Origin of the sequence: Anabaena sp. WA102 (genome assembly GCF_001277295.1) — a bacterium.
Lineage (GTDB): Bacteria > Cyanobacteriota > Cyanobacteriia > Cyanobacteriales > Nostocaceae > Dolichospermum > Dolichospermum heterosporum.
This window is the reverse complement of record NZ_CP011456.1, coordinates 115,344-173,014: the sequence shown is the minus strand read 5'-3', so window position 1 is coordinate 173,014 and position 57,671 is coordinate 115,344. Positions and strand designations below refer to the sequence as shown.

Below are 57,671 nucleotides of genomic sequence, written 5' to 3'. Positions count from 1 at the left end.
CTGTGGAGTTCTAGCTGTTGGATAAGATTAGTTTCACCAAAGATAATGCGACTACAGTGATTAGTGTCTAAAAGATACATCAGAATTCGGCTTCAGATCGGGTATCGTAAACAAGCTGGAGACATTTCTCAAAGTCATCACCTTGCCAAGTTCCAGCAAATTGTAGCAAATCTTTGGCTTTAGATGCCCGTAATATCGGTTCTCCATCTTTTACAGGAATACTGCTTGATTTAATAGTAGAGGCAGTTATTTTAGTTTTGAGATATTCGAGATAGTCAAGGGTTTGTTCCAGAATAGGTTCTGGTGCGTTTTCAATTGACGCAATGAGTTTTTCTTTAATGGTGGTCATGGGGGGTACTAGAGGCAATCGCACGTTATCTGATTATTTATTTTATCAATTTGTCAGAATCAGGATGTCCAGGATTTAAGGATTTACAGGATTTAGAAAAGTTGTGATTTGATCAGGTATGAAAAGTATGTTATTCAAATCATCCTGCTTGATGTAAATATACTTAACAAATACTGGTTGAGATGGGTTAGGTTTGGTATAATGTCTACTCAGGTTATTTATGATGATGCTGAGTAAAGAAGATGCTGGTTTATGAATATTGATCTAGATGCGATCGCTCATTGTCTTAACCAATCCTTAACCTTTGACGGCATTATTGCCAAAGTCTCTGTTAAAAATGATTGTCTCAAAATAGTGCTGGAGTCAGTAGCAGTTACAAAAAAAGATCAACTGTTACCAATTATTATGAGAGAAATAGCCTATTTTAAATTAACATCTATTAAAATTGTAAAAATTTACGGAAAACAAATCAAAAATTTTGATCCAATTTGGTATCATAATTTTGATTTACAACCAGAAAATAACTATAATTATTCTCAATCAAACAAATCTCAAAATCACAGAAATACATCTAATTATGAGGTAAAAATTCCCAAAAGGAAAGTATCTCAATCTGAATTTGAAGAGGCATTAAAAAACTGTTCAAAAACAGCTAATGCTGCTTATAATCTTAGTATTAAATATGCAAAGAAAATAGAAATAGCAATTAAAAGAATTAATAGCAATGTTGAAGCTGTTAGCCATAAAATTTTGAAATTTAAGGGTTCTGAACAATTCCAATTTGCAGAGACACTCAAACAAATTCAATCAGATATTCAAAAATTATCCGAAGCTAGTTTAGAGGATTTAGTTATTTCTTTAGATCAGAAAAGAAAACATCTCAAAAATTTTACCGTTGCATTATTTGGGAGAACTAAAGCTGGTAAAAGTACCTTACGAGAAACACTGACTCGCGGTAATGGTAGTACAATTGGCAAAGGTTCACAACGCACAACCAGAGATGTAAAAGAATATTCTTGGCAAGGTTTACGGTTACTAGATACACCTGGAATTGAGGCTTATCAAGGTGATGATGATACACAAAAAGCTAATGAAATCATTGATCAATCTGATATCATTTTGTTTTTAACCAGTGATGATTCTGTGCAACCTGGTGAATTTAAAGCAATGGCAGAATTACAACTTAAAAATAAATACTTTGCTGTAATTCTCAATGTTAAACATGATATTTCTAATAACTTAGAAGATTTACAGATGTTCATTGATATTCCAGAAATGGTATTTGATGAAGATAGGTTATCACAACATAAAAATCATATTCAAAGTCACATTAAGGAATATTTGAATTTAGATAATGTAGATATAGTTACTATTCATGCTCAATCTGGTTTTTTAAGTACGCAAGCAGAATATCAAGAGTATAGCAGTCAACTTTGGGAGTTGAGTAAAATAGAGGAATTATATTCTTTAATTGCCTATCAAATTTATACTCATGGTAAGAATTTACGCTTATCAACTTTCGCTGATAGCTTGAAAAATTTTATAAATTCAATTAATCAAAAATTAGCTGTTGCAAAATCTCAGTTATCTGTTCAGTTAGATTTTATGGAAAAGAAACAAAAAGAAATCGAAGAGATATTTGCAGAAGTCAAAAAAGACGGTAATAAAAAAATTAAAGATAAATGTGACTCTTTATATGATCTGATAGAAAATCAAATAGGTAATTTTGTTGATAATTATTCAGATATGGATATCAATAGAAGACAGAGAGAATGGAAGAGAATAGTTAATGAAAAAAATATTGAGGAAACAATGAAATCTTGCAAAGAGGCAATATTTTCTGATTTAAGAGAAAAACTCCAGGAATTTGAACAGGAATATGAATATGATCTGAAAAATATTCAAATTGATATGGCAATGAATTTTCAGAACATTAACAAAGATGATACAGGAAAGTGGATAAAATGGGGTGGTGTAGCTGTTGGTGCTATTGGTGCTGTATGTGCTGTAGCTACAAATTGGTGGAATCCAATAGGTTGGACTGTTGCGACAACATTGAGTGCTGCTGCTGTAAATACTGCTGGTGATTGGAAAAAAGCAGATGAGGATAAAAATTATAAAAAGGATATTGAGAAAGAAAAACATTCACTGAAAGAACAGGTAAAACAAAAAAGAGAGATCACACTAAAAGCCTATCAAGATTCATTTTTTAAGAATATAATTGAATATGATAATACAGTGGTTTCTCAAATGAAAATATATATTCAAGGATTATCGGAAATCATTCAAAAATTAGATGATAGTTGCCATGAAATTGCAAAAATAAACAAACAAATGCAAGAAGATTTTGAAAAATTAAAATAATTACATCAGGAGAATAAAACAATGTCAAATTTTCAATTTAATGCTAAATCCCAGAAAGTTAACCAACTTTGCCAAGAAACAATAGATATTTTAGAAAATCGGACAGAAGAAGAAATTAAAAAATTAGTTGATGATTTTCAAGACTTCTGGGAAGAATATCAACAACAGAAAAAACTATCTATTGCTTTTATTGGACAGTACAACGCTGGTAAATCTACTTTAATTAAAGCCTTAACTAGAGATGAAAGCGTGAGAATTAGTGCAGAAATATGTACTGATAAAGTTACAGAATATGCTTGGCAAGATGTATTACTATTAGATACACCGGGAATTTATGCAGGTAATGAACAACATGATGGTATTACCTTAGAAAGAATTTCTAAATGTGATTTACTGGTGTTTGTCGTTCCCAATGAACTATTTAACCCCCAAGGTGCAGAATTTTTCCAAAAAGTAGCTAACCAAATGCAAAGAGTTGGCCAAATGGTGCTAGTAGTTAATAAAATGAGTCGTGAATCAGGAAGTCCCCAAGATTTATTATCAACAATTACACAAGTTATAGAACCCTTTGATCCTCAACAATTCTATACCTGTTTTATTGATGCTGATTCCTACCTCAAATCTCAAGATCCTAAATATATAAAATATCAGCAATCTTTACAAACTAAATCTAATTTTAATGATTTTCTTGATTCTCTGCAAAAGCTAATTCAAAAAAATGAACTTTCCGCTAAATTAGTTACTCCTTTGCATCGTGCTGTTGATACTCTGGAGAAATCACTAAATTGTTTAAGTACAAATGATGAAAAAACCCGTAATTTATTAGAGATATTACGACGCGCAAAAATCATCATACAAGCATCTCAAACGAGAGCGAGAAACGCTTATCGTTCTGAATTAGCTAAACTTAAACATGAAGTGATCATGCTAGGTGAAAAAATAGCTAGTATGATTGATGGACACCATACGAAGGAAGAAATTGAAGTAGAAATAGAAAAAGTCACACAAGAAATTACCACTTTGTCAGAGAAGATTATAGGAAAAATTCAAGCTGCTTTAGAAGAAGAATTAAAAACTCTTGAAGAGAAATTAAAAGACTTACAAAACTCTCAATTAGGTAAAACTATTGATAGGGAAATAGTTATTGATTTAGTAGATGGTAAGAGGATTAACGATCCTAATATTCCTGATGAATTTGGACAATCAATCTTAGAAAAAAAAGGTGGTGAAATCCTGGAAGAACTTGGAAAATTATCATCCAAAGTATCCAGAAAATTAGTTTATAAGACAGGAAAATTTCTGGGGTTTAAATTTAAACCATTTGGTGCTATAAAGGCAGCTAAATTTATCCGTAACTTGGGTTCAATTTTTACTATTGGTGGTGTAGTATTGGATGCAGCTATGACAGTTAAAGCAGAAAAAGATGAGGAAAAAAATCAGCAAACCCTACGTAATGCTAGAAACCAGAAGCGAGAAGAGTTTAGAAAGTTAGCCGAAGAAATGGTAAAAGACTATGAATTAAACATTGAAGAAGCTATAAGTTTCTATGATGAGGAATTAAATGATATTGAAAATAATCAGCAAGAATTGAGGAATTTTGACGAGTCTAAACAGGAGATATTAACTCAAATTGAAAATAAACGTCAGGGGATAAAGCAGGAGATTAAACAATTAGTCAAGTAGTATATCCCCGACTTCTCAAATAATTCATCTATAATAGGATTAATCAAAGAAGTTGGGTATCTTTAAACATCCTGTAAATCCTTAAATCTTGGATATCCTGATTCAGACAATTGTTTTTTGGAATATAGTTTTCAGTAACCCGAATTTATGCTATAATTCTATCATTATCAAAAATTATTAAAGTAAAAAATATTAATTGCAATTAGGATGTCAAAATTATGAACTCTCTTGAATTAAGACAAAAAATCGAACAGAATCTATTAACTATTTCACCAGAAAATTTGAAATTTATTGATGAATTTGTGGAATTTATTAAATATAAACAAGAAACAAGTTTATCAGAAAAAACTAACTATAAGCCAGCTTCAGGACGTTCAATTTTACGTCATGCTGGTACATGGGTAGGGGATGACTTGGAAGAATGTCTGAAGTTAGTCTCTGAAACTAGAGGTAAAGTGAAAATTAATAATCGTATTAATCCTTTTGAATGATGTATCTTTTAGACACTAATCATTGTAGTTTAATTTTTCTGAAAAATCAGCCGGTTCTGGATTATATACAGGAAGTTGGAGAAACGAATATAGCTACTACTATTATTACAGTAGGTGAGCTAACTTATATGGCAGAAAATTCTAGTTATAAGGAAGAAAATTTAACTCGTATTGAGAAATTTCTCGCAGATATTCGAGTTTATTATGTAGATGATGTAACTGCTAAAATTTATGGACAAATAAAAGCAGGATTAATTAACAAATTTGGACCAAAGCAAAAAACTAAACGGCAAACGACTAAAATCACTCAATTAGGTTTTGATGAAAATGATCTTTGGATAGCAGCAATAGCAATTCGTAATCAATTAACATTAGTTTCTGCTGATACTGATTTTATCAGAATCCAAACTGTAATTGGTTTTTCTTTAGAAAATTGGAGAGATAATCAATAATTGATTGTCTGATAGCGTGGCGTAGCCATATCAGGATTTTTTGATTTGATTTATCTTAGTCATTGATAATTTTGGTAGAATGTGAGGACTGATAGACGGTAGGTAAATTTGAGGGTTTATTGGTTGAATAATCGGACAAAATGATTTGGATTATAATCTATCATATTAATCTTATCATCATCCTGTAAATCCTTAAATCCTGGATATCCTGATTCAGACAATGATTATGTTGTACAGAAATAGCATAAAATATAAACGGGGAGTGTGGTAATGAGAAATGCCGAAGAAAATAAGAGAACTGAAGGCAATAGTAGCAAAAGTTGGGTATCTCCTTCAAGCAGGTAGAGGTAAAGGAAGTCATACTTATTGGAAACATCCTTTATTACCAGAAGAACCCTTAACCATACCGGGAAAAGATGGAGATGATGCTCCGCTATATTTAGACAAAAACATTCAACGGGTGCTGAAAAAACTTGAAGAACTAGAAAAACCAGAAAATAAGGAAGGTGAAGAATGATTTATCACTACAGCATGGTAATTCAATGGTCTCAAGAGGATCAACTTTTTTTAGTTCACTTACCTGAATTTCCCTGGCAACAGTTTCATACACATGGTAAAACTTACGAAGAAGCTGCTAGAAATGGTCAGGAAGTAATTGAGGCTTTTGTTGAGATGCTTACTCAAGAAAATCAAGTATTACCAGAACCCCGAATGCTTCCTACAAAACCGTTGCAAGTTGCCTAGTTCAGTGTAAAAAGTATATTTGCATTTTGACATTATAACCGTTAAAATGCCTGTAAATAATTGTAATTCAGTGTTATTCCCCATAATAACAAATTATGAAAACATTCACTATTGGTCATTCCAATCATACAATTGAAACATTTATCGAACTGTTACACCAACATCAAGTAACAGCCTTAGCTGACGTGCGTTCTAGTCCCTATAGTCGCCGATTTCCTCAGTTTAAGTTGGTATTGCAGTAACAATTTCTGTAGCGCGTTCCCAAAGTGAAACGGGTTAACCTTCTAATAAGCGGTTAGCCCGCTTTTTTTTCTGGGTAAATTTTCCATCAATGCCTAAAACTGGGATAACTGAGGGATATAAACTGAAACTCTCTATAGAATCTCCGCGTCTTTAGACCGGAGACTGTTAATAGGAATCAAAATCCCATGTCGAGGACTAAACAACAAAGCCAACGTAAATAAACCCGAAACCACTAACACAATCGCCGGACCAGAGGGTAAATTATAAAAGTAGCTGAGATACATTCCACTAATACTAGAAATTACCCCAATTACCGCCCCCAAAATCATTACCTCATGTAAACGGTTCACCAATAAATAAGCAGTTGCCCCTGGAGTAATTAAAAGTGATAATACTAAAATTACTCCCACAGCTTTCATACTGGCAACAATTGTTAAAGCAATTAACAACATTAAACCAAAATTTAAGCGATTAACTGGTAAACCCGCAGCTTGTGCGCCTAAAGGATCAAAAGTGTAAAATAACAGTTCTTTGTATAATAAGAAAACTACTATTAAAACAATAGCTGCAATAATAGCAGTGTCTCGGACTTCGTCTCTAGTTACGCCCAAAATATTACCAAAAAGAAAGTGATTCAAATCAATTTTATTATCCTTTTGAATGACTGTAATTAAAGTAACTCCAAGGGCAAAAAAGGCAGAAAAAACTATGCCCATAGCGGCATCTTCTTTAATGGGAGATCGGGTTTTAATTACGGCTATAGCCATTGTACTCAAAACACCGGCAATAAACGCCCCGACAAAGATATTAGCACCAATCATGAAGGCGATCGCTAGTCCTGGTAATACTGAATGACTAATAGCATCACCCAGCAATGCAAGGCGTTGTACCATTAAATAACTACCAACAATGGCACACAATAAGCCTACTAATATGGCGATGATTAAGGAACGCTGCATGAAGCCATATTGCAACGGTTCTATTAGTGCTTGAAACATATTGCTGATTGGGAAACAAATTAATTATCCTAAAATAGTCGGTTTTAACCGACTTTAGCTATAAGACAGGGAATTTATTCCCTGGCTGATTCTGGCTGATTCAAACACATAATAAATTAAGCCGCAAAGTACATAACTTTACCACTATAAGCACGATATAAGTTTTCTTCTGTCAAGACTTGTTGGCGTGAACCTGTGGCAATTACTTCGCAGTTTAGTAAGATTAAATCATCAAAATGGGTGATTGATTCGCCTAAATCATGATTAACTACTAAGACAATTTTATTGTTTTTTGCTAATTCTTCAAAGACTTCAAAAATGATAGCTTGGGTTTTTTGATCTATCCCGACAAAGGGTTCATCAAAACAGAAAATTTCCGCTTCTTGAGTTAACGCCCTGGCTAGAAATACCCGTTGTTGTTGTCCTCCAGAAAGTTCACCAATGGGACGATTTTTTAATTCTTCTATTCCCACTCGTTCTAATGCTTGTTTAGCGATTTGACGGCTAACTGTGGAGAAGCTCCGTAACCATCCTGTTTTTTTGACACGCCCCATCATCACTACATCCCACACAGTAGCGGGGTAATTCCAGTCAATTTGGCTACGTTGTGGTACATAAGCAACTTTTTCTAGTTGCTGCATTAAAGGCTTGCTCTTATATAAAACTTGACCACTACTCATGGGAACTAATCCCAAAATAGCTTTCATTAATGTACTTTTACCCGCGCCATTGGGTCCAAAAATTCCCGTTAGCTTTCCTGGTTTAATTATGCAGTTAACATCCCGAAGTGCTTCTTGTGCGCGGTAATGTACACCTACATGAGTGATGTTAATTGCTGTTGATGAATTCATGTCAATAGATTTGATAATTTGTGCAGGTATATCTACTTGATTTACAGGAGATAGGCTAAATTTTTGGTAAAAAGAGAAGTTTTGCATAACCCTATTTAAAATACTTATTTTTTGAGCTTACCATAAAAATGAGAGAAATATGAGAATATCTATAACTAGAAGTAATCAGTGAGATAAATGAAACTAATACTTAATCCAATGTATGACTTATTACTGAAACCTCTCTCCAAACCTCTACCCTGTGAGGAGAGAGGCTTTTATTCTTACTCCCCTTCCCTGCTAGGGAAGGGGTTGGGGGTTAGGTTCTCTTTACTTAATCCCCTTTGGCTAGGAATGTTCTTATCTTTGGCTTTAATGGGTTGTACTCCCAACTCCCAACCCCAGGGAAATACTAAGCCGCAGGTTGTAGCAACAAGTACCATTATTGCTGACTTGGCTGAAGAAATTGGTGGAGAAGAAGTACAGATTACGGGTATTCTTAAACCAGGTGCAGACCCTCACGTTTACGAACCTGTACCCGCAGATAGTCGGGTTTTGGAGAAAGCTAACTTGATTTTGTATAACGGTTACAATTTAGAACCGGGACTGATTAAGTTAATGAATGCAACTGGAGGGAAAGTAAAAAAAATCCCTGTGGGGGAAGTTGTTATATCTTTAAAGTTAGATAAAGGTAAAGGACAAATTGTTCCAGATCCTCACGTTTGGGGCAGTGCAGAAAATGTTATATCTATGGTGAAAGCCATTCGAGATAGTTTAATTGAATTGTCACCGGAGGACAAAGAAAAATTTACTCAAAATGCCCAAAAGCTAACTGATGAATTACAGCAATTACATATTTGGATTCTTCAAGAAATTCAAACAATTCCCGCAGATAAAAGGAAACTCATCACTACCCATGATGCTTTTCAATATTATGGAAGTGCTTATAAAATAGCGATCGCTGGAACTTTAATTGGCATTAGTACGGAAGAACAACCCAGCGCCCAAACCGTGAAAAAGTTAGTAGAGTCAATTAAAAAAATCGGTGTTCCTGCCATATTTGCTGAAACAACAATTAATCCAGCTTTAATTAAAACAGTAGCCGAAGAAGCCGGAGTAAAATTAGCACCAACTTCACTTTATTCTGATTCTATTGGGGCAAAAGGTAGTAATGGCGATACTTATATAAAGATGATGGCAGCAAATACCCGCGCTATTGTTGAAGCATTAGGGGGAAAATATACGCCATTGCAATTAAAAAGTGAAAAATAAGGATTAGATCCCCGACTTCTCGAAGAAGTCGGGGATCTGATTGATTGATTAATTAACAAACTTGTTCACGAGTTGCTTCTGTGTTGATGGGTTTAATCAGAAAAATCTTGAACATATACCAAAAAATCATTAAAGTTAAGGGAATTTTTTGGATAAATTTCACAATTCCCCAATCATTAATTTGATTGAGATCAATTATTTTCTGATTATACAATGCACATTGTTCCAAATACCAGAAAAAGTATGGGTGATTGGTATTTAAAATAATTGGAAATGCCTTAGCTGCGGTTTTGTTGGTTTCCTCAATTACTTGAGTATTATATTTACGAGGGTGCATACCTAAGATTTCATAGAAATTCCCTCTTTCAAATACTGTCATGGTGTGGGTAGCGAATACAGTTAATAGGAAGAATCGCACCCATAGCCGAGATTTCCAATTATTCCATAACTGGGGTTGAGAACGTAACAAAGCCTTGAAAAAATCACCGTGTCTATTCTCATCTTGACACCAACTTTCAAACTTTCTAAATAGAGGATAAAACTGGTACTCTGGATTTTTTTCCATATGGCGAAATACTAAAATGTAACGCCAATAACCGATTTTTTCCGATAGGTAAACTGTGTAAATAACCCACTCGATTGGGAAAAATGTATAGGTACGATTTTTAGTGAGATAACTCAAGTCAAGGGAAAGGTTAAAATCTGCCATTGACTTATTCAAAAAGCCAGCATGACGGGCTTCATCTCGCGCTAAATAAGCAAATGCTTCTGATAGTAAAGGGTTACTATCCTTGAGACGACGAGATAATTCTTTAAATAGTAAAAACCCAGAGAATTCCGAAGTACAAGAACGTTCTAAAAAGTCAATAAAAGCAAGTCGTTTTTCACCAACAATGTGATCCCAACCTTGCTTAAATTCATCATCTCGCACAAAGTGATGACGGTTATAATCAGCCTTGAGTTCGTCAATTACAGCCCTTAATTCTGTTTCATACCCAGAAATATCCATTTTTGCCACTGTATCAAAGTCAGTGGTATAAAATCTGGGTGTTAATAATGTTTCTTGAACTGGTGTTTTTACACCCGATTTCGATAAATCAAGTGGCGGTTTATCCAACGATTTAACCATAAGTAGTCCCTTTACCATTATCTGCCTTAAAATTATATAAGCATAAATATTTGTTATTAGTCATCAGTTAAACTATTGAAACTAATTCTTACAAAAATACTGAATTATTCTTAACTTTCGTATAGTTTAAATACCTATTTACGGGACAAATGTATTTATGAAACCATAAATAAATATGAATACTCTTATAGTTATACAAAGAATAATAGTTAAATAATTTCAGGAGCAGTAAAAATAGCCGAAATCCACATCGGTAGTAATTTGTGCTAGAGAAATTATTCTCAAAACCCTATTCCCACAGAATAGCAATTTTCCTGTGATGATAACGACGGTGAACTGATAAACAAGTCGTTGAAATTTGCAAACCCTGACAAGTAAACAAGAAGGAACTAAGAATGAGTAATGATTTGGCAATGAAACTGCGTATAGGAACTCAACAAGCGCATACAGATTCAGAAAATCTCGGCTTCATGAAATGTTTTGTGCAAGGAGTTGTAGATAGAGATTGTTTCATTCAATTGTTGAGAAATTTCTATTTTGTTTATAGTGAACTAGAAGCAGCAATTGAGAAACATAAACAGCATCCTGTGATTAGTTTGATTTATTTTCCCGAACTAAATCGCCAATCTTGCCTAGAGCAAGATATGTTATTTTATTATGGGAGTCAATGGCACAAACGCATCACCCCTTCACCTGCCGCCCAAGCTTATACTGCGCGTATCCAACAAATTTCCACTCATGAACCCGCACTATTGTTAGCTCATTCCTATACTCGTTATTTGGGTGATCTTTCTGGTGGGCAAATGCTCCAAAAAATTGCTCAGTCAGCCTTAAAACTTTCTGGACATGAAGGAACTTCCTTTTACAATTTTCAGCAAATTCCAGACAAGCAGACTTTCAAAGGAAAGTATCGTCAAGCATTAGATAAAGTTAATATTGATGATACAACCGCTGACAAAATTGTAGCAGAAGCTAACCATGCTTTTAAGTTAAATATGCAGATACTTCAAGAATTGGAAAGTATCTTAATCGAAGCTCTTGGTAGAGCCACTTACAATGATTTAGTTTAAGTCCCTGCATAATTTACAAAAATATAATTCATCACCCAATTAACTTTAGCAACGATGAATTATATAAAAATCCATCCTCTTCCTCTGTGTTCTCTGTGCCTCTGTGGTTCGTCAAAAAATAATGCTAACTACAAACAAATAGAATAAATATATTCTATTTGCTAAATCCTAAATTACAACATTAAATTGGGAAAATTGATTACTTCCCAACTACACAGAAATATACTCACATTTATTGGAGACTGTAATGGTTTTTCTATTACCTGGCGTTAAGTTTGATTTTGATCTAATTCAAAAGTATGATACTCGCGCTCCTAGATACACGAGTTATCCCCCAGCAACAGAATTAAGTGAAAATTTCACCGCAAGAGAGTTTCAATCTGCAATTACCGCTTCCAATCAACGAAAAACGCCCCTATCTTTGTATTTCCATATTCCTTTTTGCCAAAGTGCTTGCTATTTCTGTGGTTGCAATACGGTAATTACCAATAACAAGAATATGGCTATTCCATATCTAGAACATTTGGAACAGGAAATCAAAAATACTTCAGCTTTAATTGATAAAGATAGAAAGGTACTTCAGATTCATTGGGGTGGAGGTACACCAAATTATTTAGAACTTAATCAAGTAGAATTCCTGTGGAAAAGTATTACCCATAATTTTCAAATTGCTTCAGATGCAGAAGTATCTATTGAAATTAACCCCCGCTATGTGACTAGAGATTACATCTTGTTTCTGAGGGATATTGGCTTTAATCGCATTAGTTTTGGTATTCAAGATTTTAACCCGGAAGTACAAAAAGCAGTGAATCGCATTCAACCAGAATCATTGCTGTTTGATGTAATGAGTTGGATTAAGGAGGCTAAATTTGATAGTGTGAATGTAGACTTAATTTATGGTTTACCCTATCAAACTCTTGATACTTTTCGGGAAACATTACACAAAACAATGAATTTAGATGCTGATAGAATTGTCGTGTTTAATTTTGCTTATGTGCCTTGGATTAAACCTGTGCAAAAAATGATTCCTCAAGACGCATTACCGGGAGCAGAAGAAAAGTTAGATATTCTCAAAATGACAATTGAGGAATTAACTAATAACGAGTACCTGTTTATTGGCATGGATCATTTTGCTAAAAATAATAACGAATTAGCGATCGCTCAACGTCATGGTACACTAAAACGTAATTTCCAAGGTTATACTACCCATGCAGAAACCGAATTATTTGGGTTTGGGGCTACATCTATTAGTATGTTAGAAGATGCCTATGCTCAAAACCACAAGGAATTAAAGGATTATTACAAAGCAGTTGCGAGTGGTGTAATTCCTACTAGTAAAGGTATTAAACTCACTCAAGATGACATTATTAGACGGGATGTAATTATGTCCATAATGTCTCACTTTCAACTAAATAAGTTAGAAATTGAACAGAAGTATCATATCAATTTTGATAGATATTTCTCCTATGAACTCAAAGAATTAGCACCTCTACAAGCTGATGGATTAGTAAATGTCTTAGCTGATGAAATCCATATTACTGATATTGGCAGATTGCTAGTTAGAAATATTGCGGTTGTTTTCGATACTCATACAAGAACTAGAGAGACAAAATTCTCTCGTTCTATTTAATTAGAATTGCTATGCAATACTACTCGGTTAAGACTAAAAAACGTTATATGGTAGGTTGGGTTAACGCAAAGAAACTCAACATTATTAAGGATTTTGTTGGGTCTTGCTGTGGCTGAAACCAACCTACATTTTATTAACCGAGCAGTATTGAATTGGTATGTAGTGATAATTTATGAAGAGAACAAAACTACATACCTTTTGATTTATATAGTTTATGTCATTAGATAGAAATAAATAATATGAAGCCTTGATAAATTTGACATAACTTGAGTCAAATTTTTGAGGACATCCATGAATATTATTACTTGGATAATTTTAGGACTATTAGCTGGTGTAATTGCCAAATCAGTCTATCCTGGTTATCAAGGTGGGGGGATGATATCCACCATGATATTAGGTATTGTTGGTGCTTTTATCGGTGGAACTTTATTTACTCTCATTCGTACAGGGACCTTACAACTTACATCCGCATCTTTAAGTATTCCTGGAGTAGTAGTGGCAGTTATAGGGGCAATTATTGCGATTTATTTATGGGGGTTATGGCAAAGAAGCAGCAGAGTATAACTTAAGTAGTCGGACAAAATTAAATTCACTCGTTGAGAGAGGGAACAGGGAACAGGGAACAGAAAAATCAATTGTGTAATTAATTCTGTCCCATTACTTAACAATAGTTAGGATGATAAATTTTGTTTTTTTAGGTGAAAGTTTGCAGGAGCTAAAATTATGTTTTTTCACAAAAAAGAATCAATTCACCCTGTCAAAGTTGAGTGAACGTCTTTTTGGTAATATCCAACCAGATGAAACTGTCTGCTAAGGGACTTCCAAATAAAAAAATACTCAACCACCTAACGCAAAAATCTCTCAAACCCTTATTCCTCTGTGTCCTCTGCGCCTCTGTGGTTCGTTAATCAGGATAATTTATTTCTTGGAAGTCCCTAAATAAAAATTTTATTGTCAGAATCAGGATTTAAGGATTTACAGGATTTATTAATCATCAAGCATCCTTAATCCTGATTATCCTGATATGGCTACGGTATCAGACATTTTTATGGTTCTACAGACTTTGCTATTACCCCTAATTGTAAACCTGGGGGAAAGCTCCCTTCTTCCTTAATTCGTTTAATTTCCGCAGCAGTAATTGGCAAATTTAACTTTTGTGCTAATGCTTGGACAATATCCCCTCTATCAATGACACCAGCAACAGCATCCGCAGGAGAAAGAACAGTAATTTGAGATAGTTGTTCGGTTTCTAATTTCCTAATTACCTCAGCCAAAGAAGTGGATTCAATCACAGTGGGAATTGTCGTCAAAGGATGAACAATAGTTTGTAAAGTTTGAGTTTCCCATTCACTTCTTTGCGTTGTCCGCAAATCATTAATATTAACTAAACCCCGATAACGACCATCATCAGCCGCAAAATAAACTTGCGGTGCAGTAGTTTCTAAAAGATATAAATCAGCAAATTCTCGCAATGTTTGATTGGCATCAACTACCCGAAAATTACGAGTCATGCCATCGGCTGCTACTAACTTGAGTAAGGTTTCTTGTAATGTGGTGACACGGTCATAACTGTTAGCATTACGCACTGCAAACCAGCCGATCAAAACCATCCATAAACCCGTGATAAATTCTCTGGTAAAGAAGTCAATAGCAAAACCCAAAGCGATCGCACCATAACCTAAAATTTGTCCAGCTTTTGCTGCCCAGTGTACCGCTTGAAAGCGATCGCCTGTAACTTTCCACAAAGCCGCTTTTAATACCTGTCCCCCATCCAAAGGCAAACCAGGAATTAAATTAAATAAAGCCACCACCAAGTTAATCCTCGATAAATCTCCCGTCATTTCATTTAAGGGGTTACTATCAGGAATCAAACTTGAACCTAGACGCAGTAAGAAAAATAGAATCACACTTACCGCAGGACCAGCGATCGCCACCTGAAAAGCCTGACCAGGAGTTTTTGACTCCTCCTCAATTGCCGCCACCCCCCCAAACAAAAACAAAGTAATTGAATTCACCTTAATACCTTGGGATTGTGCCACCAAGCTATGTCCCAACTCATGTAGCAGCACCGAAGCAAATAACAGCAGTGCCATCATCAAACCAGCACTCCAACCCGCAATAGCCCCCCATTGCTGATAAGCTAACCCAAAATTCAGAGTTGTTAGCCCCAAAATCACAAACCATAAGGGGTCTAAAAATAAAGGAATGCCAAATAAAGAACCTATTTGCCAATTTGTTTGCATTATTAGATATTTCCAGAAATTCTTTTATAGAGAGAAATGTATGTATAACTCTAGGATAGACAATTTTAAATAGCATAGATCCCCGACTTCTCCAAGAAGTCGGGGATCTGGAATTTGTTAATCCAACTTACAAACGACCAATATTAGTCAGTCCTAACACAATACCAATACCAATTACATGACCAAAAGCCATTGCTCCAATGAATCCTGGTACACTTACAGGCAATACAGGCATCGCAGGTCCAACTTTAGCAGATTTCAGTGCAAAAGTAAATAATAATACAACTGCGCTGCTGGCACTGATAATGATACCGACTGTAGGACTCCACACTGGTGTAACAGGAACGGATGCTGCGGCTAATAAAATTGATGACATGAAATTGTTTTCTCCTAAATGAAAAAATGAATATAGTCCTACAGAATTATAAAATTACCCAGGACAAAGCAAAAGTTTTTAACTTGAATTAAGATACTTTTGTGATTATTTGTAACTTTTCTGATAGAAATGCGGGTTAAAATTTGCGGTATTACTCAACCAGAGCAGTCTCTAGCTATAGCTGCCTTGGGTGCAACAGCACTAGGATTTATCTGTGTTCCCACTTCTCCTCGTTACGTTACCATAGCCCAAATTCAGGCAGCCATAGCTGCACTGGCTGAAGGCAACGCCCCGATTTCCAAAAATATTGATAAAATCGGCGTTTTTGCTAACACTACTATTTCTGAAATTAGTCAAATAGTTAAAAAGTCTGGTTTAACCGGTGTCCAGCTACATGGAGACGAAACACCAGAATTTTGCCAGCAATTACGTCAATCCCTACCCCAAGTGGAAATTATCAAAGCCTTGCGAGTCCGCAGTTTAGAGCATCTACAAACCACCATACATTACACCGATTATGTAGATACTCTACTACTTGATGCTTACCATCCCCAACAGCTAGGAGGAACAGGACAAACCTTAGATTGGCATCAACTAAATCAGCAATTTAGCCCTGGTCTTCCTTGGTTCTTAGCCGGAGGACTCACACCAGATAATATTTTGACTGCTTTAAGTCAAATTAAACCCAATGGTATTGATCTATCTAGTGGTGTCGAACACTCACCAGGTAACAAAGATTTAGATAAAGTAGCCCTATTGTTTCAAAAGTTAGAGAATTGGTAATTGGTAATTGGTAATTGGCAATAGGCAATAGGCAATAGGCAATAGGCAATAGGTAATAGGTAATTGGTAATAGGTAATAGGTAATAGGCAATAGGCAATAGGCAATAGGCAATAGGCAATAGAAAGATAAATAATCTCCCTGCCCCCTACTCCCCCTACTCCCCCTACTCCCCCTACTCCCCCTACTCCCCTACTCCCCTACTCCCCTACTCCCCCTACTCCCCCTACTCCCCTACTCCCCCTACTCCCCCTACTCCCTACCCCCTACCCCTACCCCGCATTAAAACAATGACGCTTGATGACGAATCAAGTTGAAAAATTCTTCACGGGTTTTGTGTTGTTCTTGGAAAATACCTACCATCGAACTGGTAACTGTCCAAGAACCAGGTTTTTGAACCCCCCGCATCACCATACACATATGAGTAGCTTCCATGACTACAGCCACACCTTTGGGTTCGAGGACTGCTTGTAGTGCCTCAGCAATTTGTCGAGTTAGTCTTTCTTGAACTTGCAATCGGCGAGAATACATTTCCACAATTCTTGCCAGTTTGCTTAATCCTACAACTTTTTGATTGGGAATATAAGCAACGTGCGCTCTACCCATGAATGGCAGCATATGATGTTCACACAGGCTAAAGAAGTTAATGTCTCTTACCAAAACCATTTCATCATGTCCTTCATCAAATATCGCACCATTGATGAGGTCTTCTAGAGATTGATTGTAGCCGCTGGTGAGAAATTTCATCGCCTTAGCTACGCGCTTAGGTGTTTTTAGCAGCCCTTCCCGTTCAGGGTCTTCTCCTAATCCCACTAACATTGTCCGCACAGCTTGCATCATCTCATCCATTGTTTCTTCCGAGGGTGGATGTATTTCTGGTTCTTTGCCATTATGGGTATTGCGGTCTGGTCGGACATTGATAGCTTCTGCTAAATCAGGAATCAGAGGCGATTGCGAGGTATTAGAACCGTTTGAACCAGCGATAGTCATGATTAAATTTTAGTAATTTTTCAGTTGTCAGTTGTCAGTCGTCAGTGGTAATTAATCATTTAAAGAGATAAATGAGGAAATTACCAATTAGAGAACACCAGCATTGGACATAATCGTCAATTCTTCAATTACTGCTTCTTGTGGTAATAAGACAGTGTGTAAAATTGTTGTTGCCACAATTTCTGGAGTTAACATTTGGGAACGGTCAAAGCTAGCCTGGACGGTTGGAGTATCCCAAATTGCCGTATTGACAGAACCAGGACAAATGGCAATGACGCGAATACCATTAGCCCGTTCTTCTTGTGCGAGGGTTTGGGAGAGGAAAAGAAGTCCTGCTTTGCTGACGCAGTAAGCACCCCAACCTGGAAAGGTTTGTTTGGCTGCTATAGAAGCAATGTTAATAATTGTGCCTTGCCCTTGTTGGCGCATTCCTGGCAAAATTCCCATCATGCACTGAAAGACACTGGTGAGGTTCAAGTCAATGACTTGTTGCCAGTCTTCCAAGGGTGTTTCACTCAGGTTGCCTGTATATCCAATTCCAGCGTTATTAATGAGAATATTTATGTTGCCAAATTTGTCAGCTATTCCTTGAATTTTGGATTTAACTTGGGTAACTTCAGCTAAGTCTAGACAAAAGGCTTGGGCTTCTACTCCTAACTCCTGTGCGGCTCTAGCTACAGACTCTAGTTTATCCTGAGAACGGCTGACTAATGCTACATCTATTCCAGCCTTTGCAAATGCTAAAGCTGTTGCTCTGCCAATTCCGCTACTAGCACCAGTAATTAAGGCGCGTCTTTTTTGCTCAGAATTCATAAAATCAAGTAAATACAAATGCCTATGGCTCTTGAAGATTGTTAAAAATCTTTAAGCAGCCATAGGCAATTATAGCATTGCTATTATTCTATACCATTTTCTTGAGTATTTTTAGTGGGCAAGTTCTGTGAAAACGCCGATATTACGGAATTTATCATAACGGAGTTGGCGGCGCTCGGCTGGGGTGAGACGGTTGAGTTCGTCTAAGTTTTCCACTAAGGCTTGTTTTAAGTTGGTAGCCGCTGTTAAGGGGTCTGAGTGTGCGCCACCCAAGGGTTCAGGGAGGATTTGGTCAATAATACCCAAGTTTTTGAGGTCGTGGGAGATGATTTTCAGGGCTACGGCCGCTAGGTGAGATTTACTGGCATCTTTCCACAAAATTGCGGCACAGGCTTCGGGGGTAGCTACGGTGTAAACTGAGTGTTCAAACATCAGTAGACGATCGCCTACACCAATACCCAAAGCCCCACCAGATCCACCTTCACCGATAACTGTACAAATGATGGGTACGTCAAAACTGAACATTTCTCGCAGGTTATAGGCGATCGCCTCTCCTTGTCCTTGATGTTCGGCTTCGATGCCCGCCCAAGCCCCAGGAGTATCAATAAAGGTCAAAATTGGCATACTAAATTTATTGGCGTGTTCCATGAGGCGCAGAGCCTTACGGTAGCCACCAGGAGCAGCCATACCAAAGTTGCGGGCAACGTTGTCTTTAGTATCTCGACCTTTTTGATGTCCTAACATCATCACTGGTTGTCCAGCTATACGACCAACGCCACCAACTAAAGCTGGATCATCGCCGCCACAGCGATCGCCATGTAACTCCATCCATTCATCGCTGATAGACTGGATATAATCTAAAGTGCTAGGGCGGCGGGGATGACGAGCTACCTGTAATCGTTGAGATGGTGTCAGACTGCTAAAAATCTCCTCCCGCAATTGCGTCGCCCGCGTTTCTAGTTGGCGAATTTGTCCAGAAACATCAACACCATTTTCTTCAGCCAATTGGCGAATTTGGTCAATCCGAGTAGCCAGTTCTGCTAAAGGCTTTTCAAAATCTAACAGTAGCGGTTTGCGCTCAGTGGTTGCCATAATTATGTTCGTTGTCAGTTGTCAGTTGTCAGTTGTTAGTTGTCAGTTGTCAGTTGTCAGTTGTCTTTTCTTTGCCACTGACCACTGACCAATGACCAATGACTAAACTAGTAATGGTCTAAAACCGTGTTTAATGGACACACGACCAATTTGCTCCATTTTGTCTACGGTAATCTGATTACGCCCCCAAGAAAAGTTTGTATATAACTTCTCAAATTCCAGCAGCATTGATTCGGCAAAACAAGCAAATAATTGCCGCCCTGGCACATCCATATTGACAATTTTCATGATTTTCCAGTCAATATCTAGAGAATGCTCCACAATGCCACCATTTAATACATATACCCCCGGATGCTGAACTTTTGTGCCTAAGTTTTTAGGATAGCCCCCATCAATCAATAGACAGGGTTGTTTTAATGTTGTTGGGTCAATTTCTACGCCTTTGGGCATACTCGCCACCCAGACGACAATATCCGCTTGGGGTAATGCTTCCTGTAATCCCATAATTTTACCCCGTCCTAGTTCTGCTTGCAGTTCTTGGAGACGTTCTTGATTTCTCGCAATTAATAATAATTCTTGAACATCTGTTTTTTTATCTAGCCAGCGGGTGACTGCGCTGCCAATATCCCCCGTTGCACCGCACACAGCTACAGTTGCTTTGGACAATTCAATCCCTAGTTGTTTGGAAGCTTCTTCTACTTGCCGACAAATAATGTAAGCTGTATGAGTGTTGCCTGTGGTGAAGCGTTCAAAATCTAGGTTAATATTGCGGACTTGTTTGAACTGCTCTAAATTAAAGTTCTCAAAAATAATTGAGGAAAATCCACCCAAGGCTGTAATATCAATGCCATGCTTTTGAGCATGAGCCATAGCATTAAGAATTTTGCGTGTTGCGGCTTTAATGCGGCGATTAGCCAGCATTTCCGGTAAAAAGCATGATTCTACATACTTTCCTTCTATTTTCTGCCCGGTGATACTGGTGACAGTGATATGATCAACTATTTGCGGCGGGGCGCTACACCAAAAGTCTAGCCCTTGATCGGCATATTCTGGATATCCCAATTCTTGAGCTACTGATTGAGCGTGTTCTAAACTAGTCAGATGTCCAATTAAACCAAACATGGAGTGATATATTAGGCGTGTGCTGTCGTGCAAAACTGTGGAATTAGTGAGCAATACCAACTTTGGATTTGAGTCTTGAATTTGAGAGAAATCGCAAACTATAGTATCTAACTATTAAAAATACTACATAAGGGGTCAATGTTCACAGTTGACGGTTGACTACTTCCCCTACCTCCCCTACTTCCCCTACCTCCCCTACTTCCCTTGGGGTAACATAGTTGTCACCCCAAGGGCATTCTTAAGCGGCTACAAGTCCGTAGGCAGAAAGACGCATGATATCACGGGTAGTGAAGCCAATGTTACTTAGGGCATCACCATATTGAATCATAAAATCTTCTACTAAAGCGTCTTTTTCCATAGCTAAAACTTTGGCATCATCTGCTACTTGATTGAGCATTCTCCATACTAGAGGCAGGTTTTGGCGGTTAGCTTGCTCTAATTCGGCTTTGGATTCTGTAAAGTTTTTTTGCAACCACACTTCACCAAAGTTGAGATGGCTGTATTCTTCTTTTACTACCCCTTCTGTGATTTTACGAGCAAAATCATCAGCCACGGGAATATAGATATTGTAGGCAGCGATCGCAAAACATTCGATAATTAATGATTGAATCAAAAGACAAGTCACGACTTTACCTTCTTTGGCTGCGGTTTGGAAATTTTCATGTAGTCCCAAGAAAAACTTTTTCGCAAATTCTAAATCTGGAGTCACTTTTAAGTTCCGTCCACAGGCTTCAAACCCTTTTTTGTGGCGACTTTCCATTTTCGAGAGGGCAATTAGTTCCTTTTCCTGTGCCGGCAGTAGTTGAGCTAATGTAATGTAATTTTCGTGGGCTTCTTGTTCCCCTTCAATTACAATGGCATTGATGCGGCTATAAGCATCTTTATATATTTCACTTTGAAAATCAATTGTTTTAATTTGGTCTACAAGTTGCTGCATTGTCTGTATTACTCCGTTAACCCTGCTCATTTGATACAAAAACTCAACTTACCCGATAAATTTGGGGTAATTATCACTGTGATTTAATTTAACTTAACAAGAAACTATAGTTATTAGATTAATTTTTACTGATAATTGTACTACCAGAAAAACAAATGTATGAAGTCATAGCCAATGTCCAAGCTAAACTGGAATCTCAAAAATGCCAATTTTGGAACCTGTTAGCCGTAGGAACAGGTACATTTAGAGTTTTGCTGCCGCTAATTGTGGTTTTCCTGACTTCCTTTGGGTTTGAAGCTACCACAAACAACAAAGACTTCCCAGCATAATGGGACTTTAGCCAATTACCACTGGGGGTGGTAGGGAAGTTTTTACTGGACTTTGAATATTCTACCTTAGTAGCGATCGCACTTAGAGACTTCCAAGAAATAAATTATCCTAAGAAACGAACCACAGAGGCACAGAGTACACAGAGAGAGAATTTCTGCATCAGTTTTGGGACATTTTTTTATTTGGAAGTCTCTTACAGCTTTTCCAATTTTCACTTCAGCTTTAGCTTGATCTTGATTGACGAGTAACATGATTTGTTTAAGCTTTTTCTATTTACAGCTTAATCGTAATTATAAGCGTTCTATAATTAGCTTTGTCGTGACCAAAAGAGACATTTGCTAATAGTTTTTCGTTAATGATAGCAGCAGCGACAATTGCTACGATAGCCGTGATAGTGTTATTTTTAATTGAAACAATAAAATATCTATGTCAGCAAGAGATTTATTTCATCAAGCAGTTAGAACCGCATTAGAAAAAGAAGGATGGATAATTACAGATGATCCCTTAGAGGTAGAATTAGAGGAGATAACCTTTAGAATTGATTTGGGTGCAGAAAGATTAATAGCCGCAGAAAAAGGAGAACAAAAAATTGCTGTAGAAATCAAAAGTTTTGCTAGTAACTCAGCAGTAAGTGAATTTCATACAGCATTAGGACAATTTCTTAATTATCAAACTATGTTAGAAGAAATTGAGTCAGAAAGAGAATTATATTTAGCTGTTCCCAAAGATGCTTATATTTCTTTTTTTCAAACTCGATTTGCTAAAATTACTGTAAAAAAATATCAAGTTAGAATCATAGTATATAATCCAGATCAGGAGGTAATAATACAATGGCCAACATAGAACATTATCGTCAGTGTATTCAAACCATCCTCAAAGAACATGGTAAATTTAAGCCCAAATATGACGAAATAGATAATGAACTGATTTTTGATACTACTCATGATCATTATCAACTTATGCGTGTTGGTTGGGATGATTTAAGAAGAGTTTATCATAGCGTCATTCATTTCGATATTAAAGATAACAAAATCTGGATTCAACAAAACATGACAGAATCAGATTTAGCTCAAGAACTTGTAAATATGGGAATACAAAAAGAAGATATAGTTTTTGGTTTACAACCACCTTACAAACGTCCTTATACTGGTTATGGTGTAGCTTGATTTTTGAATGTTTCAGTTGTCAGAATCAGAATTTTGATCACGTATTTGACTATTTATTTTGGTTCTATCTTTAAGGATGAATTGTGCCATCAGGCATCATTGCTGCGGTAAGGTCTGCACCTGACAAATTGGCTTCTGACAGATTAGCTCCTGATAGGTTTGCTTGTAACAGGAAAGCTCCTGACAAATTTGCTTTTAGAGACTTCCAAATAAAAAAATGTCCCAAAACTGATGCAGAAATTCTCTCTCTGTGTACTCTGTGCCTCTGTGGTTCGTTTCTTAGGATAATTTATTTCTTGGAAGTCTCTTAACAAGTTTGCTCTAAACAAGCTTGCTTGTTGCAGGGTTGCTTTTGATTGTAATCATAGCCAAATAAATCTTGTACATTCACCGATTCCCCTTCTCTAAGTTTTCTGAAATTACAGGTAAATACTATATTCAGTATTACTACTCAATTATAACTCTATCATTTCATTACTCAGAGATTTTATGCAAATGAAATACGTTAAACGGGCGGTTAGAAACCGCGTCTACACAGGTAAAACCCACCTGCGTGGGTTTCAAATCCTTGATTTTTCCTTAGTCCGCGCAGGCGGACTTTGTTTGTGTAGCAGCGAATTCCATTCGCCAGGTCTTAAGTTAACACCATTTGACCTACGGATTTAACTTTTAAGCGCAAAGAGCTAAAATCTGTTCCACAACTTGGGGGTTAACGTCTTTATTTTCCCCCAAAGCGGTCATCCCATGTTTTTCTAAATTTTTGATAACTGCGGGAATAGTTTCTACTCCCACACCATAATCAGATAAATGAGTGCGAACACCAACTGATTCAAAGAAATCACGAGTTTTAGTAATTGCGGCATTTACCCGTTCTTCTTCCGAACCACCGACAACTTGCCAAACTCTATCTGCATATTGTAGAAGTTTTTGCCACTTGCGATCGCGTCTAATCGTCAAAGTTCCAGGTAACACAACCGCCAAAGTTTGAGCATGATCCATACCATGCAACGCTGTCAACTCATGGCCTATCATGTGAGTCGTCCAATCTTGAGGCACACCAGCCGCAATTAACCCATTTAATGCCATTGTCGCCGACCAAACCAAATTTGCTCGCGCATCATAATCTGTAGGATTAGCTAAAGTTTTTGGTCCTTCTGAAATCAAAGTTTGTAAAATTGATTCAGCCATGCGGTCTTGTAATGGTGCATTCACCGGATAGGTCAAATACTGCTCCATCACATGAGTAAAAGCATCAACAATACCATTGCTAATTTGCCGAGGAGGCAGGGAGAAAGTTGTTTCTGGGTCAAGAACGGAAAATTTCGGAAACACCAAGGGACTAGCGAAAAATAACTTTTCTTTAGTTTCCCACTTAGTCACAACTGAATTTGTATTCATTTCTGAACCAGTTGCAGGTAAAGTCAAAACCACCCCCATTGGTAAAGCCGTCGTTACCGGTGCGCCATGAGCTAAAATATCCCAAGGGTCGCCCACAAAAGGAACAGCAGCCGCTATAAACTTAGTCCCGTCTGCAACAGAACCACCACCCACAGCCAACAGAAAATCAATACCTTCTTTGCGGATTAACTCAACCGCCTGCATCAAAGTTTCAAAATGAGGATTGGGTTCAATACCGCCGAACTCAAATACATTTCTACCAGCCAATGCCGATTTTACTTGATCATAAACCCCATTAGCTTTAATACTACCACCACCGTAAGTAATCAGAATTTTCGCGTTCGCCGGGATTTCTGAACCAATATTAGCGATTTGACCCCTACCAAACAGGATTTTAACTGGGTTGTAAAAAACAAAATTTTCCATAACTTTAGTCACTCAAGAGAATTAGATTTCACCTTGAGTATTGTAATCACTTTCTTGATTTTTGTGCCTGTACCTACAGAATACTATTTTCCCCCAATCTAATTAAAAGTTGGGGAATTGTGTCCCAGACATTTTTATCAATTTAAACAAATAAACTGCCAACAAGACAAACAAAATCAGGAAATAAAGGTGTTGTCATTTACTCACTATCAACAGCAGTTTTATTAAATTTACCATTACGCCAAGTATCAGCGATATCTTTAATAAAACTAGCAAGAGGAATAGCAACCAATAACCCCAATACACCGCCTAACTTTGCGCCTATTAATAAAGAAATTACCACCCATACAGGATTTAAACCAGTTAAATTTCCTAAAATACGTGGGGCAATAATATTAGAATTAATTTGATCAATAGCCACACCTATAGCCGCAACCTCTAACCCTAAACCAAAGTCTTTTAAAGTTATTAATAAACTAACAATACCAATACCAATACCAGTACCAAAAGGAAATAGGGAAAACAAACCAATTCCTATGCCAAAAAGTAGTGATAAAGGCACTCGTAAAACGACAAAAGCCAATGTTATGGATACGGCTAAAATAGCCCCTAAAGTAGCTTGACCAATGAAATAATTATTAAAATCTTCTCGCAGTAATTCTCGCACCTTTTTCGCTGTTTCTGGGGGAAACCAAAGATAAATGCCATTCCATAAACTTTCCCCATTCAATACTAAATAAATAGTCAAAACTATGGTGATTAATAAATTCAATAAATTGCCAATAGTATCGAAAGCAAAACCTAAAATTTTCCCAGTAAAAGATTGCAATTGACTTGATATTTTTCCTAAAATTTCACCTGCTAATCCACTTAAATTTACTGGTAGTTGCTGAGTAGCTGCCCAATTTTGCAAAGCTTCTATTTGTTGAGTTGCCGATTCTATCCAATAGGGAAGAAGATTAGCTAACTCATTCAATTGTTCCAGAATAAGTGGTAGGAGAATTACACCTACAGCACCCAAAATAATAATAGATAACAGCAATACCACTACAACTGCTAAAATTCGAGGTACTCCCCGTTTTTGGAGAAGTTGAATGGGGTAATCTAGTACAAAAGCCAGAAGAATAGCAACGGAAATAACGCTAACCAAAGGCTGAAAATAGTTAATGAATTGAATTAATAACCATCCATTTAAAAGAATCACAGGAAAGGCTAATCCTATGTTTAACCATTTGGGTAAATTTGGTAGACTTTTTACTGGCTGCATGGCATTTATTAATAAGTAGGTTAGCATTGAAAATCGTCGTTATGGCAAGGCAAAAGGCAAAAGGCAAGAGTGAAGAGGGTTTGGGGGATTTTACTTTTCTTTACATAGATTGGTTTTATTGTGTTCACCTACTTAATATAATTTTGGCAAAATGTCTGGAAAACTCAAAAAGTTTGTGAATCGGATTATCAGACTATAGAGTTTTGATAAAATCCAGCATAATTTTCTGAGGTAAAGTTGCTAAAGGTCTAATATCTCCGGCTTTTTGAGAATAATATTCACCCTTGTCAATATCTGCTGCTGTTAATAAATCTAAATCCCACCCTTCAGAAAGTACAAGTTGACTCACTGGGACTAACAATGGTGCTTGAAATACATAACGCACAGCTTTTTCATCGCTATAAATTCCAAATTTTGTAAAATCAGTCAACTCATAACCAATTTCTTCGACAACCTCGCGCTGAACAGCTATTTCTGGAGTTTCTCCTGGTTCTATATGTCCACCGAATAAAGCCCAACAACCAGGAGCTATAATATTAGGAATATTATCCCGTAATTGCATTAAAAACTTATTCTCTCGATAGAGAATGGCAACGGCTACATAAGCTAGTTGACTGTTCATAAATTACTTTTCCTCTAAATAAACTTCACCGTATTCTCTACCAGCCAAAGGGACACTTTGATACTGAACATTACCCTTCAATACTACCTGTTCTCCGACTTGGAAATTGCCCTGATTAGTGATTACCCAAATTTTCCCAGTTGAGTCGTTAATTTGATATGATTTTTTCTTGATTAATGGAGCATACTTTTCTACTTTACCTTGAATGTAAACTGTCGTGTCCTGATTTTTTTTGGTAATTTCTTGAATCTGTGTTACATTAGCACCAATATTGAAATTTTTAAGATTGATACCAGAATTTTCTCCCTTACCACAAGCATAAAGTCCCGTTACCAGAGAGAAAGATAGTCCCACAGTAAAAATTTTTGCTGGTGGCATCAAAGCTACAGATTGAGCGAATTTTTGCATTACCGCCAATTTTATCTCCAGGTTACACAAATTAATCGCTATTGATCATAATGCTATTTGGTCGCAAAAAGATAAGTAGGTGAATACAATAAAACTAAACTGTGTAAAGAAACGTAAAATCGCTGAAAACTTCTTTACTCTTGCCTCTTGCCTTGCTATGACGACAATTTTCAACGCCAACCTACTTAAGTAGGTGAACAGAAAAATTTAAAGGTATGTGAAGAAAAGTAAAATCACTCAAAACTCTCTTCCTGTTCCCTGTTCCCTGTTCCCTTGCCCCAACGACAATTTTCAACACCAACCTACTTAGTGATTCTGTCAAAATCATGAAGAGATGAATAAATTCTCAGCGATACCTTCAGTTAGTAACATTCTTATCTTTCTTGTTTGAGAACGAGTCAATATTGCAAATAATGGCTTTTTTATGTTATTAATTAATTTATACCAAATTAAGATGAATCTGCATAGAATCAGAGATCAGAAATAATTGACCGCAGATAAACGCAGATGAATTAACAGATTTGATGATTTTGTGCGGACTCATATAAAATTGGTATTAGCAATTTAGTACAATTTATCCTAAATTTATGTCTAACTTTAACCAACCTCTGACCTATCCTACTGTTAGCAAAAGTGAGCAGGTGGATAATTATCACGGAATGGCGATCGCCGACCCTTACAGAGCCTTAGAAGACCCGGATACAGAAGCAACAAAAGCTTGGGTAGAAGCCCAAAATCAAGTTACCTTTAGCTATTTAAACGAAATTCCTGCCAGAGAAAAAATCAAACAGCGGCTAACAAAACTTTGGGATTATGAAAAATATGGAACTCCCTTTAAAGAAGGTGAAAGTTACTTTTATTTCAAAAATGATGGACTGCAAAATCAAAGTGTCCTCTATACTCTGCCAACTTTAGATGCAGAACCAAGAATTGTACTTGATCCTAATCAACTTTCAGAAGATGGTACAATTGCCCTTTCAGGAATTTCCATCAGTGAAAATGGTCAACTTTTAGCCTATGGTTTATCTAGTTCTGGTTCAGATTGGCAAGAATGGAAAGTTAGAAATATTGCCACAGGTGAAGATTTACAAGATCATCTCCAATGGATTAAATTTTCCGGTGCTTCTTGGACTCATGATCATCAAGGGTTTTTCTACAGTCGTTATGATGAACCAAATGAAAAAACCAAATTAGAAGATGTTAATTATTACCAAAAACTTTATTATCATCAACTTGGTACACCCCAATCAACAGACATCTTAATTTACCATCGTCCTGATGAAAAAGAATGGGGTTTTACTGGGAATGTCACGGAAGACGGCAAATATTTGATAATTTCAATCTGGCTAGGAACTGACTCCAAAAACTTAGTTTTTTACAAGGATCTAACAAATCAAAATTCTGAAGTCATCGAACTAATTAACCAATTTTTAGCAAATTATAGCTTCATTGATAATGACGATTATGTTTTCTACTTTCGCACAGATTTCAATTCTCCAAAAGGTAGAGTTATTGCCATTGACACGAGAAAACCAACTCCCGAAAATTGGCAAGAAATTATTCCTCAAGCAGTAGAAACATTAGAAAGTGTCAGTGTCTTAAATAATCAATTTGTGGCTGATTATTTACAAGATGCCCATAGCCAAATTAAGATATTTGATCTCAAAGGTAATTTTATTCGAGAAGTAGAATTACCCGGAATTGGTGCAGCCAGCGGATTTAGTGGTAAACGGTATGATACAGAAACATTTTATAGTTTTACCAGCTTTACTACCCCTGGAACTATTTATCGTTATGACATGAAAACAGGTAAGAGTGAACTTTTCCGTCAGCCAGAAGTAGATTTCAATGCTGATGAATACGAGACAAAACAGGTTTTCTATGCAAGTAAAGATGGTACAAAAGTGCCAATGTTTATTACTCACAAAAAAGGAATTAAATTAGATGGTAACAATCCTACTTACCTCTATGGATATGGTGGGTTTAATATCTCCTTAACACCAAGTTTTTCTGTTAGCCTTTTAATATGGCTAGAAATGGGAGGAGTCTATGCTGTTCCTAATTTACGTGGTGGTGGTGAATATGGAGAAGAATGGCATCAAGCAGGAATGAAATTGCAAAAGCAAAACGTTTTTGATGATTTCATTGCTGCGGCTGAATGGTTAATTGCCCATAATTACACCCAACCTGGAAAATTAGCTATTGGTGGAGGTAGTAATGGTGGTTTATTGGTGGGTACTTGCATGACACAACGCCCTAATTTGTTTGGTGCAGCCCTACCCGCAGTAGGCGTTATGGATATGTTGCGCTTCCATAAATTTACCATTGGCTGGGCTTGGGTGGCTGAATATGGTTCTTCAGAAAACGCAGAAGAATTCGCAACTTTATATGCTTATTCACCTTTGCATAATCTGAAGCCGGGAACAGCTTATCCAGCTACGTTAATTACTACAGCAGATCATGATGATCGTGTAGTACCTGCTCACAGTTTTAAATTTGCTGCGGCTTTACAAGCAGCGCATGGTGGTGATGCACCTGTATTAATTAGAATTGACATGAAGGCAGGACATGGTGCTGGTAAACCAACAGCAAAAATTATTGAGGAAGCAGCAGATAAATGGGGTTTCTTAGTCAAAGTTTTGAAAGTTGAAATTTAATTTCCCCTACCCATGTACCAGCATGACGTAAAATCGAGCGTCCTGAAACTAACCTTTGCTAAAGAATCATCAATATTGACAAAAACGCCAAAGGGTGTATGAAATTCTACTTTTCCCAGAACAAACTGACCTAGCTTATATTTAGATTTAATATTTTCCGAACTTGTACTATCCATAAAAAATTATCTTCACCCAAGTTGCTAGTTACTCTTATCCTACTATTAAATTACCTAAATTTTTAATAACGAACCACAGAGGCACAGAGAACACAGAGAAAAAACATGAGTAATTTTGGAATGGGAAGGAAGTATCAAGTCGAGGTTTACACAAGTGATGATACGTAATTAGTGAGAAAATTACTGTCTTCATCCTGTAAATCCTTAAATCCTGGACATCTTGATTCTGACATTCTCACATACAACAGGCTTGAGAAAAAAGTCAATTAGTCTGAATTTTAGTTACAGTTAGATCACAAATAAATCGTGAGGGGTGATACTATGCGTGTTTTGCTAGTTTATCCAATATTTCCAAGTACATTTTGGTCTTATGAGAAAATTCTGGCGCTAGTTGACAGAAAGGTTTTGTTGCCACCATTGGGTTTGGTGACGGTAGCGGCAATTTTGCCCCAAGAGTGGGAGTTTAAGCTTGTAGATCGTAACATCCGCGCTGCTACTGAGGAAGAATGGGCATGGGCAGATATGGTGATTTTCTCCGCCATGATTGTCCAAAAACAAGACTTACTTGAGCAAATTCGGGAAGCGAAAAGACGCGGTAAGCTGGTGGCTTTGGGTGGTCCTTATCCTACCTCTACACCCCATGAAGTCGAAGCAGCAGGGGCAGATTACCTGATTCTTGATGAAGGGGAACTGACTTTACCCATGTTTGTGGAAGCTGTGCAACGGGGAGAAAAATCGGGAGTTTTCCGGGCTGCTGAAAAACCTGATGTTACCAGTACACCTATTCCCCGCTTTGATTTATTAGAGTTTAATGCCTATGATATGATGTCGGTGCAGTTTTCCCGGGGTTGTCCCTTCCAGTGCGAATTTTGCGACATCATTGTTTTATATGGACGCAAACCCCGAACTAAAACACCTGCACAACTGTTAGCCGAATTAGATTATCTCTATGATTTGGGTTGGCGGCGGGGTGTGTTTATGGTGGATGATAACTTTATTGGCAACAAGCGAAATGTGAAGTTGTTGCTGAAAGAGTTAAAAGTTTGGATGGAAGATCATCAATATCCGTTCAATTTTGACACCGAAGCTTCCATTGATTTGGCGCAAGACCAAGAAATGATGGAGTTGATGGTTGATTGTGGCTTTAAAGCGGTATTTTTGGGGATTGAAACCCCAGATGAAGATAGTTTACAACTAACTAAGAAGTTTCAAAATACTCGCAGTTCCTTAACTGAGTCGGTGGAAACCATTATTAAGGCTGGACTGCGGCCAATGGCTGGGTTTATTATTGGTTTTGATGGTGAAAAAGCGGGTGCAGGCGATCGCATTGTCCGTTTTGCCGAACTCGCAGCTATTCCTTCTACTACCTTTGCAATGTTACAGGCGTTACCCAATACTGCGCTGTGGCATCGTTTAACCAAAGAAGGCAGATTGCGAGAAAACCAAGACGGGAACATCAATCAAACCACATTGATGAATTTTATTCCTACCCGTCCCCTAGAAGAATTGGCTAGGGAATATGTGGAAGCCTTCTGTGCTTTATATGACCCGGCTGCTTACTTGGATCGCACCTATCGCTGTTTTATGATGTTGGGTTCTCCCAAGTGGACAGCACCGGCAAAAACACCAGAATGGGTAGTTGTCAGAGCCTTACTAATTGTAATTTGGCGACAAGGATTTAAACGACAAACTCGCTGGAAATTCTGGCATCATTTGTTTAGCATTCTCAAGCATAATCCCAAGGTAATCGAACAATACGTTTCTACCTGCGCCCACATTGAGCATTTTATGGAATATCGGCAAATTGTCCGCGATGAAATCGAAAGTCAATTAGCTGCGTATTTAGCCCAAGGTGCGGAAAAACCTTATGTACCTGTGAAGGAAAAAGTCGAAGCTGTAGTTTAATAATAACCAGATCCCCTAGATCCCCGACTTCTCTAAGAAGTCGGGGATCTATTTTGTTATCGGCAAAGTCACTGTAAAAACTGAGGGATGGAAGATAATCCTTGATTGTCAGGAAGGGTCAAATCTAATAAAATTACGTCGTATTTTTGGCTATTTAATTGTTTGATTCCGTCTTGAAGTCTTTGGACGTGAACTAAACCAAAATTTTGAGATTTTGTGAGTTTAATAAACTCTTGCAATAACCTGGCTTCTGCTAAGTTATCTTCAATTAAGAGGATTTTTAGTGTGGAAGTTGCGGTAATCATTTCCTGGTTTTACCTTTTGCGAGTTCTTGGTTAAATAGACTTTGATTAGATTAGTTTTCAAGGATATATTGAATGTAGTAGTATCCACTTGTAGGAGATATAAAATTTACAGTAAGAGCCAGAAAGTAAAAAACTATTATTCCTGATTCTTTCTTCTTCCTGACTCCTGAGTGGGTGCAAGCCCTGCGCCCCTACCTCCTGATTCGGTAGTTTTATTCTAATGGTAAGGTAACGGTAGAAAACCAAAATTTCTCAATACTCTGGATGATTTGGAATAATTGACTCAGGTTACGAGATTTGGTAATATAACAATTAGCGTGTAAGTCGTAACTATGGAAAATGTCATCTTGATTTTTTGAGGTTGTTAAAATGACGACGGGAATGCGTTTGAGTTGAGGATCGGATTTAATTTCTGCTAATACCTCTCTACCATCTTTTCTGGGTAAATTTAAGTCTAATAAAATCAAGTCAGGACGTGGTGCGTTAGCATATTCTCCTTCTTGATGGAGGTAATTCATAGCTTCTACACCGTCCCTAACTGTGATTACTTGATGAGGTAATAAACTGGTTTTTAATGCTTCTTGAATGAGACGAATATCAGCCTTATTGTCCTCCACTAAAAAGATAATTTTGTGTGTTTCTGCCATTTTGACGCTCATGATCACAACCTCTGACGGGAATTGTAAAGTAAAAGGTCGCACCCCGACCGAGTTGTGACTCTACCCAGATTCGTCCACGATGACATTCAATTATTTTCTTACAAATAGCCAAACCTATTCCTGTACCCGGATATTTATCTCTGGTGTGTAGACGTTGAAAGATAGTAAAAATGCGATCGCTAAATTGCGGATCTAAGCCAATCCCGTTATCTTGAACTGAAAATAACCATTCATCTTCCAATCTTTTCGCACTAATATGAATCCTTGGTGATTGACTACCGTGGAATTTGATCGCGTTACCAATGAGGTTCAAAAATAGCTGGATTAACTGTGTTTCATCAGCCATAACTGCGGGTAAGGGATCATGGGTAATAATTGCGCCGGTTTCCACAATGCGTTGACGTAAATTCTTCAAGGTTCGATTTAAAGCTGTTTCGACTGCCGTAACTTGAAAAGTAATTCCTAATGTATCTACGTTGGAGTATACGAGTACGTCATCAATTAACGTCTGCATTAAAATTACACCTTCGACAACATAACCAATAAATTCTTTTGCATCTGCGTCTAGTTCTGCTTCATAGCGCATTTCCAAAAGTTGCACATAATTGGCTACTTGATTTAATGGTTCTTGCAAATCATGGGAAGCGACATAGGCAAATTTTCTCAATTCTGCATTAGAACGTTTTAAATCTTCAGTTAATTGAGCTAATTCTTCAGCTTGACGGAGGACAATATTAATGATTGATTTTCGCAATTCTAATGCAGTTTGAATTTCTACATTTTGCCAGGGTAAGGATGTTAATTGAACTATTTCTTTCCATAAATCAAATGATTTGCGGGGAGACAAATGGACATTTCCTGCGGATTCATCAACTGAAAAAGCCTGATGGGGATTTCCACCCCAATTCACAGTTTGAATCATTTCTGGTCGAAACCATAATACATAATTTTTCCCAGAAATGGGGATAGCTAATAAACCACTCGCAACATTTTTAAAGCTAATCGCGTCTGGATAGATTTGCGGTAAAGAATCAGTGAAAAATACCTCGTCTTCTCCATTGTTTCTCAGCCATTCTCCTAAAAAATTCAATTCTTCTTCTTGAGGAGTATTACCAATCAGAGTATATTTTCCACCAAAATAGATGGCTGCACCTTCAGCATTAGTTAAATTGAGCAGATTTATTTGATTTTTGACTAAACCATCAATAAAGTTCGGTTCTTGAGACATATATTCAACCAATAGTGATTGAATATGGCTTAAATTTAGCTGATAGTCGTAATCTTCAGTTTCTTCTTTGCCAGAAATTTCTGAAAATATGATTCTTCCTAAAAATTCACAAGCTTTTCGTAATTCATAGGAAACATATTTGGGTGATTGATGATGACAAGCAATTAAACCCCAAAGTTTGTGATCCTTAATTAAGGAAATTGTCAAAGATGCAGCCACGCCCATATTATGTAAATATTCTAGATGACATGGTGCAGCACTTCTGAGAATTGAATTAGTTAAATCAATGGGTTGTCCGCTAACTGGGTTAATTCTAGGGAAAAGTTCGGCTGATGATTGAATATTTGTATCGGGAATAACTCTAATAGAATTTTCTAGAAATAATTGTCGTGCTGGCTGAGGAATATCTGATTCTGGATAATGTAATCCTAAATAAGACTCTAAAGTAGCTATTTTTTCTTCAGCAATCACAGAACCATGTCCATCATCACAGAATTTATATAACATCACTCTGTCAAATCCGGTTATTTTGCGGATTTCTTGCACAATTATTTGACTGAAATCACGGAGACTTTTACTTTTTTCTAAGCGATTAATTGAGGATTTAGCTAAATGATAAAAACTCAAGAAAGGAATATTTTCTTGAGATGCTGTAGGTTCTAATTCTAAGATTAAAAATCCTTCAGAGTTACGATAGAAAGTGGCATCAAATATTGTATATTCATCCCCCTGTTTCCTAATCCAAATTTTTGTAGGATTAATAAAATCCAGATTTTCTTCTGACAACCAAAATTTAATTTTCTGGATTTGGTAAGGATCTAGTAAATCTTCTAATTCCTGTTGCAGCATATCTTCTGGCGATATGCCAAAAGTGCTGAAAGTATTTTGACTAACTTGTAATATTTGTAAATCTGGCTCTTGTAAGACTAACAAAACCCCATGAGGCTGAATTTCACTAACCAAATGTATTGGTGCTTCTTTTAAGCTGGTGATATTAATATGCTGCTGCTTGACATTGATATCCATAAAACCCTTTCCCTATAATTTTGGAGCATAAAACCTGTAGGTTTAATCTAAACTCCTCACACCTATAAAAATTCTTTTCGATTCAGTACCTCTGATAGTGGCAAAGCCCACAGTTATAGTTGCCCTTACCTAATATTCTTACACAGAAGAACTAGCTGTCACCAAATATATAGATAAGAAATGTAAAAATTTACATGATTGAAGCTACAGGATTTGTGTATATATATTAAGAAATTTCTATCAAATCCAAGAACTAAACCACATCCGCATTCTATAACCATCAGGAGAGATAGGTAAACCTAGATAAATAGGCATCCAAAAAATGAAAGCAGCGACAATGATAAAAGTTATAGTCACACCTACTGCCCGAATTTGCCGATAATAACTCAGCAGACATTGATCAACAACCCAAGCGATCGCTATAAATGTAAATACAACCGCAGACATATAATGATAGATAAAAACACACCTTGTTACCTCCACCCAAGGGAGGAGATTAGCCCCATAATTTATGACTAAAAATAAGCCAATCCAAGTATCAACGCCGAGATTTTTCGGGATAAATAACCGCTTTTTTTCAATTATCGGCATCGTAATTGTGATGATTACCATACCAATTAGAAAGATCATTGCAGCTAAACCAAACCACCATAGAAAAGGATTCCCCATAGCATGAACATCATAAATTACTTTACCAGCACCATCAGGTAAGGGCGGTCCAAATACAGGTAAGGAATCCTTGGTACTTTGAGCAGTTTGATAATAATAAGCCATTGGTCGAGTTAACAATGGCCATTTATACCATGCAGCACAATAAGGATGAACGCTAGGACTATTACCACCTAATTGCAGATGAAAGTGTAAAATTTGTTTATGAACTTCAATAAATCCATATCTTTTATCTAGTTGGAGGTGAGGAATCCAAATCAGACTATAAATAACTGCGGGAATAATTCCTAAATAAGAACCCATTTGCCAAATATTTATTTTTGTCAGATTTTGCAAGGGTGATTTTATAGTATCCGTTGGGGAATCATTGGCAGAATTAAAAAACCGTAAACAAGAAAATAATGGACTACGAGATGGATGATCTTCATATTGCAACCAGCGAATTATCCAGGCTGCTATCCATACACCATAAGCACCCGCTAAAAACCATAAACCATTCCATTTTGTACCAATAGAAGCACCAAAACTAATACCAGAGAGAATTAACCACAACCAACGGTTTTGTTTTTGCTGATCTAATGCCAACAATAATAACCATTGTCCGAGTAAACCAAAGATAACTATATAAACATTACTTAAAGCATAACGAGATTCTACTAAAAATAATCCATCACAGGCTGTAAAAAATCCTGCTAACAAAGCAAACCGATGACGATAACTAAATTGATAAGTTAATAAAGTCACGATTACGGGAATTAATGAACCAGTGAGCGCATTTACCCACCGATAATTCCAAGGAGATAATAAAGAATCTGTGAGACTATTGACAGTATCTCGACCAATAGGAATGTATTGACTCATCCAAATCCCTAACCCAATCAGATATTGACTTAATGGTGGATGAGCATTAAAAAATGGTGTATGGGTCAGATAGTTGTTACCAAATTTAGCAAAATAAACTTCATCAAATACTAAAGTATTAAATCGGCTTAGTCCCCAAAAACGTAAGCTCAAGGAAAGTAGAAATATGCTTATTATGCCTAATCGAAACCAAGTTTTTTTCATGATGTTCTTCAGGGGTTTTTCGAGTTAGATCCCCGACTTCTCTAAGAAGTCGGGGATCTTGTTGTCCACAAATATAGAATAATAGCTCTAATACAGTCAAAAAACTTAATCTACTATGTCACAATTAGAACGACTGCTAAAAATGGCAGAAGATGAACTTACGGAGTATAGCACTGATGCCCGCAAAATGGAAAAACTCCGCCGCAAGATTAGTCTATCAGTACCATTAGCAGAACAGAGGCAACTAAAAGCGACATTATTAGCTACAATACCATCTGGTAAAATTGCAGAAATTGTGGAAGAGCAAAGACAAACCGTAGCTTTGCCATTTTGGGGAATTGCTGGTTTGGGTTTGTTATTGGGTATTTCCCTGAATCAACCCATTGGCTTATTAGCAGCTATTGGGGGGACTGTAGCAGCCTTTAGGATTCAGAAATGGGGTTGGCAATTACAGGCAAATCGCCTATTATTGCGGACATTGGAAGATATTGAAACCCGGATTTCTCAACCTAGTAATTGAGTACAAACAACAAATTAATTGAGGAGATAGAAGTTATGACAAAGTATGATTATATTTTCAAATCGAAAGAGACGATCAAAGAATCATTAAATGCACAAGAAGCGGTAGCGGCAATCGCTGTAATTACAACAATAGTTGATTCTGGCAGTGAAGACATAGATGCCGAAAGTTTAGCTGATATTCTTTGGGAGTTTGAGATATTTGATGAATACTCAGAAGAAGAAATGCTAGAAACGGTGGATAGACTCATAGAAATTGCCGGAGAGGTGGGATTAGGTTCTTTGTTTAATGCTGCTAATGCGGCGATTTCTGGTGAGGCAGTTTTAGATGGTTTTGCGGCTGGAGTGATTATGCTTTTAGATGCGGAAAATTTAATTATCCCGGCAAATAAAAAGGTTTTTCTGAAACAACTACAAATAGCTTTAGAACTGGATGATGAAGAAGCAGAAGAAATTATCAAAGAGATAATTGCCTCAATAGAAGCTGGGGATGAGGAGGAATATGTCGAGGAAGAATATGAAGCAGTTATTTTCAATGAAGCTGGTGAACAATTTTATCAATCACCTTTGGGTAACTTTATAGTTCCTATTCCTGTAAATTCTGAACAGGGAGGAACACTGCAAACTGAGGAAGGAATGGTGAGTTTTTCGGACGATACTGGGACTTTACTGAGAATTGATTATTATCCTCTCTCCCTAGAAGAAATTGATGATCTAGAATCCCAAGAAGATGAGGTATATCTGCATAGAGTTTTGGTGGATAAATATGTCCCTCAAGCCATTATTTCTCATGTTCCTACGGCGGAAGTGAAATATAAAGAATATTGGCAAGATACTTTAGAAACTTATTACTATGTATTAGTAAATATGCCTCAAGGTTCAACTATATCCAAGCAGGAAACTAATGGCAATAATGGCATAAGATTAGATGCCTATAGAGGATTGCTGTCTTTTGTCAATAATGAATGTTTGTATATAGTTAGTAGTCAACGCAGCTTTTTAAATGGTGAAATATCTCGTTCTGTGAAGGAAGAGGCGAAGAAAATGAGAAAAGCTATTTTAGATTTTGTCAACACGATTGAGTTTGCCTAAATCTAAATTTCTCAATTTTAGGTACTCTTCTGGGGGCAGTCAGACTTTTGGGCGCAGGCCCTGCGCCCCTACCCCCGTATTTGGGGCAACCACAGGGGTTGGCCCCCTACAAAATTGATGGGTTTAGTGATTTTGAAAATGTTCAATAAATTTTGCACAGGTACTTATTAGCGATCGCATAAGACACAATTGCGAGAAACTAAGAACAGGTCTATTGAAAATAAGGAGAATCTCATGGCTTGGACTCAAGTTTTAGCTGCTAACGCACTGGCTGCTGGTGCGCGGGAAGTAGTCAAAGTGGGCGATCGCAAGATCTTACTCTTAAACCACGAAAATCAGCTTTATGCTGTAGATGATACCTGCCCTCACTTAAAAATGTCTTTGAAGAAAGGAAAAATTGAAGATGGGGCGATAGTTTGTCCCTTCCACCGCAGTGCATTTGACTTGGGTAATGGAGAAGTAAAAACTTGGTGTCCCTTCCCACCCGTAGTTGGTAAATTGCTGTCAATGGTTTCCTCGGAAAAAACCTTACCAACCTATCCTATTAAAGTGGAAGCAGGCAACATTTTAATTGATGTCTAAGCAGCATCATAGCAAAAGTAGGGGCGCAGGGCCTGCGCCCAAAAATCTGAATTTCACGATCAATTAATATTGTGATTACCTTGTCCGGTTCTCAATTTCTCATTTCTCTCGTTCCCATACTCTGTATGGGAATGAATTCTCAAAGACTCTGCCTTAAATCATTTTTAGGTACAAAATCTCAATTGAAACCTATACACAAAGCCAGGTTTACTCCTGAATTCTGCTGTAACTGATTTCTGAATATTTAGTAATCATTGTTTTCACATTTAATAAATGTTCTTCAACAATTTCAGGAACTTCAGTATTGGTTTCAATAATTAATTCACCAATCGTATTACTAGCTATTTCATTAATAGCATCAATCAAAAGATTGGGCATAGTAATATTAGCTTCAGCAATTTCTTTAATAGTAGCTTTGGGGTTGTCTTGTTCCAGTATGGCTTTCAAAACCTGAATTTCATAACCGGGGAGATGGTTGAAAAAATTATTCCATTTTGCTGGTAAATTTTCGGTGTGATCATGTTTCCCCTTTATTGGATCTAATGGTTCTAATAATTCATCAAAAGGAAACAAATCTAAATTATTTTCTTCATTATCGGGCAATGTTGAGGGATTGATTGTTTCCACTTGTTGAAGTAATTCCCAAACTTGATTTTGTAATAAATCCCGTTCATCTTGTAAGACAGAAATTTGATTTTGTAGTTGATTAACTTCCGTTTTTTGTTCTAATGTCTTATTCTGTAATGATTTGAGCGTATTTTCCAGATTATTTCTAGTTATACCTGTTTCTACTAGTAGATTATTTTGTTTAGTAATTTCCAGTTCTTGATTTTGAATTTCTATTCGTAGTTCATAAAGCTTTTCTTCTAGTTGTGGTTTAAGTCTTTCTAACAAAATTACATCATTTTCTAATTCTTTTTTCTGCTGTTTGATTGTATCAATTTGAGGTTGAATTTGGTTGATTTCAGCACGGGAGGCGTGACAATTTAGTTCTAATCGTCGCTTTTCTGCAATCAAATTATTGCAACTATTATTTAGTTCTATATTACTATTTTCTAAATGTGCAAATTCATTTTTAAGATTATAAATTTCGGCTTCAATTTGCTTTTTTTGAGCCGCAAATGTCCCGATATCTCGATGTAAACTATCTCTTTGACTACGACAATCTCCAATTTGGTTTTCTAACTGCTGAGTTTCTGCATACAATAAATTTCTATATTCTTCTAATTGGTGTATTTCTTTGAGAATACGCGATTTTAACCCTTCTATATCTCGAATCCGTCTTTGGAGAGAACCAATCATTTTCCACTCATCATTTCTTCGCCGTTTATCAACGAGAAATGCGGCTGCATAAGTAGCTAATACCGTAATTATTCCCGTAAAAAAGGCTCTAGAAATATCCCAATTAGGAACAAGACTTAAACCAAAACTGACACTAAAAGCGGTTATTCCTAGTACGACTCGATGACTAACTATAGTTGGTTGTATCTTACTAGGTTTTATGGTAGCCAAGTTGTTAGAATTATTAGTAATTAACGTCATTATTCCTCACATTTTCACCAAATACAGCTAAATCTGCCTTTAAAAAGTCAATAAACTGCCTTGCGGTTCTGCCAGAACGGCCATTATGACGGGTTGCCCATTGTAAAGCTTTGTATTCTAAATCTTCGGGAGAAATATTAATATTTGCTGCTAGGTGCTGGACTATTTGTAAATAGGTTTTTTGATCTGCGGCTTCAAAAGTTAATGTTAGACCAAAGCGATCGCTAAAAGACAACTTTTCTTGCATTGTATCCCAACCATGAACTTCATTGTTATCCTTGGGGGCTGGTCTATCAGTAAAATATTCCCGGATTAAATGGCGACGGTTAGACGTAGCATATACAACTACATTTTCCGGTCTGGCAGTTACATTTCCCTCTAAAACAACTTTCATTGCTTTAAAACTATTATCATCTTCTTCAAAGGAAAGATCATCTACAAAAATAATAAATTTTTGGGGAACACCTCGCAACAATTCGACAATTTTTGGTAAATCTGGCAATTCTGACTTAGAAACTTCTATTAAGCGCAAGTTTCGATGACTATATTCATTTAATAAAGATTTAACTAAAGAAGACTTACCTGAACCACGACTACCATACAGTAAAACGTGCAATGCAGTTTCGCCTGACAATAAGAACTCTGTGTTTTTGACTAAAGCATCTTTTTGCCACTCGTAACCCACTAATGTAGACAGTTTTACCGCATCAGGACAAGTAATACCAACTAACTGCCCACTTTGCCAACGGAAAGCTCTATATTGGGCAAATGAACCAGTTCCATATTGCTGATAATAAGCGGCTAAATCTGCTACTGCATCACCCCAATTTGCCAACAGGGGAAGAGATACCATTAAACCCGTTTCTCCTGCTAGGGTTTCCGGTTCTTGATACCAAACCACAGGAGAAATCGGTAAATGCGTCGCCATTTGTACCCACTCACTTAAAACTGCACTATTACATTCATATAAACTTTGTAATATTTGCAAATCATGTTGCACAGCCACTACTAAAGCCGAGGGTAATTGCCTAAACTCCTCTCGTTGTGCCAATTTGCTAAAAGGATTATCCGCAGTCAGAATTTGCTGAATCAGATATTCTTCCCAGGTTTGATGACTGTTGGCTAAAGCTTGGAAATAACTACCGTAAGCCTGGAGGCAATCTCGCCCATCTGCATCAGTATAACGGATGGTTTGTAATAAATTCAGAAACGCTCTGCCTACGTCGCTGTCTAGGACAGATTGGTACAGTAAAAGAGAGGCAGCTTGGCGTTGTAAAAGTTGCACCGCTGTATAAGATATAGTATTTGCCGTCAGCATTGGTAGATGATCCATCAATCAACTGGTTAAAAGGGAACAGGGAACAGGGAACAGGGAACAGAAAAATCAATTGTGTAATTAATTCTGTCCTATTACTTGTGTCTAATTTATATTATTCTTGCCTCCCTCCAATTCTTTCTCCTGAACTCCTGAATGGGCGCAGGCCCTGCGCCCCTACCTCCTGATAGCGTAGCGTGGCGTTAGCCATACTCCTGATAGCGAAGCGTGCGCTCCTACCTCCTGGACTCCTGACTCTTATACCTACAGGAATACAAGTGTAGCCATTTATATATTATACTAGAGGGGATTGGGGACAAAAGTAAACTAATACTGATTGTCAGGATAAATTGCTAACATACATACAGGAAACATGGATCACTGACAAATGTAAGTAACCGTTGTTTTCACTGGATATGTACCAGCAATTATTTTGGCAACAGTAATGTTTGATTCAAGGTGCAAAGCTCTACTACAGATATTGTAAAGATTTTATAGTTTCTTCCGTAGACTTGAAAGTAGAAAAATAGCTAATATTGCCATTTTGGCAGGTCTTTCTGACACAAATGGGATATTAGTAGATAGTAGCAATGGTTCGTAAATTTTTTACCATTAACTTAAGAACTGCTACAGCCACCTCAATATTGACTGCGGTAATTCTTTAGCCATTTAAATAACTAGGAAATAATTCATGTTGTTATCACTGTCTTCTCAAAATGTTATCCAGTATCTGCACAAGGCAGGACTGTGTAGCGCGGAAGATGGCGCTGCATATAAATCTGTATTGCCAGAAAATAGCAAGAAAAATGGGAATTTACTGGTAATCCTGGCAGATAATCGCCAACTGCTAATTAAACAAGAACGTCACATTAATAATGAGCAAAATTGCCATGAACTCTTTAATGAATGGCTGTTTCATCAACTATTACAGCAATTTCCAGTGATTGGTAATATTGGAGCGATCGCATTATCATTGTTACATTTTGATGAAGAGAATTCTATTCTGGTGCGGAGCTACTTCAGCGAATATGTGGAGTTAGGAAAATTTTATCAACAGAGTAGTATGTTCCCCACAGCGATCGCCAGCGCGATTGGTAATACGTTAGCAGGATTACACCGAGCCACGTTTAATAAACGTGAGTATCGTGATTTTATGTCCACTGCCCCCGCAGGACAGTTTCGCTATAATTTTTACAATCCTGCTCAAGGTATACCCTCAATAAATCCAGACACATTTGGGACAATTCCCACCGAAGCACTACAATTTCATCTCCTGTATCAGCGTTACGAAAGTTTAGAATCAGCGATCGCTGACTTAGCTTATGATTGGAAACCATCTTGCTTAACTCACAATGATCTACAATTAAGCAACATTCTAGTTCATTCCCGATGGGAACAGCTAGATAACTGCTTGACAAAATTAATTGACTGGGAAGCTTGCGGTTGGGGAGATCCAGCTTTTGATTTAGGAAACTTATTAGCCAGTTATTTAGGCGTGTGGCTGTCTAGCCTAGTAGTAGATCCAACATTAGACCTAGAAGAATCTTTAAATTTAGCCATGATTCCTCTAGAAGCAATACAGCCTTCAATCTTAGCTTTAATTCAGGCTTATCTTGATGCTTTTCCCATGATTTTAGAATATCATCAAGACTTCATTCTGCGGGTAATTAAGTTTGCAGGTTTAGCATTAATTCAACAAATTCAACACAGAATCGAATCCCAAAAATCCTTTGATAATAGTAATCTGTGTATGCTCGAAGTTGCTAAAAGCCTCTTAACAGTGCCAGAACAGGCAGTATTGACGATTTTTGGCATCTCCGCCGCAGAAATCCTCCAATCTGTCCCCACACTCCAGAAACTTCCTCAACCCCATAAAGAACAACAATTAGTGCGTCTTTATTACGAAAAAACTCGTCTACGCGGTTGTTAGTAATAATGATTCCATCATATTGTGAGGCTAAACAGAATCATAAAATCCATGAACTCATCCCTTCTTATCCGCGTTTATCTGCGTTTATCTGCGGTCGATTTTCTTGGAAATATTATGCCATACAGCCTCATCTAAACCTGATATTTCCCATATATTTTCCGAAAATTTGAGGTGCAAAACAAATTAATGCTTGATGACTCTACCAATCAAATTCTCAATTCATTATTCGATATTGCCAATAATATCCAGATTGAACCTAATTTTTGTATTTACCATCCCAATTATCAACCTTTTGCCTTACCCACAAATATAGCAAACAGGTTTCAACAAAACTCACCTTCTTTAAAACAGAAATATTTGAATATACTGTTGAGAAATTTCCTCTATGGTATTTATTACAATGGTTCACTACAAACAGTCTTAGCCACAAACAGTAATTGTCAATCTCAGATAAATTTCCTAGAAAATAATAGTTTAGGTGTAGATGAAGAATTCTATGAACAACTACATCATAGCAATCATGGTACAGGTCATTATGAACCAGATTGGCAGATTTTGAGAATTGAACCTGATGGTAGTATGGCTGTAAATAAGGATGGATTAACCTTATATATTGAGCCAGAATGTCATCTGCAACCCCGGAAAAAGTCCCCTAAAGTGGGGGAATTAATAGCAATATGGATGCCTAAAAATCGCTTGCAAAATGGCTGTTATGTGGCAGTAAGTAATACAGCAATAGAAAATCAATCTCCCCAAAATACTGATTTAGGAGGAGGACGAATTTATTTTCATGTGACATCATCCGGGGCAATTGTCCTCATGGATAGCTTAACCAAAGCCTTGAATAATGTGGCAATTGCCTTTAGTTTCCAAGTTCTTTATAATCCCGCAGCATATCAGCGTTATGATGGAGGTGTGCTGCATTTTAACCGCCAAGATTACCCCACAATTCGGAATATTCTTCAAGATATTTATCAAAAACATCAAGCTTACTTTCAGCCAGAAATTCCCTTATTTACAAAATTTTTAGCACCGGGATTAGGGTTAGCCGAAGAACCAAATCAAAAATTTGCTCCTCAAGAAAGTTTTGGGATGAACCGTTGTCAAATTGTTGCCAATGCGCTGTTAGAATCTTGGCAAAAGGGTAAAAATGCTTTAGAAGAAAGAATAGAATTAATTAACCAACACTTTGCCAGAAATTTGATTGATGTGCAGCATCCCTATCTTAATCCGGCTTCTGAGGATATTTATCAGCCGTTAATTTGAGGAGAAAATAACCTGATATGTGTCAACTTAAGCTCGTTCCTAGTCTCTGACTGGGAATGAGACGAAAGTTTCACCCAAGGCTAAAAATGCTGGATGCCAAGTTGTCAAACCATCATCACCTAATCTTTCGTACACACTATAAGTTTTTGATTTCAAGTTATTATGGGAGGCAGAGTCTCTAGAGGGCATTCCCAGTCGGAGACTGGGAACGAGTGAAACGAGTGAACAAACTACCAACTACACATTTAACGGCTTTTTTGTGATAACTGGCGTGTGATTATCACTATTTACAATTGGTACAGGGGCAATGGTTTCCTTACCTGTAATTAATCTCGCGCCACGATTGCGGGTAAAATAACTCCACAACCATTGAATCATCACAACTAACTTATTATCAAATTCAATCAAGAAGTAAATATGAATAAATAACCAAACAAACCACGCCAAGAAACCTCTGAGTTTGATAAATCCTAAATCAACAACTGCGGCGTGTTGCCCAATCATTGCTAAACTACCTCTATCCACATATTTGAATTGGGGTAGTGTTTCACCTTTCAAACGTTTTTGAATGAGTTTAGCTACATATTCGCCTTCCTGCATGGCGACTGGTGCAACTCCCGGCAAAGGTTTATCATTTTGATGGGCGAAATTTGCTAAGTCACCAACTACGAAGATGTTGGGAAATCCTTTAATACTTAAGTCTGGTTCAACTATAACACGACCAGCGCGATCGCTCTCAACTCCCGTCTTCTCTGTCAAAACTTTCCCCATTGCTGAGGCTTTCACACCCGCAGCCCACAACACAGTTTTTGCTGCAATTTCTTTGACATCATCACCTTGCTTAATCGTCACAATATCATTTTCAATATGTGTTACCAAAGTTTTGGTTTGCACATCTACGCCCAAAGCCTTTAATGATGTTTCCGCTGTGTGGGATAATTCGGGGGCAAAAGGGGGAAGAATCCGATCTAAACCTTCTAACAATAAAACTCTGGTTTCTGAGGTGTCAATGTTGCGGAAATCTTCTGTCAGGGTTTTAGTTGCCAATTCAGCGATCGCTCCCGCCAATTCTACCCCAGTTGGACCACCACCAACAATTACAAAAGTTAACAAAGCTTGGCGTTTTACCGGATCACTTTCGCTTTCAGCCGCTTCAAATGCTGAAAATATCCGCCGACGCATCTCAATGGCATCTTCTACAGTCTTTAAACCCGGTGCAAATTCTTCCCAGTTATCCTTCCCAAAATAGGAATGCTTCGCCCCTGTAGCCACAATTAAAGTATCGTAGGGGACAGATTCCGCGCCTACCATCACATTTTGGGCGGTAGTGTCAATATCATTCACTTCACCCAACAGCACCTTTGTATTTTTGCTCTTGCTGAGAACAGAACGCAAGGGAGAGGAAATATCCGCTGGGGACAAAGAACCTGTAGCGACTTGGTACAGCAGTGGTTGAAAGAGATGAAAATTGCGTTTATCAATCAGCGTGATTTGTACATTAGCCTTAGCCATAGACTTAGCGGCATACAATCCACCGAAGCCACCACCAATAATCACGACTTGATGAACCGGTTTCTTGTCAGCTAGATCAACCATAAAAAATATTTCCTTCCATTACAGGGCTGTAACTATTCTTAACAAATTTGTATCAAAATTATCACAATTATTTCTGTTTATCTTGAACTTCTGAAAAAAAAATAAAAGTATCTACAGATCCCCGACTTCTCAAAGAAGTCGGGGATCTGATAGTCCGATTTGCGATACAATCATAAGTCTGCCAATTTCATGACAGCCTTTATAAACAGGAGATGCTTCTATGGCGCGTATGTATTATGATGAAGATGCTAATTTAGACCTTTTAAAAGGTAAAACCGTTGCTATTATTGGTTATGGTTCACAAGGTCATGCTCATGCGCTGAATCTCAAAGATAGCGGTGTAAACGTCATTGTCGGATTATATCCCGGCAGTAAGTCCACAGCCAAAGCCGAAGCTGCTGGTTTGACAGTTAAAAATGTGGCTGATGCTGCCAAAGCTGCTGATTTCATCATGATTTTATTACCAGATGAAGTCCAAAAAACAATTTACAAAAACGAAATTGAACCCAATTTAGAAGCCGGAAACGTTTTAGCTTTTGCACATGGTTTTAATATCCATTTTGCACAGGTTGTACCCCCTGCTGATGTTGATGTCGTCATGGTTGCGCCTAAAGGACCTGGACATTTAGTGCGTCGTACCTACGAACAAGGACAAGGTGTACCTGCGTTATTTGCAGTTTATCAAGATGCCACTGGTCAGGCACGCGATCGCGCAATGGCCTATGCTAAAGGTGTTGGTGGTACACGCGCCGGTATTTTGGAAACTACCTTCCGGGAAGAAACCGAAACCGACTTGTTTGGAGAACAAGCAGTATTGTGTGGTGGTTTGAGTGCTTTAATCAAAGCCGGTTTTGAAACCCTAGTAGAAGCAGGTTATCAACCAGAACTCGCTTATTTTGAATGTCTGCACGAAGTCAAATTAATTGTTGATTTAGTCGTAGAAGGTGGTTTAGCCACCATGCGCGATAGTATTTCTAATACTGCCGAATATGGTGATTATACTCGCGGTCCTCGCGTTGTCACCGCCCAAACTAAAGCGGAAATGAAGAAAATCCTCAGCGAAATCCAATCTGGACAATTTGCGCGGGAATTTGTCTTGGAAAACCAAGCTGGTAAACCTGGTTTTACTGCTATGCGTCGTCAAGAAGCAGAACATCCTATTGAAGCAGTTGGTAAAGATTTACGTGCCATGTTTAGCTGGTTAAAGAAAGCGTAATTTTGGGTAAGTAATTGGACAAAAATATTTACAGTCATTGCGAGCGAAGGGAAGCAATCACAACCCTGGCGATTGCTCGATTTCACTTCGTTCCCTATGGCTAACGCCACGCTACGCTAACACAATGACATTGTGTAAGTAATTGGACAAAAATATTTACAGTCATTGCGAGCGAAGGGAAGCAATCACAACCCTTGCGATTGCTTCATTTCACTTCGTTCCATTCCCAATAACATTGTGTAATTAATTCTGTCTCACTACTTAATTAATTCTGTCTCACTACTTAATTGGTAATTGGTAATTTCTTACCTTTTACCAAATTCTTTTTTTATGCAGAAAATATTTAGCAAAGTATGACAAATATCTTAACGGGTGACAAGGCGGTTGAAGATGAGATGTGGCAATAATTTGAGAAAATAAGGGAGTAAAAAAATAGGGACAAAGAAGCCCCCGAAGCAAAAAATGTTACCACAATCATATCAAACAATTTTCCGAAAGCATTTGAGTGAACAGCAGTATTTGACACTAGAGATATTGTTGTTATTAATACAGGCTCATCGCCAAGTAAAACTGTCAAAATTGGCCAGCTTGTTTCCCCAACCAATTAAATATGAAAGCAGGAAACGTAATCTACAAAGATTTTTAGGAATAGGTAAACTCTGCGTAAAATTATTATGGTTTCCATTGATAAAATATTGGATTAGACAATCGTTAACACCAAAACAACTGAATCGAGAACAGCGCCGTTATTTTCATAAAAAACAGTATCAAAAATATGGTTATTGGATGGTAGCACTGGATAGAACACAGTGGAAGGGGCGAAATATATTTATGGTGACATTGGTATGGGGTACTCATGCCCTACCACTATATTGGGAAACATTAAATCATGTCGGAAATAGTAATTTACAAACACAGAAAAGATTAATAAAGACAGCAATAAAGTTGTTAAAAAAATGTCGAATTGTGGTGTTAGCAGACAGAGAATTTCATAGTCCAAAACTGGCTAAATGGCTTGATGAGCAAGGAGTTTACTTCGCTTTACGCCAGAAGAAAAACCTTTATTTTCAAGAAAAACCTGAACAAGAATATCAAGTTCTTAAAAATCAAGGATTTAAGCCAGGAATGTCGAGATTTTATGAAAAAGTTAAATGTGGTAAAGGGGATGAATTAGGCTTATTTAATATCGCTGTTTATTGGAAGAGAAAATATCGGAACTCTGGACCAAAAGAACCTTGGTATATCTTGACGAATCTACCAACTCTCCAACAAACTTTATGCCTCTATAGATGTCGATGGGGAATTGAGCAATTCTTTAAGGATTGTAAAACTGGTGGTTATAATTTAGAGGATACTAAAGTAAATGAAACTCGCTTTTTAGCTTTAGTATTATTGATTGTCATTGCTTATAGTTTAGCCACTATGCACGGTCAACGGATGAAAAAATTAGGTATAGAGACTTATGCCGGACGTATTCAACAACATCAGGACAAGTACCCACGTCAAAGTGATTTTAGCTTTGCTCTCTACGGACAACTATGGATTTATGGTATGGAATTATGGGCTGATTTAGCTCTGAATTTAATCAATCTCAAGCCTCATAAACGCCTCTTTTTTCAACGGGGCTTTCAGGCTCTATCCCTTATGAAACAAGCTCTTTAGCCGCCTTGTCACCCGTTAAGAGAAAACATTGGACCCAAGTCATCAAGAGAAACCGAATCTATGACAACAGGAGTTTCATCAGTCCAAGGTTGTATTATTTGCTCAATAAATTGGACACTTCTTTGATAAATACCTGTTCTTAGTTGTAATAATAAGGAACTATCTGAAGTAATATTTCCTGAAAAAGTATAACTTCCAGAAACTTGGGCAAGGCTACTATTAGTATTACTATAACTTAGGGTATTATTTAACCTTTCATTCATTTGTCTGCGTTGTTGAGATGTGGCTTTTGTCTTCAACGTCGCTAAAGTTTTTACGGTATTAAACTGTTCTTTTGCTTCATTAATACTTGCATTCAAATTACCCGGATTAATAACACTAAAAGCACTACCCAATATTAATCCTAGACTAGCATTTGTAGTCTGATTTAAATCAGTATCTTGCCATTGGGCTGTAGTTACAGATAAGCCAGGATTAGCAAAAACATTTAAATAATTTAATCTAATTTTTTCTGGGTCATATTGTAGTAATGTGCGGTTATGTGACCAACTCAAAGTATATCTATACCAAGCTTGATTTTGAGGAGCTAATATCGAAGAAGTGGTAACTTCAGGACTTTGTTGTCCAAGGTTAGACCAACTCAAGGAATTAAGATAATGAAAATCTCTTTGTTCTTTCGTTAAAAAGGGATTGCTAAGGACTTCAAAAAGATCATTATTATTTATTTGATTAACTTGTAAAGTTTTGATCCCAGGTAGAGACGTAATTGGAGCTTTGAATGAATATCCCTGGTTAGTAAAAAAATCACCTAATGTCAGTCCAGCAGCAAGGAGATTTTCACGGGGAATAATACTACCAGCTTCTAACTTAACACCATTATTTAATAAAGGTTGTAAATTGACAGTTGGAAAGCCTTGGAAAAATTTAGGTGCATTCCTAGCATCTAAATTACCAGATAAAGCACCTCCTCCTAGTAATTGGTCTGTAGTTGCTTTGGGTGCGTTAGCTAGGGGAATAAGTTTTTGGAACAAACTACCATCAGAGCCAGTAATATTCAGATTAAAACTGGCATTATCAGGTAGCTGAACTCCCGGAGGTAGGACGATTTCTGCCGTCGCGATAGTAAAATTTAAGTCATTTAATTTATTGTTTCCTACTGAATCTGTAAGGGCAGTAGGAAAAGCAAATACTGTTTGTACACCGAAAAAAGCTGTAGAAATTTGAGCAAATTGTCTCAATTTTTGTTGATAACTATTGCCCTGATAACTAAAATTTAGATGGTTTCCCTGGGTTTCAATAACCACACGATTACCATCTAATACCCAATAGAATTGTTCGTCATTGGGATAAATAGAAATATTAGCTGATTTAATGAGGGGATCACTAAATTGCTCTTTTTGAAACGCATTACTTGGTTGAAAGTTATCTAGGTCAAAACCGAAATTTGAATAGAAAGTAAATTTTGAGGGTTGAAAATTACGAGGATTAATAATTAATTTATCACTTGTGTTCACAAAAAACGGATATCTTGATGCGCTGTTTTCTAACAAGCTACGCATTAAAATTCTCAGGACTTGTTTATTTTGTTCTGGCGCTAATGCTGGTTTCTCCTCTGGTTTCGTTTCTGGTTTATCATCTGGAATCGGTAAAGAAGGTACTTCCTTGGGAAATACAGGTAGATTTGGCTCAACTGGAGTTAATTGCGCTTGCTGCTGATTGCTTGTTTCCTGTGCGATTAATGTCTCACCACTAAGAGTAGTATTGTAATTAGGTTTATATAAATGAAAGCTGTTAGTATTATTTATATTTAAATCTTGATCTGGAGTATTATAATAAGTCCTATTAGCACTATATTCACAGCCAAAGATGTGTCGCTTCAAATCTTCCGTCTTTCCCAGCCTATTTTCCTCACAACTAGAGGTTGTGTAGAAGATATTTTCTGGTAACTGATATGCAGAAGATTGATTGAGACTGATTTCTGTATCATTTAACTTTTGCTGTGGTGAGAAAGGAGTAATAGTAGTTATCTCTGGGGTAGAAGGAGTTAATCCTGGTTTCTCCTCTGGTTTCGTTTCTGGTTTATCATCTGGAATCGCTAAAGAAGGTACTTCCTTGGGAAATACAGGTAGATTTGGCTCAACTGGAGTTAATTGCGCTTGCTGCTGATTGCTTGTTTCCTGTGCGATTAATGTCTCGCCACTAAGAGTAGTATTGTAATTAGGTTTATATAAATGAAAGCTATTAGTATTATTTATATTTAAATCTTGATCTAGAGTATTATAATAAGTCTTATTAGCACTATATTCACAGCCAAAGGTGTGTCGGTTCAAATCTTCCTCTACACTGGGGATATTGTTCGTAGTGACGAGTATTGGTGCAGAATCCTCCAGCCTATTTTCCTCACAACTAGAGGTTGTGTAGAGGATATTTTCTGGTAACTGATATGCAGAATATTGATTGAGACTGATTTCTGTATCATTTAACTTTTGCTTTGGTGAAAAAGAAATAATATTAATTATTTCTGTAGCAGAAGGAGTTAAATTTTTGGACTGAACACCTACCTCTGTAGATTCTAGGTGTTTTTCGGGTTGAATATCCTGATTATTGGTATTGACGCTAAAAAAATCATCTGCTTTTTCTTGTTCAGTTGCTAGGACTTTGGCGGAAAATAGTACCGACACGGACAAAGTTACCAGCAGTCCTCCACTCCAGAAAATATCTTCTTTCTTCATAAGACCTCGCGGTAAGTGGGAAACTCAGCAGCTTCAGCGCTGAGAGGGAAGCGACACGAGCGGTTTTAACCTCTGTGGTCATTAGGAGAATGCTAGTTTTTGAATGGATATAATCCCAGGAACTAGCAAACCAAATCTTAAGCAAAGATAAACTGTTTACTGTCCCCAACATTGATAAAACTGCTGAAACAGAAAAAACATGATATTGAGTATACAACCCACATTCCGCAGGTGTTTTTTGATTTTTCGGAATTATCCATAACCCAATGATAATAAGGCTTTTAGACAATTATACGCAATTCTATATTAGGGCGATGCCTTCGGCGCGGCGTAGCCATCGCAGATCTATCTAAAGCTAGAATCAAGCTTATTGAGAATAATGTCAATAAATCAGTTGGTTTGAGATTAAATTTATTGAATACCTCCATAAATAGCAAAAAGCATGAAGTGGTTATTATGACTGGGTTTTAGCTTTTTTATGAAATTCTTTTTTTGACAAAATAACCTGCTGGGAAAAATATTTTGAGTATATTTACTCATGCTGAATGTGGGATACAAAAAAAGTCTGGCATCTATCAAAAGTTAGATATTTAAAAGTTTTTTACTGCTTGACAAGTATCGGAATTACTCATAAAGTGATACACATAGATAGGTTCTTACTTGCCAGTAAAACTAACAGCATTAATCTCTATCATGGGAATTTATCGGGATGTTTGACTCACAAAATTTTTCTTTCATCCTCTGAAAAAATTGCTCCCTCTCCAAAGGTTGAAAAGCCTGAAATCAAGAGATTTTTCGGATACAGATGATCGTTAAATCCTTTCAAAGTGGTGGGTTGGACTAGTTAGAAAAAGTCGGCGATTCCTACTCATTAAAGGAAATAGAAGGAATCGTCAACCACCTTGATGGGACATAGGCTAAAAAATTCATGCCCTATGCTCCAGACTTTATCCCCCTGGCTTCAACAACTGGGGGATAAGTTTATTTTACAAGAGTATCCGGTAAGCGTAAAAGACAATTAACAGTTTTGTCTCGGAAGTTGTATTTCCCCAAGGTTCTATTACAGCATTTCCCGATGTTATGAGGTACAAGAACCCCACCCCCAACCCCCTCCCCGCAAGCGATGAGGGGGCTAAGATGTACCTTATAACAGCGGTTTCCGCTGTAGCCCTAACGGTAATCTGACAATAAAAGTTATCTATGGTTCTGTAGGTAATGATCCCAGTCAGGTGGCAATTATCAAGGGAAATATGAATGTTGGAACTGTCAATTATCCAGATAATACTATTCAAGCTGCGATCGCTCGCGCCATTGATACTGCTATTAATGATCATCGCTTTGGTGACATTATCGGTATTGTTAAATCTTGGCAAAGTGGTGGTTCTGCGGCTCTAGATTAATTGCGTTTTGATAACTTATACAATTTTGTGGGGTGGGCAAAAAAGCCTGCCCAATAATAAGTAAAATTTCTGTCTTAGAGATGTTTGAAAAATCCTTAGTTTTGTTTCCAGAACTTTTAGATCCCCCTAAATCCCCCTTAAAAAGGGGGACTTTGATTCTAGTTCCCCCCTTGTTAAGCTAAGGTGTACACACAAGTCCTATCTGTCTTCGTTTTGTGCCTATTTCGCCCCCTAAATCCCCCAAGTTTGGGGGACTCTGAAATTCTTTCCTAGAATTAGGAGTGAGGAGGCGGTTCGTTGAAAGCTTAGTTAAATTCGATAACTTGTGTGTACACCGTAGCCATTGTTAAGGGGGGATAGGGGGATTAATAAGAGCTTAAAGTTACAGACAGAAATTTTTAAAACAACCTCTTACAAAAATTAAAGGGCTATTTTTATTTAGATTTCTCTGAGGATTATTTTTTACAAGTTTTTGCATAAATTATCAGGATGTGAAGGGTTTTATGATTATTTTTTGTGGTGGAACAGCTAAAGATTTGAGAAGTCTGGGTTACAACCTTTGCCAGAGCTTACTAACTCAAATAGATAAAAGCAATATTCAAGGAACTATTTGCAATACTGCCTCGGAAATAGATGCTTATTTTCAGCTTTTACAACCATCCTCATCTGTAACACTAATTCAATATCAGATTCCCTCAAAATTAGCTTTAGAAAAAATTCAGCAAGGTGAAGCTAAGGGTATTTACTTGCATCAAGATCCTCGTGAAATTTTAGCTGCTGTTCTCGCTTCTTTAAAACAGAAAGTAACCTTTGAATCTACTTTTATCAACCTTTGGCAACAATACCAAGAAAAGTGGTTTTCTGATAGCCATCAAACTTTATTAATTCGTAGAGAAAAATTAATTTCAGAACCACATTCAGAAATTTCTAAGTTAGCAACATATTTAAATATTGAATTTACCGAATCGAAAATTGATTTGTTATTAAAGCAGTATCAGTTACCATCACCTGAAACGGTAGGACAATGGCAGAAGTGTTGAATGTTAGGAAAAGATTAAAAAAAAGTACCATAATTTGATACAATCTAAAAAAATCTAGATAAAGAATTATCAAATTATGCGCTTAAAGAATTTCCCAGAAGTGGTCAAAACAATATTGAAACCATTGCCCAAAAAAGATTATCCAGTTCTGGACACATTTTCATTTGTATCAGTGTGGTTACAGTATGTCATGGATAAAAGTATAGTGAGTATGAGAGATTTATTTCAAAGACTAAATAATCAAGGGATAGATTTAAAAATATCAAATTTTTCCAAGGCAAGTAAAAAGAGAGATACTCAAGTATTTTTGGAGATAATAACTGAATTAAACAATCAACTGAGAAAGAAAAAAGGAAAGGAAGAAACCCAAGCATTATTTCCTATAGATTCAACAATTATTACATTAACAAGTAAATTATTATGGAGTCAAGGATATCATCAAGTAAAACTATTTTGTGGGTTAGATAGTTTGACATCAGAAGTTGGTGGAATGGTGATTCATTTTGGGCAAGGACATGACCATAAATATGGACAAGAAACAGTAGAAGCAATTCCGTCAAAAGGAGTAGGGATAATGGATAGAGGATTTGCATCCTCCGAAAGAATATCTGAATTAAAACAACAAAAAAATAAAGCTTTTGTCTTAAGAATTAAAAATAATGTCACTTTAGAAATGCTAGAAAATGGTAATTGTAAAGTTGGCAAAGATGAAAGAGAAGTGGAAATTAGAGTAGTAGCATTTTGTGATATAGAAACTAAGAGTGAATTTCGTTTAGCAACAAACTTATTAAATGAAGGAGAAGAGCAAGTTAGTAATCAAGAGATTATGGAAATTTACATACAAAGATGGCAAATTGAATTGTTATGGAAATTCTTAAAAATGCACCTCAAGTTAGACAGACTTATGACAAAGAATGAGAATGGAATTAGAATTCAGATAATGTGCTGTTTAATCGCTTATTTGATATTGCAACTAATAGAAATACCGCAAGAATTTGGCAAAACTTTATTAGATAAACTCCGTTATCTTCAGTCCTATATGTGTCAGGAAATAAGTTATGTTCATTGGTTTAGAAAACTTATTTGGATAAGATGAAAAATAGCACTTATAGGCTAAGTTTATTTCAATATGTAAAGTTTTATTACGCTATTCAACATTTCTGGGACAATGGACAGAAATTCTCAGTTCTGAGCAATGCTTAATTATTGAAACTTTGCTCAAACCATTACTCCTACAATTTAATGACGAAGATGAGTTTAGTATATCCGAAAGATTAGAACAACATTTAGCAGCAATTCAATTAGAACCACTGCTAATCCAAATTGATAAAATTATTGGTAAATTTAGCCAGATAAAGACCGAAGTACGGGAACAATTTTACGAATCCATTGATCAATATCTGATCACCATTTTAACTGCAATGGGGCGGTTACATGAAGCGGCGGAAGTTTGCCATTTACTAGGAACAGCCCTAACTTTACAAAATAACTTACAATTAGCAGAAAAATGGTATTTACGCGCTCTGAATATCCAACCTCAGTTAGCCAAATCTCATTATAATTTGGGCTTTGTTTATGAACAAGAGGATGATTGGGAAAAAGCTATTGTTCATTATAATCATGCTATCACCATTAATGATAATTATACCAAGGCTTACTATCGCTTAGGATTGATTTTTAAACGTCAAAAGCAATTTACTCAAGCCATAGAACAATTTTCTCAAGTCTTGCATCTAGATCCAAAGCATCAGGGAGCAAAATTCAATTTAGCTTTACTTTGGCAACAAGGAGAAAGTGCAGATTTCATTCAAAATTTGTTAGGAGAAACTGACCTAGAATTATTGCTTAATCTCCCAGAAGAAATAAACGACACTGGGGCAATGTTGGTGCGTGAACGACAATGGGAACAAGCCAAAATCTATTTTAAATTGGTGATTGAGCTAGATCCAGATTGTGTTTTGGCTCACTATAATTTAGGTTGTGTTTTACAAAATCAAAATCGCTATCCAGAAGCAATCACTTCCTATCGTCGGTCTTTAAAGATTAATGCAAATTACATTGATTCCTTAAAGAATTTAGGTTATGTTTACTATAAAAATGGACAAGCAGATTTAGCCCAAGAATGCTTCCAAAAAATATTGCAATTAAATCCTAACCATAGCGAAACTTATGAACTTTTGGGATTTATTGCCGGTGAACAAGGAAAATTATCAGAGTGTATTAGTCTGTTAAATGAAGCCCTGAAAATTAATCCTAATAATCCTAAACTACATTCTTGTTTTCTGTTTAATTTATCTTCTCTTGTCAGTTTTACACCTCAAGAAATATTAGATTCTGCTCAACTGTGGTATCAACAACAAGTAGTTAGTCAATGGCTACCAACCCTCACCACCCACTCTCAGGATAAAACTCCACACCGTCGTTTACGCATTGGCTATATTTCCCCTGATTTTCGCAGACATTCGGTAAGTTCATTTATTAAACCCCTTTTTCAACACCATGACCGCACCCAGGTTGAGGTTTTCTGTTATGGGGAAGTCAAAGAACCAGATGCAATTACAGAAGAAATTATAGATATCTGCGATGCTTGGCGTTCTACTGTAGGTCTTTCAGATTTAGAAGTAGCTAAATTAATTCAAGCAGACCGCATAGATATTATCGTTGATTTGGCAGGGCATACAGCAAACAACCGGATGATGGTCTTGGGAATGAAACCAGCGCCGATTCAAACTACATATTTAGGCTATTTTGCTACTACAGGTTTACCTACAATTGACTACTGGATTACTGATCAGGTTCTTCATCCCGATGATACAGAGGAAAAAACCAGCGAAACTATATGGCGTTTACCCCGTTGCTATGT

General features: G+C 36.9%; 54 protein-coding genes (2 of these 54 cut by a window edge). 28 read left to right on the top strand and 26 right to left on the bottom strand.

The genetic code is table 11. The features are described 5' to 3' along the window. Positions 1–80 carry the 5' portion of a type II toxin-antitoxin system VapC family toxin gene (locus AA650_RS00635; protein ID WP_053537558.1) on the bottom strand. It extends 364 nt beyond the left edge of the window, so the window shows 80 of its 444 coding nt (coding positions 1–80); it begins with the start codon at positions 78–80; the stop codon falls past the left edge of the window. Continuing rightward, complete coding sequence (locus AA650_RS00630; RefSeq protein ID WP_053537557.1) at positions 80–349, bottom strand: hypothetical protein; 270 nt, start codon at positions 347–349, stop codon at positions 80–82. Before AA650_RS00630 ends, AA650_RS00635 begins: the two co-directional genes overlap by 1 nt. A 252-nt stretch (positions 350–601) precedes the next feature. Between AA650_RS00630 and AA650_RS00625 the strand changes: the two genes are divergently transcribed. The 7 genes from AA650_RS00625 to AA650_RS27440 all read left to right on the top strand — a co-directional run bounded on the left by AA650_RS00625 (position 602) and on the right by AA650_RS27440 (position 6,325). Next, the gene (locus AA650_RS00625) at positions 602–2,713 is read left to right on the top strand and encodes a GTPase (RefSeq protein ID WP_053537556.1); all 2,112 of its coding nucleotides are present in this window, start codon (positions 602–604) and stop codon (positions 2,711–2,713) included. 21 nt (positions 2,714–2,734) lie between these two features. Continuing rightward, positions 2,735–4,396, top strand: coding sequence for a GTPase (locus tag AA650_RS00620; protein ID WP_053537555.1), 1,662 nt, complete (start codon positions 2,735–2,737; stop codon positions 4,394–4,396). Positions 4,397–4,614: 218 nt separating this feature from the next. Beyond that, on the top strand, positions 4,615–4,887 hold the full coding sequence (locus AA650_RS00615; protein WP_027403473.1) for a hypothetical protein: 273 nt from the start codon (positions 4,615–4,617) through the stop codon (positions 4,885–4,887). Further along, a complete protein-coding gene (locus AA650_RS00610; RefSeq protein ID WP_335337406.1) occupies positions 4,884–5,339 on the top strand; it encodes a type II toxin-antitoxin system VapC family toxin in 456 nt (151 codons plus the stop codon). Before AA650_RS00615 ends, AA650_RS00610 begins: the two co-directional genes overlap by 4 nt. Before the next feature lie 277 nt (positions 5,340–5,616). Next, positions 5,617–5,856 carry a type II toxin-antitoxin system HicA family toxin gene (locus tag AA650_RS00605; protein ID WP_053537553.1) on the top strand — a complete coding sequence of 80 codons (240 nt, stop codon included), beginning with the start codon at positions 5,617–5,619 and terminating at the stop codon, positions 5,854–5,856. After that, on the top strand, positions 5,853–6,083 hold the full coding sequence (locus AA650_RS00600; RefSeq protein ID WP_015081367.1) for a type II toxin-antitoxin system HicB family antitoxin: 231 nt from the start codon (positions 5,853–5,855) through the stop codon (positions 6,081–6,083). The genes AA650_RS00605 and AA650_RS00600 overlap by 4 nt, the downstream gene beginning before the upstream one ends. A 95-nt stretch (positions 6,084–6,178) precedes the next feature. Next, complete coding sequence (locus AA650_RS27440) at positions 6,179–6,325, top strand: DUF488 family protein (RefSeq protein WP_193964113.1); 147 nt, start codon at positions 6,179–6,181, stop codon at positions 6,323–6,325. A 132-nt stretch (positions 6,326–6,457) separates the two neighbouring features. Here AA650_RS27440 and AA650_RS00595 read toward each other — a convergent pair whose 3' ends face one another. Both AA650_RS00595 and AA650_RS00590 read right to left on the bottom strand, forming a co-directional pair. After that, a complete protein-coding gene (locus tag AA650_RS00595; protein WP_027403472.1) occupies positions 6,458–7,324 on the bottom strand; it encodes a metal ABC transporter permease in 867 nt (288 codons plus the stop codon). Positions 7,325–7,440: 116 nt separating this feature from the next. Further along, on the bottom strand, positions 7,441–8,262 hold the full coding sequence (locus AA650_RS00590; protein WP_053537552.1) for a metal ABC transporter ATP-binding protein: 822 nt from the start codon (positions 8,260–8,262) through the stop codon (positions 7,441–7,443). 246 nt (positions 8,263–8,508) lie between these two features. Between AA650_RS00590 and AA650_RS00585 the strand changes: the two genes are divergently transcribed. Beyond that, positions 8,509–9,426 carry a metal ABC transporter substrate-binding protein gene (locus tag AA650_RS00585; RefSeq protein WP_053537551.1) on the top strand — a complete coding sequence of 306 codons (918 nt, stop codon included), beginning with the start codon at positions 8,509–8,511 and terminating at the stop codon, positions 9,424–9,426. Between the two features lie 52 nt (positions 9,427–9,478). On the opposite strand, the gene acsF is transcribed toward AA650_RS00585, so the two are convergent. Continuing rightward, the gene (gene acsF, locus AA650_RS00580; RefSeq protein WP_027403469.1) at positions 9,479–10,555 is read right to left on the bottom strand and encodes a magnesium-protoporphyrin IX monomethyl ester (oxidative) cyclase; all 1,077 of its coding nucleotides are present in this window, start codon (positions 10,553–10,555) and stop codon (positions 9,479–9,481) included. 395 nt (positions 10,556–10,950) lie between these two features. On the opposite strand from acsF, the gene AA650_RS00575 reads away from it, so the two are divergent. The 3 genes from AA650_RS00575 to AA650_RS00565 all read left to right on the top strand — a co-directional run bounded on the left by AA650_RS00575 (position 10,951) and on the right by AA650_RS00565 (position 13,819). Next, a complete protein-coding gene (locus AA650_RS00575; protein WP_053537550.1) occupies positions 10,951–11,625 on the top strand; it encodes a biliverdin-producing heme oxygenase in 675 nt (224 codons plus the stop codon). Between the two features lie 247 nt (positions 11,626–11,872). Beyond that, on the top strand, positions 11,873–13,255 hold the full coding sequence (hemN, locus tag AA650_RS00570; protein ID WP_053537549.1) for an oxygen-independent coproporphyrinogen III oxidase: 1,383 nt from the start codon (positions 11,873–11,875) through the stop codon (positions 13,253–13,255). Between the two features lie 291 nt (positions 13,256–13,546). After that, positions 13,547–13,819: a GlsB/YeaQ/YmgE family stress response membrane protein gene (locus AA650_RS00565; protein ID WP_039202108.1), complete on the top strand. Its 273-nt coding sequence runs from the start codon at positions 13,547–13,549 to the stop codon at positions 13,817–13,819. A 482-nt stretch (positions 13,820–14,301) separates the two neighbouring features. On the opposite strand, the gene AA650_RS00560 is transcribed toward AA650_RS00565, so the two are convergent. After that, positions 14,302–15,498 (bottom strand): site-2 protease family protein, encoded by a 1,197-nt coding sequence (locus tag AA650_RS00560; RefSeq protein ID WP_053537548.1) that lies wholly within the window; start codon positions 15,496–15,498, stop codon positions 14,302–14,304. Between the two features lie 127 nt (positions 15,499–15,625). Further along, positions 15,626–15,874, bottom strand: coding sequence for a photosystem I reaction center subunit PsaK (gene psaK, locus AA650_RS00555; RefSeq protein WP_027403464.1), 249 nt, complete (start codon positions 15,872–15,874; stop codon positions 15,626–15,628). A 129-nt stretch (positions 15,875–16,003) separates the two neighbouring features. On the opposite strand from psaK, the gene AA650_RS00550 reads away from it, so the two are divergent. Then, on the top strand, positions 16,004–16,657 hold the full coding sequence (locus tag AA650_RS00550; protein WP_053537547.1) for a phosphoribosylanthranilate isomerase: 654 nt from the start codon (positions 16,004–16,006) through the stop codon (positions 16,655–16,657). 280 nt (positions 16,658–16,937) lie between these two features. On the opposite strand, the gene folE is transcribed toward AA650_RS00550, so the two are convergent. The 5 genes from folE to AA650_RS00525 form a co-directional block, all read right to left on the bottom strand. Further along, complete coding sequence (gene folE / locus AA650_RS00545; RefSeq protein ID WP_027403462.1) at positions 16,938–17,645, bottom strand: GTP cyclohydrolase I FolE; 708 nt, start codon at positions 17,643–17,645, stop codon at positions 16,938–16,940. Between the two features lie 87 nt (positions 17,646–17,732). Beyond that, positions 17,733–18,458, bottom strand: a complete 726-nt coding sequence (locus tag AA650_RS00540; protein ID WP_053537546.1) for an SDR family oxidoreductase — start codon at positions 18,456–18,458, stop codon at positions 17,733–17,735. A 111-nt stretch (positions 18,459–18,569) separates the two neighbouring features. Beyond that, positions 18,570–19,550, bottom strand: coding sequence for an acetyl-CoA carboxylase carboxyltransferase subunit alpha (locus AA650_RS00535; protein ID WP_039202861.1), 981 nt, complete (start codon positions 19,548–19,550; stop codon positions 18,570–18,572). A 102-nt stretch (positions 19,551–19,652) separates the two neighbouring features. Next, a complete protein-coding gene (locus AA650_RS00530) occupies positions 19,653–20,672 on the bottom strand; it encodes a long-chain acyl-[acyl-carrier-protein] reductase (RefSeq protein ID WP_039202860.1) in 1,020 nt (339 codons plus the stop codon). A 238-nt stretch (positions 20,673–20,910) separates the two neighbouring features. Further along, entirely contained in the window at positions 20,911–21,609 is a 699-nt protein-coding gene (locus AA650_RS00525) for an aldehyde oxygenase (deformylating) (RefSeq protein ID WP_053537545.1), read from the bottom strand. A gap of 155 nt (positions 21,610–21,764) precedes the next feature. Between AA650_RS00525 and AA650_RS27435 the strand changes: the two genes are divergently transcribed. Beyond that, positions 21,765–21,938, top strand: coding sequence for a hypothetical protein (locus tag AA650_RS27435; RefSeq protein ID WP_199924352.1), 174 nt, complete (start codon positions 21,765–21,767; stop codon positions 21,936–21,938). Positions 21,939–22,004: 66 nt separating this feature from the next. On the opposite strand, the gene AA650_RS27430 is transcribed toward AA650_RS27435, so the two are convergent. Beyond that, on the bottom strand, positions 22,005–22,190 hold the full coding sequence (locus AA650_RS27430) for a hypothetical protein (RefSeq protein WP_199924351.1): 186 nt from the start codon (positions 22,188–22,190) through the stop codon (positions 22,005–22,007). A gap of 175 nt (positions 22,191–22,365) precedes the next feature. On the opposite strand from AA650_RS27430, the gene AA650_RS00520 reads away from it, so the two are divergent. Together AA650_RS00520 and AA650_RS00515 are read left to right on the top strand one after the other, a co-directional pair. Next, a complete protein-coding gene (locus tag AA650_RS00520) occupies positions 22,366–22,782 on the top strand; it encodes a XisH family protein (RefSeq protein WP_053537544.1) in 417 nt (138 codons plus the stop codon). Next, on the top strand, positions 22,770–23,105 hold the full coding sequence (locus AA650_RS00515; protein WP_053537543.1) for a XisI protein: 336 nt from the start codon (positions 22,770–22,772) through the stop codon (positions 23,103–23,105). Before AA650_RS00520 ends, AA650_RS00515 begins: the two co-directional genes overlap by 13 nt. A 70-nt stretch (positions 23,106–23,175) precedes the next feature. On the opposite strand, the gene AA650_RS28525 is transcribed toward AA650_RS00515, so the two are convergent. The 5 genes from AA650_RS28525 to AA650_RS00495 form a co-directional block, all read right to left on the bottom strand. Continuing rightward, positions 23,176–23,292 (bottom strand): pentapeptide repeat-containing protein, encoded by a 117-nt coding sequence (locus AA650_RS28525; protein ID WP_234413261.1) that lies wholly within the window; start codon positions 23,290–23,292, stop codon positions 23,176–23,178. Positions 23,293–23,774: 482 nt separating this feature from the next. Next, positions 23,775–24,929 (bottom strand): iron-containing alcohol dehydrogenase, encoded by a 1,155-nt coding sequence (locus AA650_RS00510; RefSeq protein ID WP_053537542.1) that lies wholly within the window; start codon positions 24,927–24,929, stop codon positions 23,775–23,777. A 199-nt stretch (positions 24,930–25,128) separates the two neighbouring features. After that, positions 25,129–26,223, bottom strand: a complete 1,095-nt coding sequence (locus AA650_RS00505) for an AI-2E family transporter (RefSeq protein ID WP_233455388.1) — start codon at positions 26,221–26,223, stop codon at positions 25,129–25,131. Between the two features lie 166 nt (positions 26,224–26,389). Continuing rightward, positions 26,390–26,818: an NUDIX hydrolase gene (locus AA650_RS00500; protein WP_027403453.1), complete on the bottom strand. Its 429-nt coding sequence runs from the start codon at positions 26,816–26,818 to the stop codon at positions 26,390–26,392. Positions 26,819–26,821: 3 nt separating this feature from the next. Next, positions 26,822–27,226: a hypothetical protein gene (locus AA650_RS00495; protein WP_053537541.1), complete on the bottom strand. Its 405-nt coding sequence runs from the start codon at positions 27,224–27,226 to the stop codon at positions 26,822–26,824. 587 nt (positions 27,227–27,813) lie between these two features. Here AA650_RS00495 and AA650_RS00490 point away from each other — a divergent pair. Together AA650_RS00490 and AA650_RS00480 are read left to right on the top strand one after the other, a co-directional pair. Continuing rightward, positions 27,814–29,883 carry a prolyl oligopeptidase family serine peptidase gene (locus tag AA650_RS00490; protein WP_053537540.1) on the top strand — a complete coding sequence of 690 codons (2,070 nt, stop codon included), beginning with the start codon at positions 27,814–27,816 and terminating at the stop codon, positions 29,881–29,883. A 497-nt stretch (positions 29,884–30,380) separates the two neighbouring features. Then, positions 30,381–31,964 carry a B12-binding domain-containing radical SAM protein gene (locus tag AA650_RS00480; RefSeq protein ID WP_053537539.1) on the top strand — a complete coding sequence of 528 codons (1,584 nt, stop codon included), beginning with the start codon at positions 30,381–30,383 and terminating at the stop codon, positions 31,962–31,964. Positions 31,965–32,032: 68 nt separating this feature from the next. Here the strand turns inward: AA650_RS00480 and AA650_RS00475 are convergent, their stop codons facing one another. The 4 genes from AA650_RS00475 to AA650_RS00460 all read right to left on the bottom strand — a co-directional run bounded on the left by AA650_RS00475 (position 32,033) and on the right by AA650_RS00460 (position 36,916). Further along, on the bottom strand, positions 32,033–32,269 hold the full coding sequence (locus tag AA650_RS00475; protein ID WP_053537538.1) for a response regulator: 237 nt from the start codon (positions 32,267–32,269) through the stop codon (positions 32,033–32,035). A gap of 212 nt (positions 32,270–32,481) precedes the next feature. After that, entirely contained in the window at positions 32,482–32,928 is a 447-nt protein-coding gene (locus AA650_RS00470; protein ID WP_027403448.1) for a response regulator, read from the bottom strand. Then, positions 32,873–35,182: a sensor histidine kinase gene (locus tag AA650_RS00465; protein WP_053537537.1), complete on the bottom strand. Its 2,310-nt coding sequence runs from the start codon at positions 35,180–35,182 to the stop codon at positions 32,873–32,875. Before AA650_RS00465 ends, AA650_RS00470 begins: the two co-directional genes overlap by 56 nt. A gap of 240 nt (positions 35,183–35,422) precedes the next feature. Then, positions 35,423–36,916 carry a dolichyl-phosphate-mannose--protein mannosyltransferase gene (locus AA650_RS00460; protein WP_053537536.1) on the bottom strand — a complete coding sequence of 498 codons (1,494 nt, stop codon included), beginning with the start codon at positions 36,914–36,916 and terminating at the stop codon, positions 35,423–35,425. Positions 36,917–37,031: 115 nt separating this feature from the next. Between AA650_RS00460 and AA650_RS00455 the strand changes: the two genes are divergently transcribed. The 3 genes from AA650_RS00455 (at position 37,032) to AA650_RS00445 (ending at position 39,109) form a co-directional block, all read left to right on the top strand. Next, complete coding sequence (locus AA650_RS00455) at positions 37,032–37,436, top strand: hypothetical protein (protein ID WP_027403445.1); 405 nt, start codon at positions 37,032–37,034, stop codon at positions 37,434–37,436. A 35-nt stretch (positions 37,437–37,471) separates the two neighbouring features. After that, complete coding sequence (locus tag AA650_RS00450) at positions 37,472–38,527, top strand: tellurite resistance TerB family protein (RefSeq protein WP_053537535.1); 1,056 nt, start codon at positions 37,472–37,474, stop codon at positions 38,525–38,527. A gap of 234 nt (positions 38,528–38,761) precedes the next feature. Continuing rightward, the gene (locus AA650_RS00445; RefSeq protein ID WP_027403443.1) at positions 38,762–39,109 is read left to right on the top strand and encodes a Rieske (2Fe-2S) protein; all 348 of its coding nucleotides are present in this window, start codon (positions 38,762–38,764) and stop codon (positions 39,107–39,109) included. A gap of 207 nt (positions 39,110–39,316) precedes the next feature. Here AA650_RS00445 and AA650_RS00440 read toward each other — a convergent pair whose 3' ends face one another. Beyond that, positions 39,317–40,651, bottom strand: a complete 1,335-nt coding sequence (locus AA650_RS00440) for a tellurite resistance TerB C-terminal domain-containing protein (RefSeq protein ID WP_053537534.1) — start codon at positions 40,649–40,651, stop codon at positions 39,317–39,319. Continuing rightward, the gene (locus AA650_RS00435; RefSeq protein WP_039205324.1) at positions 40,635–41,984 is read right to left on the bottom strand and encodes an ATP-binding protein; all 1,350 of its coding nucleotides are present in this window, start codon (positions 41,982–41,984) and stop codon (positions 40,635–40,637) included. The genes AA650_RS00440 and AA650_RS00435 overlap by 17 nt, the downstream gene beginning before the upstream one ends. Positions 41,985–42,657: 673 nt before the next feature. Between AA650_RS00435 and AA650_RS00430 the strand changes: the two genes are divergently transcribed. Both AA650_RS00430 and AA650_RS00425 read left to right on the top strand, forming a co-directional pair. Next, a complete protein-coding gene (locus AA650_RS00430) occupies positions 42,658–43,896 on the top strand; it encodes an aminoglycoside phosphotransferase family protein (protein ID WP_039205325.1) in 1,239 nt (412 codons plus the stop codon). A gap of 186 nt (positions 43,897–44,082) precedes the next feature. Then, positions 44,083–45,162 (top strand): T3SS effector HopA1 family protein, encoded by a 1,080-nt coding sequence (locus AA650_RS00425; RefSeq protein WP_053537533.1) that lies wholly within the window; start codon positions 44,083–44,085, stop codon positions 45,160–45,162. Positions 45,163–45,399: 237 nt separating this feature from the next. Here the strand turns inward: AA650_RS00425 and AA650_RS00420 are convergent, their stop codons facing one another. Further along, entirely contained in the window at positions 45,400–46,758 is a 1,359-nt protein-coding gene (locus AA650_RS00420) for an NAD(P)/FAD-dependent oxidoreductase (protein ID WP_053537532.1), read from the bottom strand. A 220-nt stretch (positions 46,759–46,978) separates the two neighbouring features. On the opposite strand from AA650_RS00420, the gene ilvC reads away from it, so the two are divergent. After that, a complete protein-coding gene (ilvC, locus tag AA650_RS00415; protein WP_053537531.1) occupies positions 46,979–47,974 on the top strand; it encodes a ketol-acid reductoisomerase in 996 nt (331 codons plus the stop codon). A 462-nt stretch (positions 47,975–48,436) separates the two neighbouring features. After that, positions 48,437–49,636, top strand: a complete 1,200-nt coding sequence (locus AA650_RS00410; RefSeq protein WP_053537530.1) for an IS4 family transposase — start codon at positions 48,437–48,439, stop codon at positions 49,634–49,636. Positions 49,637–49,644: 8 nt separating this feature from the next. On the opposite strand, the gene AA650_RS00405 is transcribed toward AA650_RS00410, so the two are convergent. Further along, the gene (locus AA650_RS00405; RefSeq protein WP_053537529.1) at positions 49,645–52,368 is read right to left on the bottom strand and encodes a hypothetical protein; all 2,724 of its coding nucleotides are present in this window, start codon (positions 52,366–52,368) and stop codon (positions 49,645–49,647) included. Between the two features lie 1,250 nt (positions 52,369–53,618). Here AA650_RS00405 and AA650_RS27425 point away from each other — a divergent pair. The 4 genes from AA650_RS27425 to AA650_RS00390 form a co-directional block, all read left to right on the top strand. Beyond that, the gene (locus AA650_RS27425; protein ID WP_168644775.1) at positions 53,619–53,768 is read left to right on the top strand and encodes a hypothetical protein; all 150 of its coding nucleotides are present in this window, start codon (positions 53,619–53,621) and stop codon (positions 53,766–53,768) included. A 503-nt stretch (positions 53,769–54,271) separates the two neighbouring features. Then, positions 54,272–54,808, top strand: a complete 537-nt coding sequence (locus AA650_RS00400) for a sulfotransferase domain-containing protein (RefSeq protein WP_053537528.1) — start codon at positions 54,272–54,274, stop codon at positions 54,806–54,808. Between the two features lie 76 nt (positions 54,809–54,884). Further along, positions 54,885–55,904, top strand: coding sequence for a transposase (locus AA650_RS00395; protein ID WP_053537527.1), 1,020 nt, complete (start codon positions 54,885–54,887; stop codon positions 55,902–55,904). A gap of 118 nt (positions 55,905–56,022) precedes the next feature. Next, on the top strand, positions 56,023–57,671 hold the start of the coding sequence (locus AA650_RS00390; protein WP_053537526.1) for an FkbM family methyltransferase. It continues 2,476 nt past the right edge of the window; 1,649 of the gene's 4,125 nt are visible here — the first part of the coding sequence; it begins with the start codon at positions 56,023–56,025; the stop codon falls past the right edge of the window.

Bases quoted from the DNA above. Each gene is read 5' to 3' on its own strand.
- AA650_RS00630 (WP_053537557.1), bottom strand. From the start codon at position 349: ATGACCACCATTAAAGAAAAACTCATTGCGTCAATTGAAAACGCACCA.
- AA650_RS00625 (WP_053537556.1), top strand. From the start codon at position 602: ATGAATATTGATCTAGATGCGATCGCTCATTGTCTTAACCAATCCTTA.
- AA650_RS00620 (WP_053537555.1), top strand. From the start codon at position 2,735: ATGTCAAATTTTCAATTTAATGCTAAATCCCAGAAAGTTAACCAACTT.
- AA650_RS00615 (WP_027403473.1), top strand. From the start codon at position 4,615: ATGAACTCTCTTGAATTAAGACAAAAAATCGAACAGAATCTATTAACT.
- AA650_RS00610 (WP_335337406.1), top strand. From the start codon at position 4,884: ATGATGTATCTTTTAGACACTAATCATTGTAGTTTAATTTTTCTGAAA.
- AA650_RS00605 (WP_053537553.1), top strand. From the start codon at position 5,617: ATGCCGAAGAAAATAAGAGAACTGAAGGCAATAGTAGCAAAAGTTGGG.
- AA650_RS00600 (WP_015081367.1), top strand. From the start codon at position 5,853: ATGATTTATCACTACAGCATGGTAATTCAATGGTCTCAAGAGGATCAA.
- AA650_RS27440 (WP_193964113.1), top strand. From the start codon at position 6,179: ATGAAAACATTCACTATTGGTCATTCCAATCATACAATTGAAACATTT.
- AA650_RS00595 (WP_027403472.1), bottom strand. From the start codon at position 7,324: ATGTTTCAAGCACTAATAGAACCGTTGCAATATGGCTTCATGCAGCGT.
- AA650_RS00590 (WP_053537552.1), bottom strand. From the start codon at position 8,262: ATGCAAAACTTCTCTTTTTACCAAAAATTTAGCCTATCTCCTGTAAAT.
- AA650_RS00585 (WP_053537551.1), top strand. From the start codon at position 8,509: ATGTTCTTATCTTTGGCTTTAATGGGTTGTACTCCCAACTCCCAACCC.
- acsF (WP_027403469.1), bottom strand. From the start codon at position 10,555: ATGGTTAAATCGTTGGATAAACCGCCACTTGATTTATCGAAATCGGGT.
- AA650_RS00575 (WP_053537550.1), top strand. From the start codon at position 10,951: ATGAGTAATGATTTGGCAATGAAACTGCGTATAGGAACTCAACAAGCG.
- hemN (WP_053537549.1), top strand. From the start codon at position 11,873: ATGGTTTTTCTATTACCTGGCGTTAAGTTTGATTTTGATCTAATTCAA.
- AA650_RS00565 (WP_039202108.1), top strand. From the start codon at position 13,547: ATGAATATTATTACTTGGATAATTTTAGGACTATTAGCTGGTGTAATT.
- AA650_RS00560 (WP_053537548.1), bottom strand. From the start codon at position 15,498: ATGCAAACAAATTGGCAAATAGGTTCTTTATTTGGCATTCCTTTATTT.
- psaK (WP_027403464.1), bottom strand. From the start codon at position 15,874: ATGTCATCAATTTTATTAGCCGCAGCATCCGTTCCTGTTACACCAGTG.
- AA650_RS00550 (WP_053537547.1), top strand. From the start codon at position 16,004: ATGCGGGTTAAAATTTGCGGTATTACTCAACCAGAGCAGTCTCTAGCT.
- folE (WP_027403462.1), bottom strand. From the start codon at position 17,645: ATGACTATCGCTGGTTCAAACGGTTCTAATACCTCGCAATCGCCTCTG.
- AA650_RS00540 (WP_053537546.1), bottom strand. From the start codon at position 18,458: ATGAATTCTGAGCAAAAAAGACGCGCCTTAATTACTGGTGCTAGTAGC.
- AA650_RS00535 (WP_039202861.1), bottom strand. From the start codon at position 19,550: ATGGCAACCACTGAGCGCAAACCGCTACTGTTAGATTTTGAAAAGCCT.
- AA650_RS00530 (WP_039202860.1), bottom strand. From the start codon at position 20,672: ATGTTTGGTTTAATTGGACATCTGACTAGTTTAGAACACGCTCAATCA.
- AA650_RS00525 (WP_053537545.1), bottom strand. From the start codon at position 21,609: ATGCAGCAACTTGTAGACCAAATTAAAACAATTGATTTTCAAAGTGAA.
- AA650_RS27435 (WP_199924352.1), top strand. From the start codon at position 21,765: ATGTATGAAGTCATAGCCAATGTCCAAGCTAAACTGGAATCTCAAAAA.
- AA650_RS27430 (WP_199924351.1), bottom strand. From the start codon at position 22,190: ATGTTACTCGTCAATCAAGATCAAGCTAAAGCTGAAGTGAAAATTGGA.
- AA650_RS00520 (WP_053537544.1), top strand. From the start codon at position 22,366: ATGTCAGCAAGAGATTTATTTCATCAAGCAGTTAGAACCGCATTAGAA.
- AA650_RS00515 (WP_053537543.1), top strand. From the start codon at position 22,770: ATGGCCAACATAGAACATTATCGTCAGTGTATTCAAACCATCCTCAAA.
- AA650_RS00510 (WP_053537542.1), bottom strand. From the start codon at position 24,929: ATGGAAAATTTTGTTTTTTACAACCCAGTTAAAATCCTGTTTGGTAGG.
- AA650_RS00505 (WP_233455388.1), bottom strand. From the start codon at position 26,223: ATGCTAACCTACTTATTAATAAATGCCATGCAGCCAGTAAAAAGTCTA.
- AA650_RS00500 (WP_027403453.1), bottom strand. From the start codon at position 26,818: ATGAACAGTCAACTAGCTTATGTAGCCGTTGCCATTCTCTATCGAGAG.
- AA650_RS00495 (WP_053537541.1), bottom strand. From the start codon at position 27,226: ATGCAAAAATTCGCTCAATCTGTAGCTTTGATGCCACCAGCAAAAATT.
- AA650_RS00490 (WP_053537540.1), top strand. From the start codon at position 27,814: ATGTCTAACTTTAACCAACCTCTGACCTATCCTACTGTTAGCAAAAGT.
- AA650_RS00480 (WP_053537539.1), top strand. From the start codon at position 30,381: ATGCGTGTTTTGCTAGTTTATCCAATATTTCCAAGTACATTTTGGTCT.
- AA650_RS00475 (WP_053537538.1), bottom strand. From the start codon at position 32,269: ATGATTACCGCAACTTCCACACTAAAAATCCTCTTAATTGAAGATAAC.
- AA650_RS00470 (WP_027403448.1), bottom strand. From the start codon at position 32,928: ATGAGCGTCAAAATGGCAGAAACACACAAAATTATCTTTTTAGTGGAG.
- AA650_RS00465 (WP_053537537.1), bottom strand. From the start codon at position 35,182: ATGGATATCAATGTCAAGCAGCAGCATATTAATATCACCAGCTTAAAA.
- AA650_RS00460 (WP_053537536.1), bottom strand. From the start codon at position 36,916: ATGAAAAAAACTTGGTTTCGATTAGGCATAATAAGCATATTTCTACTT.
- AA650_RS00455 (WP_027403445.1), top strand. From the start codon at position 37,032: ATGTCACAATTAGAACGACTGCTAAAAATGGCAGAAGATGAACTTACG.
- AA650_RS00450 (WP_053537535.1), top strand. From the start codon at position 37,472: ATGACAAAGTATGATTATATTTTCAAATCGAAAGAGACGATCAAAGAA.
- AA650_RS00445 (WP_027403443.1), top strand. From the start codon at position 38,762: ATGGCTTGGACTCAAGTTTTAGCTGCTAACGCACTGGCTGCTGGTGCG.
- AA650_RS00440 (WP_053537534.1), bottom strand. From the start codon at position 40,651: ATGACGTTAATTACTAATAATTCTAACAACTTGGCTACCATAAAACCT.
- AA650_RS00435 (WP_039205324.1), bottom strand. From the start codon at position 41,984: ATGGATCATCTACCAATGCTGACGGCAAATACTATATCTTATACAGCG.
- AA650_RS00430 (WP_039205325.1), top strand. From the start codon at position 42,658: ATGTTGTTATCACTGTCTTCTCAAAATGTTATCCAGTATCTGCACAAG.
- AA650_RS00425 (WP_053537533.1), top strand. From the start codon at position 44,083: ATGCTTGATGACTCTACCAATCAAATTCTCAATTCATTATTCGATATT.
- AA650_RS00420 (WP_053537532.1), bottom strand. From the start codon at position 46,758: ATGGTTGATCTAGCTGACAAGAAACCGGTTCATCAAGTCGTGATTATT.
- ilvC (WP_053537531.1), top strand. From the start codon at position 46,979: ATGGCGCGTATGTATTATGATGAAGATGCTAATTTAGACCTTTTAAAA.
- AA650_RS00410 (WP_053537530.1), top strand. From the start codon at position 48,437: ATGTTACCACAATCATATCAAACAATTTTCCGAAAGCATTTGAGTGAA.
- AA650_RS00405 (WP_053537529.1), bottom strand. From the start codon at position 52,368: ATGAAGAAAGAAGATATTTTCTGGAGTGGAGGACTGCTGGTAACTTTG.
- AA650_RS27425 (WP_168644775.1), top strand. From the start codon at position 53,619: ATGAATGTTGGAACTGTCAATTATCCAGATAATACTATTCAAGCTGCG.
- AA650_RS00400 (WP_053537528.1), top strand. From the start codon at position 54,272: ATGATTATTTTTTGTGGTGGAACAGCTAAAGATTTGAGAAGTCTGGGT.
- AA650_RS00395 (WP_053537527.1), top strand. From the start codon at position 54,885: ATGCGCTTAAAGAATTTCCCAGAAGTGGTCAAAACAATATTGAAACCA.